The organism is Streptomyces spiralis (assembly GCF_014654675.1).
Taxonomy (GTDB): Bacteria; Actinomycetota; Actinomycetes; order Streptomycetales; family Streptomycetaceae; genus Streptomyces; species Streptomyces spiralis.
This window is the reverse complement of sequence record NZ_BNBC01000035.1, coordinates 1-57,671: the sequence shown is the minus strand read 5'-3', so window position 1 is coordinate 57,671 and position 57,671 is coordinate 1. Positions and strand designations below refer to the sequence as shown.

Annotated in this window: 48 protein-coding genes and 1 tRNA gene (1 of these 49 running past the window's edge); 27 read left to right on the top strand and 22 right to left on the bottom strand. The window is 71.7% G+C overall.

The window, feature by feature from the left end; translation table 11 throughout:
- Positions 1-526: the 5' portion of a GNAT family N-acetyltransferase gene (locus tag IE318_RS30110; RefSeq protein ID WP_189905406.1), read on the bottom strand. Its footprint begins 131 nt before the window's first position; only the first 526 of its 657 coding nucleotides appear in the window; it begins with the start codon at positions 524-526; its stop codon lies beyond the left edge, outside the window.
- Between the two features lie 244 nt (positions 527-770).
- Between IE318_RS30110 and IE318_RS45325 the strand changes: the two genes are divergently transcribed.
- From IE318_RS45325 to IE318_RS30085, 5 genes are read left to right on the top strand one after another with little or no spacing between them, the layout of a single operon-like run.
- Positions 771-1,280: an SAV_915 family protein gene (locus IE318_RS45325; protein WP_229903831.1), complete on the top strand. Its 510-nt coding sequence runs from the start codon at positions 771-773 to the stop codon at positions 1,278-1,280.
- A complete protein-coding gene (locus IE318_RS30100) occupies positions 1,280-1,582 on the top strand; it encodes a DUF6317 family protein (RefSeq protein WP_189905405.1) in 303 nt (100 codons plus the stop codon). Before IE318_RS45325 ends, IE318_RS30100 begins: the two co-directional genes overlap by 1 nt.
- Positions 1,582-2,871, top strand: coding sequence for a WXG100 family type VII secretion target (locus IE318_RS30095; RefSeq protein WP_189905404.1), 1,290 nt, complete (start codon positions 1,582-1,584; stop codon positions 2,869-2,871). Before IE318_RS30100 ends, IE318_RS30095 begins: the two co-directional genes overlap by 1 nt.
- The gene (locus IE318_RS30090; protein ID WP_229903830.1) at positions 2,852-3,373 is read left to right on the top strand and encodes a hypothetical protein; all 522 of its coding nucleotides are present in this window, start codon (positions 2,852-2,854) and stop codon (positions 3,371-3,373) included. The genes IE318_RS30095 and IE318_RS30090 overlap by 20 nt, the downstream gene beginning before the upstream one ends.
- 50 nt (positions 3,374-3,423) lie before the next feature.
- A complete protein-coding gene (locus IE318_RS30085) occupies positions 3,424-3,969 on the top strand; it encodes a hypothetical protein (RefSeq protein ID WP_189905403.1) in 546 nt (181 codons plus the stop codon).
- Between the two features lie 59 nt (positions 3,970-4,028).
- Here the strand turns inward: IE318_RS30085 and lpdA are convergent, their stop codons facing one another.
- Positions 4,029-5,429, bottom strand: a complete 1,401-nt coding sequence (gene lpdA / locus IE318_RS30080; RefSeq protein ID WP_189905402.1) for a dihydrolipoyl dehydrogenase — start codon at positions 5,427-5,429, stop codon at positions 4,029-4,031.
- 29 nt (positions 5,430-5,458) lie between these two features.
- A complete protein-coding gene (locus tag IE318_RS30075) occupies positions 5,459-6,397 on the bottom strand; it encodes an EamA family transporter (RefSeq protein ID WP_229903829.1) in 939 nt (312 codons plus the stop codon).
- Between the two features lie 129 nt (positions 6,398-6,526).
- Here IE318_RS30075 and IE318_RS30070 point away from each other — a divergent pair, with 129 nt between their 5' ends.
- The 3 genes from IE318_RS30070 (at position 6,527) to IE318_RS30060 (ending at position 10,365) form a co-directional block, all read left to right on the top strand.
- Entirely contained in the window at positions 6,527-7,438 is a 912-nt protein-coding gene (locus tag IE318_RS30070; RefSeq protein WP_189905400.1) for a LysR family transcriptional regulator, read from the top strand.
- Between the two features lie 312 nt (positions 7,439-7,750).
- Positions 7,751-9,598 (top strand): glycoside hydrolase family 3 protein, encoded by a 1,848-nt coding sequence (locus IE318_RS30065; RefSeq protein WP_373311315.1) that lies wholly within the window; start codon positions 7,751-7,753, stop codon positions 9,596-9,598.
- A gap of 164 nt (positions 9,599-9,762) precedes the next feature.
- The gene (locus tag IE318_RS30060) at positions 9,763-10,365 is read left to right on the top strand and encodes a hypothetical protein (RefSeq protein WP_229903834.1); all 603 of its coding nucleotides are present in this window, start codon (positions 9,763-9,765) and stop codon (positions 10,363-10,365) included.
- A 104-nt stretch (positions 10,366-10,469) separates the two neighbouring features.
- On the opposite strand, the gene IE318_RS30055 is transcribed toward IE318_RS30060, so the two are convergent.
- The 8 genes from IE318_RS30055 to IE318_RS30020 all read right to left on the bottom strand — a co-directional run bounded on the left by IE318_RS30055 (position 10,470) and on the right by IE318_RS30020 (position 22,690).
- Positions 10,470-11,921, bottom strand: coding sequence for a S28 family serine protease (locus tag IE318_RS30055; protein ID WP_189905395.1), 1,452 nt, complete (start codon positions 11,919-11,921; stop codon positions 10,470-10,472).
- A 98-nt stretch (positions 11,922-12,019) separates the two neighbouring features.
- Positions 12,020-12,409, bottom strand: coding sequence for a hypothetical protein (locus IE318_RS30050; protein WP_189905393.1), 390 nt, complete (start codon positions 12,407-12,409; stop codon positions 12,020-12,022).
- A 112-nt stretch (positions 12,410-12,521) separates the two neighbouring features.
- Complete coding sequence (locus tag IE318_RS30045) at positions 12,522-16,262, bottom strand: ABC transporter ATP-binding protein (RefSeq protein ID WP_189905391.1); 3,741 nt, start codon at positions 16,260-16,262, stop codon at positions 12,522-12,524.
- A 110-nt stretch (positions 16,263-16,372) separates the two neighbouring features.
- Entirely contained in the window at positions 16,373-17,407 is a 1,035-nt protein-coding gene (locus IE318_RS30040) for an esterase-like activity of phytase family protein (RefSeq protein ID WP_189905389.1), read from the bottom strand.
- A 53-nt stretch (positions 17,408-17,460) separates the two neighbouring features.
- Complete coding sequence (locus IE318_RS30035; protein ID WP_229903828.1) at positions 17,461-18,387, bottom strand: serine hydrolase; 927 nt, start codon at positions 18,385-18,387, stop codon at positions 17,461-17,463.
- Between the two features lie 108 nt (positions 18,388-18,495).
- Complete coding sequence (locus IE318_RS30030) at positions 18,496-20,181, bottom strand: thiamine pyrophosphate-binding protein (RefSeq protein WP_189905387.1); 1,686 nt, start codon at positions 20,179-20,181, stop codon at positions 18,496-18,498.
- A gap of 23 nt (positions 20,182-20,204) precedes the next feature.
- Entirely contained in the window at positions 20,205-21,173 is a 969-nt protein-coding gene (speB, locus tag IE318_RS30025) for an agmatinase (RefSeq protein WP_030170876.1), read from the bottom strand.
- Between the two features lie 56 nt (positions 21,174-21,229).
- Positions 21,230-22,690 (bottom strand): sodium:solute symporter family protein, encoded by a 1,461-nt coding sequence (locus IE318_RS30020; RefSeq protein WP_189905385.1) that lies wholly within the window; start codon positions 22,688-22,690, stop codon positions 21,230-21,232.
- Between the two features lie 174 nt (positions 22,691-22,864).
- Here IE318_RS30020 and IE318_RS30015 point away from each other — a divergent pair, with 174 nt between their 5' ends.
- Complete coding sequence (locus IE318_RS30015) at positions 22,865-24,370, top strand: PucR family transcriptional regulator (protein ID WP_189905383.1); 1,506 nt, start codon at positions 22,865-22,867, stop codon at positions 24,368-24,370.
- A 139-nt stretch (positions 24,371-24,509) separates the two neighbouring features.
- A complete protein-coding gene (locus IE318_RS30010; RefSeq protein WP_189905382.1) occupies positions 24,510-25,301 on the top strand; it encodes a phosphatase in 792 nt (263 codons plus the stop codon).
- 16 nt (positions 25,302-25,317) lie between these two features.
- On the opposite strand, the gene IE318_RS30005 is transcribed toward IE318_RS30010, so the two are convergent.
- From IE318_RS30005 to IE318_RS29995, 3 genes are all read right to left on the bottom strand, one after another.
- Positions 25,318-26,199, bottom strand: a complete 882-nt coding sequence (locus IE318_RS30005; protein ID WP_189905380.1) for an acyl-CoA thioesterase — start codon at positions 26,197-26,199, stop codon at positions 25,318-25,320.
- 45 nt (positions 26,200-26,244) lie between these two features.
- On the bottom strand, positions 26,245-27,402 hold the full coding sequence (locus tag IE318_RS30000; protein ID WP_030170858.1) for an acyl-CoA dehydrogenase family protein: 1,158 nt from the start codon (positions 27,400-27,402) through the stop codon (positions 26,245-26,247).
- A gap of 124 nt (positions 27,403-27,526) precedes the next feature.
- Complete coding sequence (locus tag IE318_RS29995; RefSeq protein ID WP_189905378.1) at positions 27,527-28,135, bottom strand: SACE_7040 family transcriptional regulator; 609 nt, start codon at positions 28,133-28,135, stop codon at positions 27,527-27,529.
- A gap of 107 nt (positions 28,136-28,242) precedes the next feature.
- Here IE318_RS29995 and IE318_RS29990 point away from each other — a divergent pair, with 107 nt between their 5' ends.
- The 10 genes from IE318_RS29990 (at position 28,243) to IE318_RS29945 (ending at position 41,133) form a co-directional block, all read left to right on the top strand.
- A complete protein-coding gene (locus IE318_RS29990; protein WP_189905376.1) occupies positions 28,243-29,859 on the top strand; it encodes a carboxyl transferase domain-containing protein in 1,617 nt (538 codons plus the stop codon).
- A gap of 16 nt (positions 29,860-29,875) precedes the next feature.
- Positions 29,876-31,807, top strand: coding sequence for an acetyl-CoA carboxylase biotin carboxylase subunit (locus IE318_RS29985; RefSeq protein WP_189905374.1), 1,932 nt, complete (start codon positions 29,876-29,878; stop codon positions 31,805-31,807).
- Positions 31,804-32,751 (top strand): hydroxymethylglutaryl-CoA lyase, encoded by a 948-nt coding sequence (locus IE318_RS29980; protein ID WP_189905372.1) that lies wholly within the window; start codon positions 31,804-31,806, stop codon positions 32,749-32,751. The genes IE318_RS29985 and IE318_RS29980 overlap by 4 nt, the downstream gene beginning before the upstream one ends.
- A gap of 6 nt (positions 32,752-32,757) precedes the next feature.
- Positions 32,758-33,918, top strand: coding sequence for an acyl-CoA dehydrogenase family protein (locus IE318_RS29975; protein ID WP_189905370.1), 1,161 nt, complete (start codon positions 32,758-32,760; stop codon positions 33,916-33,918).
- A gap of 144 nt (positions 33,919-34,062) precedes the next feature.
- Positions 34,063-35,112 carry an ABC transporter substrate-binding protein gene (locus IE318_RS29970; protein WP_189905368.1) on the top strand — a complete coding sequence of 350 codons (1,050 nt, stop codon included), beginning with the start codon at positions 34,063-34,065 and terminating at the stop codon, positions 35,110-35,112.
- A gap of 73 nt (positions 35,113-35,185) precedes the next feature.
- Complete coding sequence (locus tag IE318_RS29965; RefSeq protein WP_189905366.1) at positions 35,186-36,028, top strand: siderophore-interacting protein; 843 nt, start codon at positions 35,186-35,188, stop codon at positions 36,026-36,028.
- Positions 36,029-36,127: 99 nt separating this feature from the next.
- Complete coding sequence (gene desA, locus IE318_RS29960; protein ID WP_189905364.1) at positions 36,128-37,570, top strand: lysine decarboxylase DesA; 1,443 nt, start codon at positions 36,128-36,130, stop codon at positions 37,568-37,570.
- A complete protein-coding gene (locus IE318_RS29955; protein ID WP_189905362.1) occupies positions 37,554-38,840 on the top strand; it encodes a lysine N(6)-hydroxylase/L-ornithine N(5)-oxygenase family protein in 1,287 nt (428 codons plus the stop codon). Before desA ends, IE318_RS29955 begins: the two co-directional genes overlap by 17 nt.
- On the top strand, positions 38,837-39,367 hold the full coding sequence (locus tag IE318_RS29950; RefSeq protein ID WP_189905360.1) for a GNAT family N-acetyltransferase: 531 nt from the start codon (positions 38,837-38,839) through the stop codon (positions 39,365-39,367). The genes IE318_RS29955 and IE318_RS29950 overlap by 4 nt, the downstream gene beginning before the upstream one ends.
- Positions 39,364-41,133, top strand: coding sequence for an IucA/IucC family protein (locus tag IE318_RS29945; protein WP_189905358.1), 1,770 nt, complete (start codon positions 39,364-39,366; stop codon positions 41,131-41,133). Before IE318_RS29950 ends, IE318_RS29945 begins: the two co-directional genes overlap by 4 nt.
- Positions 41,134-41,393: 260 nt before the next feature.
- Here the strand turns inward: IE318_RS29945 and IE318_RS29940 are convergent, their stop codons facing one another.
- Positions 41,394-43,019, bottom strand: coding sequence for a beta-N-acetylhexosaminidase (locus IE318_RS29940; RefSeq protein ID WP_030170827.1), 1,626 nt, complete (start codon positions 43,017-43,019; stop codon positions 41,394-41,396).
- Positions 43,020-43,108: 89 nt separating this feature from the next.
- On the opposite strand from IE318_RS29940, the gene IE318_RS29935 reads away from it, so the two are divergent.
- Positions 43,109-44,038, top strand: coding sequence for a DUF4429 domain-containing protein (locus tag IE318_RS29935; protein WP_189905356.1), 930 nt, complete (start codon positions 43,109-43,111; stop codon positions 44,036-44,038).
- Between the two features lie 36 nt (positions 44,039-44,074).
- Here the strand turns inward: IE318_RS29935 and IE318_RS29930 are convergent, their stop codons facing one another.
- Positions 44,075-45,640, bottom strand: coding sequence for a purple acid phosphatase family protein (locus IE318_RS29930; protein ID WP_189905354.1), 1,566 nt, complete (start codon positions 45,638-45,640; stop codon positions 44,075-44,077).
- Between the two features lie 165 nt (positions 45,641-45,805).
- Between IE318_RS29930 and IE318_RS29925 the strand changes: the two genes are divergently transcribed.
- Positions 45,806-46,063, top strand: a complete 258-nt coding sequence (locus IE318_RS29925; RefSeq protein ID WP_030170818.1) for a hypothetical protein — start codon at positions 45,806-45,808, stop codon at positions 46,061-46,063.
- Between the two features lie 53 nt (positions 46,064-46,116).
- Entirely contained in the window at positions 46,117-47,934 is a 1,818-nt protein-coding gene (glmS, locus tag IE318_RS29920; RefSeq protein ID WP_030170816.1) for a glutamine--fructose-6-phosphate transaminase (isomerizing), read from the top strand.
- 117 nt (positions 47,935-48,051) lie between these two features.
- On the opposite strand, the gene IE318_RS29915 is transcribed toward glmS, so the two are convergent.
- Together IE318_RS29915 and IE318_RS29910 are read right to left on the bottom strand one after the other, a co-directional pair.
- Positions 48,052-48,618 (bottom strand): GPR1/FUN34/YaaH family transporter, encoded by a 567-nt coding sequence (locus tag IE318_RS29915; RefSeq protein WP_189905352.1) that lies wholly within the window; start codon positions 48,616-48,618, stop codon positions 48,052-48,054.
- Positions 48,619-48,758: 140 nt separating this feature from the next.
- Entirely contained in the window at positions 48,759-49,286 is a 528-nt protein-coding gene (locus IE318_RS29910; RefSeq protein ID WP_030170811.1) for a universal stress protein, read from the bottom strand.
- A gap of 355 nt (positions 49,287-49,641) precedes the next feature.
- Here IE318_RS29910 and IE318_RS45320 point away from each other — a divergent pair, with 355 nt between their 5' ends.
- From IE318_RS45320 to IE318_RS29890, 4 genes are all read left to right on the top strand, one after another.
- Positions 49,642-50,118, top strand: a complete 477-nt coding sequence (locus IE318_RS45320; RefSeq protein ID WP_229903827.1) for a hypothetical protein — start codon at positions 49,642-49,644, stop codon at positions 50,116-50,118.
- A gap of 379 nt (positions 50,119-50,497) precedes the next feature.
- Positions 50,498-51,769 (top strand): helix-turn-helix domain-containing protein, encoded by a 1,272-nt coding sequence (locus IE318_RS29900; protein ID WP_030170805.1) that lies wholly within the window; start codon positions 50,498-50,500, stop codon positions 51,767-51,769.
- Positions 51,770-51,889: 120 nt separating this feature from the next.
- Positions 51,890-52,498, top strand: a complete 609-nt coding sequence (gene orn, locus IE318_RS29895; protein WP_030170802.1) for an oligoribonuclease — start codon at positions 51,890-51,892, stop codon at positions 52,496-52,498.
- Between the two features lie 123 nt (positions 52,499-52,621).
- A tRNA-His gene (locus IE318_RS29890) sits at positions 52,622-52,694 on the top strand.
- Between the two features lie 111 nt (positions 52,695-52,805).
- Here IE318_RS29890 and IE318_RS29885 read toward each other — a convergent pair.
- From IE318_RS29885 to IE318_RS29870, 4 genes are all read right to left on the bottom strand, one after another.
- Entirely contained in the window at positions 52,806-53,861 is a 1,056-nt protein-coding gene (locus IE318_RS29885) for a LacI family DNA-binding transcriptional regulator (RefSeq protein WP_189905350.1), read from the bottom strand.
- 218 nt (positions 53,862-54,079) lie between these two features.
- Entirely contained in the window at positions 54,080-55,528 is a 1,449-nt protein-coding gene (locus IE318_RS29880) for a GH1 family beta-glucosidase (protein ID WP_189905348.1), read from the bottom strand.
- Between the two features lie 361 nt (positions 55,529-55,889).
- Positions 55,890-56,813 carry a carbohydrate ABC transporter permease gene (locus IE318_RS29875; RefSeq protein WP_189905346.1) on the bottom strand — a complete coding sequence of 308 codons (924 nt, stop codon included), beginning with the start codon at positions 56,811-56,813 and terminating at the stop codon, positions 55,890-55,892.
- 14 nt (positions 56,814-56,827) lie between these two features.
- On the bottom strand, positions 56,828-57,671 hold an 844-nt coding region (locus tag IE318_RS29870), incomplete at its 5' end, for a carbohydrate ABC transporter permease (protein WP_189905343.1).

Below are 57,671 nucleotides of genomic sequence, written 5' to 3'. Positions count from 1 at the left end.
CGTCCTCCCCCGGCGCCCAGGAGCGGGACCAGTTGCGCAGCACGCCCTCGAAGCGGGCGCCGACGCTCTCGATCGCGGCCCGGGAACGGCTGTTGCGGGCGTCCGTCTTGAGGTCGACGCGGGAGACCCGCCACTCCTCGAAGGCGTGCCGGAACAGCAGGTACTTCGCCTCGGCGTTCACACCCGTGCCCTGGGCCGAGCGGGCCAGCCAGGTGAAGCCCACCTCCACGGCGTCCAGCCGGTCCTCCGTCCGCCAGCAGCGCGGCTCCCAGTACGCCGTGGCGCCGACCGCCCGTCCCGTGGCGAGGGAGATCTGCGCGTAGGGCGCGAGCCGGCCGGTGGCCGCGCGGGCGAGCTGGGCGTCGATGTAGTCCGCGACCTCGTGGGTCCGGGGCACCCACGTGTACGCGTACGTGTCCCGGTCCTCCTCCGCCGCCTCCGCCAGATCGGCCGCGTGCCGGTGCTCCAGCGGCTCCAGCCGCACGAGCCCGCCCTGGAGAACCGGTCCCTTCAAGGTGTACGTCACGGCGGGAGTCTGGCGCACCGTTCCGGCGGCGTCGAACGGATTTCCCTCCGCCTGCGGTCATCGCACGGTCAAGGGATGGCCAGTCGGCGGCCAAATGGCCGTACGGGTTGCGCATGCGACCGATTCCCCGTTCCGACATAGCCGGATTTGCTCCTTCGCACGCTCGTTACTGTGACGGCGCCCGGACGACCGGCCGCGCCGGGCGGCGAACCGCGAGCGGCGCACGGCGAGGAGGAGAGCAGCGGTGGAGGTGCCCATACGGTCGCGGCTCTACGACTACGTCGAACACGTCGGGCCGCGGTCGTCGTCCGCAGTGCCGCCGCAGGCCGGAAAGCCCCGTCGTTCGCGGCTTCTGGACTACGCCGAGGCTCAGCCGCCCGCCCCACGGGCCACCGCCGGGCCCCCTGCTCCCCGGCCCGGCGTTCCGCCGTACCACACGCCCGTGTTCGTGCCGGCCCATCCCCGGTACGTCGAGGCGGAGGACGGCGGTGGCCGCCGCGTCCGCGTGCCGTTCGTCGCCTGCGAACTCTTCGCGGACGCGACGAACGGCACGGTGGCCTTCGCCTTCACCACGCTGGACAGGCTGGTGGCCGCGCTCGGCGAGGCCCAGCCGTGGGTCGCCACCTCGATCGGGCCGCTGGCCGAGGGGGTGCGCGAGCACGGCGCGACCGTGCTCCTCGATCCCCGGATCGCCCCGGGTCACCCCAACTGGCGGCCGGAGGACCTGGCCGCCTACGCGCGAAAGGTGCGCTGATGCCGGCGGACTTCAAGGCGGTCATGAGTGACCTCACCTCGATGGCCGAGACCTTCCACGACCAGGCCCGCGCCTACCGGGAGTTGCGCCCGAGCGTCACCCCGCCCGTCGCCGACGGCGGCGACGGCGGGCTGGACTCGGCCGTCAAGGAGGTCGCCCACCTCATCTCCGCGCTGCACCTCGGCTTCGCCGACCGGCTGGACGACCACGGCGACCTGGTCGCGAAGTCCCGCGACTCCTTCCGGCGGCACGACATCGATGTGCACGGTCTCTTCGAGGATCTGATGGTGGGTGACGGCTGATGGGTGACAGCTGGGTCGGCGGCGACATCGGCGGGCTGCGCACGATGGCCGACACGTACAAGAACGCCAGGAAGCACCTGGAGGAGGTCGTTCATCCGGTCAGCCGCGCCGTCGAGCGGCTGGTGGACGACGCCCGGTGGAAGGGCGACGCGGCCGAGACCTTCCGTGGCCGCTGGAGCGAGGACGCGCTGACGGCCGGCGCGTTCGCCCGGCTCGTCCATGACGCGGGCGACATCCTCGGCACGCTCGCCGACGCGCTCTCCGGCTGTGAGCGGGTCCTGCAGAACGCCGAGCACACCGCCGTGCGCAAGGGTGTGCCGATGGGCGACAAGGGCGTGCCGCGGCAGTTGGTGACGGCCGATCCGCCCAGTGCCGAGGACCACAAGGCGATCTCCGCGATGACCGAGTACGCCCAGGTCCGCGGCGAGATCCTGCACACCGCGCAGCACGCGCGGCTGGTGGCGGCGGACAAGCTGCGGGCGTTGTACGCGCAGGTCACCGCTCCCGTCTCGCCCGGCGACAAGATCACCCTGGCCGACATGCTGCGCGGGCTGTACGCCGCCGAGGCCGAGGACACCCGGGCCAGGGGCAAGGCGGCCCGGAAGCTGATCGACGAGGCCAGGGCCGAGGAACAGGCCGCGAAGAAGGAACTCCGCGCGGAACGCAAGGCGTACCAGAAGGCGGGCAAGGCCCTTCCCAAGGACCTCCCGGCCAAGGGCGCGTACCGCGACGCGATCGCCCGGGTCGAGGGGCTCGAGGAGGACATCGCCGGCGCCGAACGCGGCAGCGGCGCCCTGCCCTACGACCGCCAGCTCAACGTGAAACTGGCCGATGCCGCGGACGCGCTGCGCCTGGGCAGGAGCCTGGAGGACCTGCCGGACTTCCTCAAGGAGGTCCCGGTCCTGGACGTGGCCGCCGCCGGGGCCTGCGGGGTGCTGGAGGCGTCCGACGACCACGACAAGGGCTGGTCCTGGCAGCACTCCCTGGTCGTCGACGGCGGGGCGAACCTGGGCGGGCTGGCCGCCGGTGCGGCGGTCACCGCGGGCGTGGTGGCCACGGCCCCCTTCGAGCTGAGCGCGGGTGTGGTGGCCGGCGTCGGCGTCGTGGCGGCGGTCGGTGCGACCAGCATCCTCGACCACTCCTTCCACGAGCACTGGAGCGAGGACATCCACGAGCACGGTGTGGTCGGCGGTGTGCTCCACGGCTCCGGACACGTCCTGTCGGAGACCGGGGACGACTTCAAGCGATACGGGAAGGACATCTGGCACGGTGTCACGAGCATCTTCTGAGACCGCCGGCTCGGCGGCGCCCGCCCGGATCCCGTCCCTGCCGGGGCTGGGCACCAGTTGGTACGAGCGCGGGGCCGGCTACTGGCTCCGCCGCGTCCGTACGGCGCTCCTTCTGCTCGCCGTGATGGCCCTGCTCTGCTTCGCGTCGATCTCCCTGTACCAGGGGTTCCGCACCGTGCTGCCCGCGGGCGGACGTCCGGTGGCGGACTGGGTGCAGGTGGCCGCCTCCTGTGTGGCACTGGTCTGGGGGTGGGTGGTGCAGCGCCGGGACCACGGGCGCAAGCTCCAGGACCCGCCCACTCCCGAGGAGTTCCGGGCCCGCAAGCGCGCGGAGGTCCGCGGTTCGGTGAAGTGGGGTGTCGCCGGCCGGGGTCTGCTGGCGCTGGCGGCACCCGTCATGCCGGCGTTCGCCGCCTGGTGCGTCGGCTGGTCACTGGCGACGCTCACCGTCCGCGAGTACCCGAGCGAGGTGGGCGCCCGGCGGGCGCTGGCGCGACAGTGAGATCCAGTGGGGCGCCGAGTACGCCCGCCGCGGTTCCAGCAGGCCCGTCGGTGCCCGCATCCGGCTCCCGCTCCCGGCTCGGGGCCCGTGCCGTGGGCGTGTTGCTGCTGGTCACCGGCCTGGCTCTGCTCGGCGTCGGGGCTCGCGACGCCGCCTACGCCACGCGCCTCGCCGGGACTCCGGGGACCTTCCGGGTGCTCTACGCCGACCGCGCCTACGGCGACGGACGGAGCAGCGGCGGCTTCCGCACGGTCTGGCACGGCACCTTCACCTCGGCCGACGGCAGGGTGACGGACGACGACGCCGTACTGCGGGACGAGTCCGACGGCCACCGGCCGGCCGCGCGGATACCCGTCACCCGGGCCGGCGCGGGCGTGTACTACACCGGCCGGCCGAACTACGCCCTCGGCTGGCTGACCCTGGGTCTGGCGGGAGGAAGTCTCGCGGCCACGGCTTTCCCCCTCGTCCGCTTGGGCGGGGCGTCCCGGCGCCCGGGCCGTCCCGGACCACGCTGGTTCGGAACGGGGCTGCGGGTGGCCTGGGGGTGCGTCGCCGTGTGCGCGGCGGCGGCGCTTCTCGCGGCGGTGGCGGTCTGACCCGCGGCCGGGGCGGGCGGCTGGACATGCCGCCCGCCCCGGCCCGAGGAGCCCGGTCCTCACATGTTGATCATGTGGCCCGCCAGGCCGTGGATCGCCTCCTTGACCGCCTCGCCGAGTGTCGGGTGGGCGTGGACGTTGCGGGCGACCTCGTGGACGGTCAGGTCCCACTGCTGGGCCAGGGTGAGTTCCGGCAGCAGTTCGGTGACCTCGGGGCCGATGAGGTGGGCACCGAGGAGTTCGCCGTGCTTTCCGTCGCTGATGACCTTCACGAAGCCGACGGCGTGGCCCAGTCCGTGGGCCTTGCCGTTGGCGCTGAAGGGGAACTTGACGACCTTGACGTCGAAGCCGCGCTCGCGCGCCTGGGCCTCGGTCCAGCCGAAGCTGGCGACCTGCGGCTGGCAGTAGGTGGCCCGCGGGATCATGACGTAGTCCAGCTCCATGGTCTCCGCGTCCGCGATGGTCTCGGCGGCCACGATGCCCATGGCCTCGGCGGCGTGGGCCAGCATCAGCTTGGCGGTGACGTCACCGATCGCGAAGATGTGCGGCACGCTGGTGCGGCAGCGGCCGTCGACGTCGACGGCGCCGCGCTCGGTGAGACGGACACCGGTGTTCTCCAGGCCGTATCCCTGGACGTTCGGCGCGAAGCCGATGGCCTGGAGGACCTTGTCCGTCTCCAGGACCCGGCGGTCACCGCCCTTGTTGACCGTGACCCGGACCCGCTCGCCGGAGTCGTCGATGGCCTCCACGGCGGTGCCGGTGAGGACCTCGATGCCGAGCTTGCGGTAGTGCCGGGCGAGTTCCTTGGAGACCTCCTCGTCCTCCAGCGGGACCATGCGGTCGAGGAACTCCACGATGGTCACGTCCACGCCGTAGCTGCGCAGCACGTACGCGAACTCGACGCCGATCGCGCCGGCACCGGCGATGACGATGCTGCCGGGCAGCGTCTCGCTGAGGATCTGGCTCTCGAAGGTGACCACCCGGTCCGACAGCGAGGTGCCGGGCAGCAGGCGCGGGCTGGCGCCGGCCGCGATGATGCAGTGGTCGAAGGTCACGGTCTCGGTGCCGCCGTCGGAGCGGGCCACGACCAGGGTGTGGTCGTCGGTGAAGGTGCCGCGGCCGTCGAACTGGGTGATGGCGTTCTTCTTCATCAGGTAGTGAACGCCCTTCACCCTGCCGTCCGCGACCTTGCGGCTGCGCTGGTAGGCGGGCCCGTAGTCGGCCGAGACGTCGTCGCCCACGGCGATGCCGTAGGACTTGGCCTCGTTCTGGACGAACTGGACCATCTCGGCGTTGCGCAGCAGGGCCTTGGAGGGGATGCAGCCGACGTTGAGGCACACCCCTCCCCAGTAACGCTCCTCCACGATCGCGGTGGTGAGGCCGAGCTGAGCGCTGCGTACGGCGGCGGTGTATCCGCCCGGACCTGCTCCCAGGACAAGAACGTCGAAGTGTTGGCTCACAAGGCCACCTTCGTCCGAACCGGACGGACCTACAACCGGGATGCCTCGCCACCCACTGTGACCTTGCCCTCACCGATCACCGCGGGTGCCGTCGCGGCGGCCCCGGGCCGGCGGCGGCCAGGCCCTAGCGAGGTCAGCGCCACCCCACCGACCAGCAGTGCCGCCGCGCACCAGCGCAGGCCGGTCACCGGCTCGCCCAGGAACAGGCCCGCGGAGGACATGCCGAACACCGGGACGAGGAGGGAGAAGGGGGCGACCGTGGAGGCGGGGTGGCGGCGCAGCAGCCAGCCCCACGCGCCGAAGCCGAACACCGTGGTGACCCAGGCGACGTAGAGGACGGTGGCCGCGCCCTGCCAGTCCAGGGCGCGCAGCGCGGCCAGGTCGCGTGCGGGGCCCTCGGTGAGCAGGGAGAGGCCGAGCAGCGGCAGGACCGGGACGGTGCTCACCCAGACCATGAAGTTCAGGGCGTCCGGCGGCGCCGCCTTGCGGGTGAGCACGTTCGAGGCGCCCCAGCAGGCCGCCGCGGCGATCACCAGGGCGAAGGCGCCGAGGGGGCCCGAGGTGCCCTCGTCCACGGCGGCCACGGCGATCCCGGCGAGGGCCACGCCCATGCCCACCAGCCGCAGCCGGGTGGGCCGTTCGCCCAGCGCCGCGAACGCGAACAGGGCGGTGAAGACCGCCTGGATCTGGAGGACCAGGGAGGACAGACCGGCGGGCATGCCGGCGTCCATCCCCACGAACAGCAGTCCGAACTTGGCGACCCCGAGGACGAGTCCCACCGCCACGATCCACTTCCAGGCCACCTTCGGCCGGCCCACGAAGAGGACGGCGGGCAGCGCGGCGGCCAGGAAGCGCAGCGCGGAGAACAGCAGCGGGGGGAAGTGGCCGAGGCCGACCTCGATGACGGTGAAGTTCACGCCCCAGACGGCGGTGACGAGGACGGCGAGAAGCACATGAGGTGGTCGCATGCGTCGAGGATCACTCGCGCGAACCGTGAAGCACCAGCGATGATTGCTGCACTGTTGAATGAAGGATCGCTAATCGTTTTTGGGCGCTCGCCGTCTCACTCACCGATTCGTCCGGCCCCGGGAGGAACCGTGCTCGATCTCCAGCGTCTGCGCGCCCTGCACGCCGTGTCCGTGCACGGGACCGTCGGCGCGGCCGCCACCGCGCTCGGCTACACCTCCTCCGCCGTGTCGCAGCAGATCGCCAAGCTGGAGCGGGAGACCAGGACGGTGCTGCTGGAGCGCGAGGGGCGCGGGGTGCGGCTCACCGACGAGGCGTACCAGCTGGTCGCGGCGGCACGGGAGTTGCTGGCGATCGTGGAGCGGGCGGAGACCGAGCTGGAGGAGCGGCGCGGGGTGCCGGCCGGCCGGCTGACGATCGCGGCGTTCGCCTCGGCGGCGCGCGGGCTGCTGCCGTCCGTGCTGGCGGACCTCGCCCTGCGCCATCCCGCGCTGGACGCCCGGCTCAGCGAGGTCGACCCGCATCTGTCGGTGGACCTGGTCGCCAAGGGCGCCGTCGACCTCGCCGTCGCCCACGACTGGGACATCGCGCCGCTGCCCGCGCCGGCCGGGGTGGAGCAGGCGGTCATCGGCGACGACCTGTGCGACCTGCTGGTGCCCGCCGGGCATCCGTTCGCGGGCCGGCCGGCGGTACGGCGCTCCGAGCTGGGCGGCGAGCGGTGGATCTGCCAGCCGCCGGGCCGGGTCTGCCACGACTGGCTGCTGCGCACCCTGCGCGCGGCCGGTCACGAGCCGGACGTCGTCCACCAGGCCGAGGAGAACCCGACCCTCGTCGCCCTGGTCGCCGCCGGGCTCGGTGTCGCGCTCATCCCGCGGCTGGGCCGCGGTCCGCTGCCCGAGGGCGTCGTCGAGGTCCCCCTGGACCCCATGCCGGTGCGCCGCCTGTACGCCCTGTGGCGCACCGGCGCCGCCCGCCGCCCGGCCATCGCGGAAACGGTCCGCACCCTGCGCCACCACTGGCCGGCGGTCGCGTCCCACGGCTGAAGGACCGGGGCGGGAACCCCCGTGGGCTCGGGTACGTCTCACCGGCACGCCGCCGGACGAGTCTGCGCGGTGCGGTGTCGGCTCACGCCGCCGGGCGATCGCCGACCACCCTCTCCTCCGCACCGCGCCCGGCAGCCCGCCGTCATCGGCGCGCCCCCCTCCCACAGCGCCGATGACGGCCCCTCACCTCGCATGCCGGTGCTGCGCGTTCCCTTGACTGGCAGAAACTTTCCGGATATTGGTGACTCCTCGGAAGTTTCCTTCAAGCGACTCAGCCGACTCTCCAGCGGAACTCCTCCGGAAGGAGCGCACGTGCACGACGCCAGCACGGACGACCCGGGAAGACCGGGACACCCCGCACGCCCCTCCCGACGTACCGTCCTCGCCGCCACCGCCGGTCTCACCGCGGCCATCGCGGTCCAGGGCACCGGCACCGCCCACGCCGCATCCCACGACGACAGCAAGCTGCGCGCCCTCATCTCCCGGATGACGCTGGAGGAGAAGGTCGGCCAGCTCTTCGTGATGCGGGTCTACGGGGCCTCGGCCACCGCCCCCGACCAGGCCGACATCGACGCCAACCTCAAGGAGATCGGCGTCCGCACCGCGGCCGAGCTGATCGCCAAGTACCGCGTCGGCGGCATCATCTACTTCGCCTGGGCGCACAACACCCACGACCCCCAGCAGATCGCCGATCTGTCCAACGGGATCCAGCGGGCCTCCCTCGAGCAGCCCCGCGGCCTGCCCCTGCTCGTCGCCACCGACCAGGAGCACGGCATCGTCTGCCGCGTCGGCAAGCCCGCCACGCTCTTCCCGGGCGCCATGGCGATCGGTGCCGGCGGCTCCACCGCCGACGCCCTTACGCTCGGCCGGATCTCCGGCGCCGAGCTGCGCGCCATGGGCATCAACCAGGACTACTCCCCCGACTCCGACGTCAACGTCAACCCGGCCAACCCGGTCATCGGCGTACGGTCCTTCGGGGCCGATCCGGACGCCGTGGGCCGGCTGGTGGCGGCGGAGGTGAGGGGCTATCAGGGCTCCCGGGTCGCGGCGACCGCCAAGCACTTCCCCGGGCACGGCGACACCGCCACCGACAGCCACTACGGCTTCCCGGTCATCACCCACAGCCGCGAGGTGTGGGAGCAGCTGGACGCCGTGCCGTTCCGGGCCGGGATCCGGGCCGGCATCGACTCGATCATGACGGCGCACATCCAGTTCCCCGCGCTCGACGACTCCGGCGACCCGGCCACCCTCTCCCACCCGATCCTCACCGGCATCCTGCGCGGCGAGCTGGGCTACGACGGCGTCGTGATCACCGACTCCCTCGGCATGGAGGGCGTCCGCACCAAGTACGGCGACGACCGGGTGCCGGTGCTGGCGCTGAAGGCGGGCGTGGACCAGCTGCTCAACCCGCCCTCCCTGGACGTCGCCTGGAACGCGGTCCTGGCGGCCGTACACAGCGGGGAGCTGACCGAGGCCCGGCTCGACGAATCGATCCTGCGCATCCTGCGGCTGAAGGCGAAGCTGGGCCTGTTCGACGAGGCCTGCACCACCCAGGCCCGCGTCAGCCGCACCGTCGGCACCCCGGAGCACCTGGCCGCGGCCGACCGCATCGCCGAGCGGACGACCACGCTGCTGGTCAACGAGGGCGGTCTGCTGCCGCTGTCGCGCCGCAGCCACAACAAGGTCCTCGTCGTCGGCGCCGATCCGGCCTCCCCGTCGGGCACCACGGGCCCGCCCACCGGCGTGCTCGCGGCCGCGCTGACCGAGCTGGGCTTCACGGCCACCGCGCTGTCCACCGGCACCTCCCCGTCCGCGGCGACCATCGACAAGGCGGTGGCGGCAGCGGCGGACGCGGACGCCGTGGTGGTCGGGACGTACAACGTCACGGCGAGCAGCACGCAGAAGACGCTGGTGGAACGGCTGGTGGCGACGGGCAGGCCGGTGATCGCGGTCGCCGTCCGCAACCCGTACGACGTCGCCCAGCTACCCTCCGTGCCCGCCTGCCTCGCGGCCTACTCCTGGACCGACGTGGAACTGCGTGCCGCCGCCCGCGTGATCGCCGGCCGGGTCGACCCGCGCGGCAAGCTGCCGGTGCCCGTGCAGCGAGCGGACGATCCGACGCAGGTCCTGTACCCCATCGGATACGGCCTGTCCTACTAGCCGGGCTCGCGCAGCGGGCGTACGGGACGTACGCAGCGCACCCGGCGCACCACCCCCGAACGGCCCGAACCGCCCGACATGTCTGGCGTGGTCCCGCTGCGGCGGGCCACGCTGGACGGGGCGGACCCGGGGGGATGAGGATGCGCAGGAGTGGGGCCGTGGGGATGGCGTGCGCACTGCCGGTGCTGCTCGCCGCACTGTTGACGGGGTGTCAGCAGGCGACCTCCGGCTCGGCCGGTCAGGACCGCCGGCCCACGCCGACCGCGCCGCAGCCCGTCGGCTACGGCGCGGTGTTCCTCGGGACCGGCGAGTGCAGCTCCTTCGGCACCACGAGCTTCACCGAAGTGCCCTGCTCGAGCGAACGCGCGGCGGCACGGGTGATCGCCCGCCACGACGGCAGCCCCGACGGCGGCCCGCCGTGCCCGGCGAACACCGACTTCGTGCTGCACATCAGCGCCCAGCGGCCCGCCTCCGGCGAGGACGGCGACGCTGTGATCCCGCAGGGCTACGCCTGCATGCGCAATCTCGAGCCCCCGCACCCGGGCGACCCGGGCGGCGGGGGCGGCCCGCGCACCGTCGTCGGCGACTGCGTCTACGGCGCGGGCCACGGCCAGGTGCGGGAGACCGCGTGCGACGGCACGGGCCGCAGGAAACCCGAGTACAAGGTGGTCCGCGCGGTACGCACCCGGGACCGGTGCCCGCCCACGACCGCCCTGTACGTCGAGCTCGGCGGGACGGACCCGGTCGGCTGCGCCCGGAGGATGTGAACCCGGGCGCGGCCCTGGCCGCTCACGGCCGTCATGAGTGCTGGGTACTGTCGTCGAATTCCCGTCGTCCGCCCGCGGGGCAGGCGGGAATTCGACGACAGGGCCTACGGCCTGAGCGCCTGCTCACGCTCCACGTCCCGCGCGTCCAGCTTCGCGTCGTGGCGGGCCAGCGGCCTGGCCGCCGCCGGGTCGGCCTGGACCGCCGGGGAGGCGACCCCCGCCCACTGCAGGATCCTGGCCGTGGCGAGCGCCTTCTGCTCCGGCACCAGACCCGCGACGTTCGCGCCGTGGTTCATGCCCGGCGCCGTGAAGACGTACGCGTCCCGTGCGCCGTGCCCGAGGCGGAACCGCTCCGCGCCCCACGGGTCGTTCTGCCCGTAGACGTAGAGCATGTGGTGCGCGTGGTGGCGCACCCACGTGTCCACGTCCCGCATCGCCCACGGCTCGAACCGCATCGGGATGGAGCGCGGCACGAAGTTGCGCGGCGGCTGGTAGCCGTAGCGGATCAGCTTCTTCTCGATGTAAGGGAAGTGGATGGTGGGCGCGCCCAGCTGCGTGCCCGCCTGGTAGTAGTACGGCGTGTAGGTCTCCAGGCCCTGGTCGGTGTAGGCGGAGAAGCCGGAGATGGTGTCCACGGAGTCCCAGATCGCCTGGTCGGTGGCGTTCTTCGCGTCGGCGGGGATCGTGTCGCAGTCCTTCAGCAGGCTGTACTGCCAGAAGCCCCACACGTAGTCGAGGACGACCGCCTCGTAGGCGCGGTCCAGGCTGCCGATGGTGGTGAAGGTGTAGCCGTTGTCGGCGGCGTACTGCGCGTACTTCTTCTCCAGCGGCTCGCGGCGCACCAGCGCCTCGCGCTGCACGGCGTTCAGCTTGTCGCGGCACTCCTTGGTGCCGACGGAGGCGAAGAAGCGGTCGTAGGCGGAGTCCTCGTCGTTCACGACGTCGTTGGGGGCCACGTAGGCGACCACGCCGTCCATGTCGCCCGGGTAGAAGCGCTCGTAGTACGTCGCCGTCATGCCGCCCTTGGAGCCGCCGGTGGCGATCCAGTTGTGGGTGTAGACCTGCTTCAGCGCCTGGAAGAGGCGGTGCTGGTCACTGGCGGCCTGCCAGATGTCCAGCGTGGACCAGTCGGCCGGGCTCGGCCGGGACGGGGTGAAGAACCGGTACTCCAGGGAGACCTGGTTGCCGTCCACGATCTGCGTCGGCTCGCGGCGGCTCGGGGTGGTGGAGACGTTGTAGCCGCCGGTGTAGAAGACCGTCGGGCGGTCGACTCCCTTGTGCAGCACGGTGATCCGCTGCTGGAAGGTGCCCTTGGCCGGGTCGTGGTGGTCGACCGGCTGGGTGTAGTTCAGGACGAAGAAGCGGTATCCCGGGTAGGGCTTCTCCTCTATGAGGCTCATGCCCGGGATGGCCAGGAGCCGGTCCTTGATGTCGGTGTCGGTGCTGCTCGTGGTGGTGTTCGTGGCCTCCGGCTGGGCCGCGGTGGCCGCCTCCGCCGTACTCAACGTGCCGATGAACACCGTGAGCGCGAGCAGCCATCTGAGCGCCTTGCGCATGCACACTCCCCTGTGAGACAGATGTGCGCCGGAAGCTATCGGAGCAACTCGGGTGCACACCAGGGGAGTCGGGGAAATCCTGGTGCCGTGTCAGTGTCTCAGCACAGGATCCAGCCGCTCGTGTACGACCCGCCCCCCACCGATCCGGACACCCGTACGCAGCGGTGGCCGGCGTGCACGGTGACCGGGCCGGCGTGGTACGCGTAGCGGCCTCTGTCGGTGACCGGCCGGTTGCCGCGGGCCTGCACGGTGACGGACATCGACTGCTTGCGGCCGGGCCGGTCGGGGGTGGTGACGGCGCAGACGTAGCCGCCCTGCCGGTAGAGGTGCAGGGAGCCGGTGGAGAACGGCAGCGTCCTGACCTCCCGGCCGGAGCAGGTGGAGGCCGCCGCCTGCGCGGCGCCGGGCAGGGCGAGCGCCAGCGTCACCGACCCGGTCAGGACGGCCAGGCCGAGCGCCAGCCGCCGGCGCACTCCTCCACTGTTCACGGTCGTCCCTCCCCGAACATCACTCACATACACGTACAGGTGTACGGACGCACGATACGCATCGAAAGGTTGCGTGGTGCGCCGACCCGGGTGCGGCGTGCGCCGGCCCGGCTCAGCGGGAGGCGCTGACCGGCTCCTCCGGCTCGGGCGCGCCGGCGAACGTCCGCCACAGCTCGGCGTACCGTCCGCCGAGGGCCAGCAGTTCGTCGTGCGTGCCGTCCTCGGCGACCCGGCCGTGGTCCATCACCACCACCCGGTCCGCGCGGGCGGCGGTGGTCAGCCGGTGGGCGACCACCAGCGTGGTGCGGCGGCCCGCGAGGCGGTCGGTGGCCTGGTTGACCTGGGCCTCGGTGGCCAGGTCCAGGGCGGCGGTCGCCTCGTCGAGCAGGAGGACGTCGGGGTCGACGAGTTCGGCCCGGGCGAGTGCGATGAGCTGGCGCTGCCCGGCGGACAGGTTGCGGCCGCGCTCGGCGACCTCGTGCAGATAGCCGCCCTCGAGCGTGGCGATCATCTCGTGCGCGCCGACCACCCGTGCCGCGGCCTCCACCTCGGCGTCGGTGGCGTCCGGGCGGCCGTAGGCGATGGCGTCGCGGACCGTGCCGGGGAAGAGGTACGCCTCCTGCGGCACGACCCCGAGCCGGTGCCGGTACGCCGTGAGGTCCAGCGCGCGCAGGTCCGTGCCGTCCACCGTGACCCGGCCTCCGGTCGGGTCGTAGAACCGGGCCACCAGCTTGACCAGCGTGGACTTGCCGGCGCCGGTCTCGCCGACGAAGGCGACGGTCTGCCCGGCGGGGATGCGCAGGTCGATCCCGCTCAGCGCCTCCTCGGCGGCGTCGCCGGCGCCGTAGGCGAAGTGCACGTTCTCGAAGGCGATCTCGCCGCGCAGCCCGGGGACGTCGCGGGGCTCGGCGGCGGCCGTGGTGGACGCCGGCTCCTGGAGCAGCTCCTGGATGCGGCCGAGGGAGACGGTGGCCTGCTGGTAGCCGTCGAAGACCTGCGAGAGCTGCTGGACGGGCGCGAAGAACAGGTCGATGTACAGCAGGTACGCCACCAGGGCGCCCGTGGTCAGCGTGGCCGCCTCCACCCGGCCCGCGCCCGCGATCAGCACGGAGGCCGCCGCGACCGAGGACAGCAACTGCACGAAGGGGAAGTACACGGAGATCAGCCACTGGCCCCGGATACGGGCCCGGCGGTAGCTGTCGCTGCGCTCGGCGAACCGCCGCCCGCCGTCCCGCTCACGCCGGAAGGCCTGCACGATCCGCAGCCCGGCCACCGACTCCTGGAGGTCGGCGTTGACCACGGACACGCGCTCGCGGGCCAGCTGGTACGCCTTCACGCTCGCGCGGCGGAAGAAGAAGGTGGCGACGATCAGCGGCGGCAGCGTCGCGAAGACGACCAGGGCCAGCTGCACGTCGATCACGAGCAGGGCGACCATGATGCCGAAGAAGGTGACGACCGAGACGAACGCCGTGACCAGGCCGGTCTGCAGGAAGGTGGACAGGGCGTCCACGTCCGTCGTCATGCGGGTCATGATCCGGCCGGTCAGCTCGCGCTCGTAGTAGTCCAGGCCGAGCCGCTGGAGCTGGGCGAAGATCTTCAGCCGCAGTGTGTACAGGACCCGTTCGCCGGTGCGGCCGGTCATCCGGGTCTCGCCGGTCTGCGCCGCCCACTGCACCAGCACGGCCAGCAGGCCGAGCAGGGAGGCCGTCCAGACGGCGCCGAGGGCCATCCTGCTCACGCCCTGGTCGATGCCGTGCCGGATCAGCACGGGCAGCAACAGGCCCATTCCGGCGTCCACGGCGACCAGGAGCAGGCTGGCGAGGAGCGGCAGCCCGAAGCCGTGCAGGAGGCGGCGCAGGCCGTAGGACTCCTCGGGGCTGACCGCCCGGTGCTCGTCGACGTCCGGGGTGTCGGTGGCGGGCGGCAGTGCCTCCACCTGGGCGAGGAGTTCCGGGGTGGCGGGGGTGCCCGCCAGGGCGGTGTCCTTCGGCTCGCGGTCGCCGGTCCACAGCCGCGGGGTCACCCCGCGCTCGGCGTCGAACTCGGCGTCCAGCTCGTCCCGTACGGAGGTGTCCTCCGCCGGGGCGGCGGGCTGGGCGTGGCCGGGCGAGACGCCGCCCAGCTCGTCGGGGTCGGTGAGCAGCCGGCGGTAGAGGGCGCAGCGCTCCTGGAGTTCGTCGTGGGTGCCGATGTCGGCGAGGCGGCCGTGGTCGAGGACGGCGATGCGGTCGGCGAGATTGAGGGTGGAGCGCCGGTGCGCGATGAGCAGGGTGGTCCGGCCCTCCATGACCTGCCCCAGCGCCTCGTGGATCTCGTGCTCGACGCGGGCGTCCACCGCGGAGGTGGCGTCGTCCAGGACGAGCAGGCGGGGGTCGGTGAGGATGGCGCGGGCGAGCGCGATGCGCTGGCGCTGGCCGCCGGAGAGGGTCAGGCCCTGCTCGCCGACCTTGGTGTCGTACCCGGCGGGCAGCTCGGCGATGAAACGGTCCGCCTGGGCGGTGCGGGCGGCGGCCTCGATCTGCTCCTGGTCGGCGTCGGGGCGGCCGTAGGCGATGTTGGCGCGGACGGTGTCGGAGAAGAGGAAGGAGTCCTCCGGAACCAGGCCGATCGCGGCCCGCAGCGAGTCCAGGGTCAGCTCGCGCACGTCGTGCCCGCCGACGAGGACGGCGCCGTGGGTGACGTCGTAGAAGCGCGGCAGCAGCAGCGAGACCGTGGACTTGCCGGAGCCGGAGGAGCCGACCACGGCGAGGGTCTCGCCGGGGCGGATCTCGAAGGACAGGCCGGTCAGGACCGGGCGGCCGTCGGTGTAGCCGAAGGACACGTCGTCGAACTCGACGGTCGCGGGCGCGTCGGCGGGCAGTTCCTTGGTGCCGCCGGTCAGCGTCGGCTCGGTGTCGATCAGCTCCAGCACCCGCTCGGTGCCGGCGCGTGCCTGCTGCCCGACGGTGAGGACCATGGCCAGCATCCGGACCGGGCCGACCAGCTGGGCGAGGTAGGTGGAGAACGCCACGAAGGTGCCGAGCGTGATGTGGCCGCGCACGGCGAGCCAGCCGCCGAGCGCCAGCATGGCGACCTGGCCGAGGGCGGGCACGGCCTGGAGGGCGGGGGTGAACTTCGCGTTCAGCCGGATGGTCCGCAGCCGCCCGGCGAACAGCCGCCGCCCGACCGCCCTCAGCTTGGCGGTCTCCTGCTCCTCCTGCCCGAACCCCTTCACCACGCGGACCCCGCTGACCGCGCCGTCCACCACCCCGGCGACGGCGGCGGCCTGCGCCTGCGCGTACCAGGTGGCGGGGTGCAGTCTCGTACGGCTGCGGCGGGCGATCCAGCCGAGCGCGGGCGCCACCGCGAGGGCGACCAGGGTCAGCGGCAGCGACAGCCAGGCCATGATCACCAGGGAGATCAGGAACAGCAGCACGTTGCCGATGGTCATCGGCAGCATGAAGAGCAGGCCCTGGATCAGCTGGAGGTCGCTGGTGGCGCGGCCGACCACCTGCCCCGTGGACAGCTCGTCCTGGCGGCGGCCGTCGAACCGGGTGATCGTCCCGTACATCTCCGTCCGCAGGTCGTGCTGGACGTCGAGGGCGAGCCGGCCGCCGTAGTAGCGGCGGACGAAGGTCAGGGCGTAGACGAGGATCGCGGCACCCACCAGGCCGCCCGCCCAGGGGGCCATGGCGCGGCTGTGGTCGCCGATCACGTCGTCGATGATCACCTTGGTGATCAGCGGGACGACGGCCATGACGGCCATGCCCCCGAGGGAGGCGCCGAGGGCGAGGACCACGTCCTTGGGGCGGCGCCACGCGTACGCGGCGAGTCTGCGCGCCCAGCCTCGTGTTTCCCCCGGTTGCGCTGCCACGTCGGTGCCTCCCTGACGACCTGATCTACCGGAAGGCACCAACACGGACGGGAGCGGATTTCATCCCTCCGCAATATTCGGAAGGACGGCGCGGGGGCCGGGCACGGCGCTCAGGTGCGTACCCGGAGGTAATAGAACCGGGTCGTCTGCACCGCGTTCTGGTTGTCGTCGCTGACCAGGAGGACCCTGAGGCGGCCCCGGGCGTCGCGGCCGGTGATCGTCATGCCTTCGATGTTGTCGAGGAGGGGGTTGGGCTGGGGCTGCTTCGCGGTGGCACCGAGGGAGGGGCAGGCGGCCAGGTCGGTGAGGAGGGTCTTGTGGATCGGGCGGACGCCGGGCTGCCCGGTCAGGTTCCGGATCCCGCCGGTGTCCGTCGCGTGCCGCGGGTCGGCGAGGTAGAGGCGGACGGTGTTGCCGACGCCTGCGGTGAAGCCGCGTTCCAGGACCAGCAGCCGGCCGTCGGGCGTTGCCTGGACCTCGGGGACGCCGAGGCCGTCGTCGGTGCGGTAGGCGTACTGGGCGGCGGGCCGGAAGTGGCCGCCCGGGGTCCGCTGCCAGGTCTGGAAGCGGACGATGCCGGGGGTGTCACCGGAGAGCGCGTACTCCATGGACGCCAGCAGCGTGCGTCCGCCGGGCAGCAGGGTCAGGCCCTCGAAGGTCTGGTTGGCGGTGGCGCGGCCGGCCGGGGCGACCATCAGGGAGTCCGGCACGGGCAGGCGGTCGAGGATGCGGCCGTCGCGGGAGTAGCGGCGTACGGACGGCTCGGTCTCGGAGGTGACCAGGCGGGTGCCGTCCCGGTCGACGACGAGTCCCTCGGAGTCGAGCGCGGCCCCGTTCTCGTCGGCGAGCTGGACCACGCTCGTGGGCCTGAGGGTGCGGCGGTTCAGGGTGAACAGCGACGAGCGGTCGGAGAGCGCGGCGAGTTCGCCGTGCCGGTCCACCGCCAGCGCGGAGAGGTTGCCGACGAAGGTGCCCTCGTACGTCGTCTTGTCGAGGCCGTCGGTGAAGCGGTCGAGGGAGACGGACGGCGAGCAGGCGTGGTCGGTCGGGGTGTCGGCGGCGGCCGGCCCGGCGGTGAGACCGGTGAGACAGGTGGCCGCCGCCAGGCCGGCGGTGAGGGTCGCGAGTACGGTTCTCAGACGCATGACCGTCACCGTAGGGTGCCCGGATGACCGAGGGGAGACCTCCTCGTGAAGCGTCAGCCGGTCGGCGGCACCGGCACGAACGCCTCCTTGGGCGCGGGCGTCGGGATGTAGCGCGCCGTCCTCAGCGTGGTGGACACGATGTCCTTGTGGATGACCCTCGCGATGTTCTGAATGGTCGTCACGCCGTAGTCCATGGTGCTGTTGTCCTGGGTGAGCACCGTGATCGTGTAGTCGTGCCCGGCGCCGTTGAAGGTGCCGACGCTGTGCACCCGCCAGCCGTGGGTGGCGCGCTGCAGCCAGCCGTTCTTGACGTGCACGGCGACGGAGGACGGCGCCCCGGCGGGCGTGCCCCAGCGCTGGGAGGAGACGACCTGGCCCATCAGCTTGAGGATGTAGGCGCGGGAGTTGTCGCTGAGCACCGAGTTCTTGGCGGTGATCAGACCGAGCAGCTTCTGCTCGTCGCGCACGGTGATCTGGGTCAGGCCCCAGTAGCCGTCCGCGCCCGGCTTGGTCTGGGTCATGCCGGCGGCGGCCAGGAAGCCCTTGACCTTCGTCAGGCCCAGCTGCTTCCACAGGCTGCTGGTCGCGTCGTTGTCCGACTTTGTGATCATCGCCTTGGCCAGCGTGGTCTCGCGGTCGGTGAGGTAGCGGTTGTGTTTCTTCGCGTCCCAGAGCAGCGTGGCGAGCACGGTCACCTTGACCACACTGGCGGAGTCGTAGGCGCTGGACTCCCGCAGCGTGCAGGTCGTGTTGGTGCTGCGGTCGCGCAGCCCGACGGCGATGGTGCCCTTGCGGCCCGCCAGCGCCGCGGTGATGTCCTTCTGCAGCTTGGCGGCCAGCCCGGCCTTGCCGGACGTGCAGCTGACGGTGGCCGACGCGGCCGAGGCGGGGGCCGCGGCCGCCACGCAGGGAACGAGCATCCCGGCGCCGACCCCGATCGCCGCGAGCGCTCTGACGCGCCCGGTTATCCAGTGAGTCATACCCATTTGACGCACAGGATCGGGCGAATGGTTGTGCGGACGGGAAGGGTTTGACGAGTCGTTACCGGCGAGGGCGCGGCGTCGGGCCCTCGCCGGTGGGCGCAGGCCTCAGTCCAGGTGCGTCGGCGCGAACATCCGCAGCAGGGCCGGGAGTACGAGCACCGACGGGCCGGGGGCGGCCAGGGCCTTCGCCAGGTCGGTCTCCAGGGTCTCGGGGGACGTACGGACGCCCGGGACGCCGAAGGACTCGGCCAGGGCCACGTAGTCGGGGCGGGTCAGTTCCGTCGCCGTGGGCTCGCCGAAGGCGTCGGTCATGTACTCGCGCAGGATGCCGTAACCGCCGTCGTCGACGATCAGCCAGGTGACGTTCAGGTCGTACTGGCGTGCCGTGGCCAGTTCGGCGATGGAGTACAGGGCGCCGCCGTCGCCCGAGACGGCGAGGACCGGGCGGGTCGGGTCGGCCGCCGCCGCGCCGAGCGCCGCCGGGAAGCCGTAGCCGAGGCCGCCGGCGCCCTGGGCCGAGTGCATGGTGTTGGGCGACTCGGCGTCGAAGGCGGACCAGGCCCAGTAGGCCAGGATCGTCATGTCCCAGAAGGACGGGGAGTGGGCGGGCAGTGCGCGGCGCACGGAGGCCAGCACCTGCTGCTCCAGGGTGAGTTCCTGGGCGGCGATCCGGTCGGCGACCTTCGCGAGCACCTCCCGCACCCGGTCCGGCGCCGTGGCGTCCGCGCGCTCCTCCACCGTGTCCAGCAGCGCCTGGAGGGCCAGGCGGGCGTCCGCGTGGATGCCGAGGGCCGGGTGGTTGGACTCCAGCTTGCCGAGGTCGGCCTCGATCTGGATCACTCGGCCGCGGGGCTTGAACGTGTGGTAGTTCGAGGACAGTTCGCCCAGGCCCGAGCCGACCACGAGCAGGACGTCCGCGTCCTCGAGGAAGTCGGTGGTGTGGCGGTCCTCCAGCCAGGACTGCAACGAGAGCGGGTGCGTCCACGGGAACCCCCCCTTGCCGCCGAAGGTGGTGACGACGGGTGCGTTCAGCTTCTCCGCCAGCGTCCGCAGCTTCCCGGCGGCGTCCGCGCGGACCACTCCCCCGCCCGCGATGATCGCCGGGCGGGCCGCCTTCGACAGCAGGTCGGCCGCCACCGCGGTCAGTTCCGGGCGCGGCGGCAGGTCGTCCGGGGTGGCGTCCATCGCCGTCACCACCGGCAGACGCGTCTCGGCCAGCAGCACGTCCTGCGGGATCTCCACCCACACCGGCCCGTGCGGGGCGGTCAGCGCCGACTTCCAGGCCTCGGCGATCGCGGACGGGATCTGGGACTGGGTGCGGACGGTGTGGACCGACTTCACCACGCCCCGGAACGAGGCCGCCTGGTCGGGGAGTTCGTGCAGATAGCCGTGGCGGCCGCCGCCGAGCCCGGCCGTGGGGATCTGGCTGCCGATCGCCAGGACCGGCGCCGAGGCCGCCGCCGCTTCCTGGAGCGCGGCCAGGGAGGTGAGGGCTCCCGGGCCCGTCGACAGCAGCAGCGGCGCCGCCTCGCCCGTGATCCTGCCGTACGCGTCCGCCGCGAAGCCCGCGTTGTTCTCCACCCGCAGGCCCACATAGCGGAGCGAGGACCTGCGCAGGGCGTCGAACATGCCCAGCGCGTGCTGGCCGGGCAGGCCGAAGACGGTCGTCGCACCGAGCCCGGCCAGTGTTTCCACGACCAGGTCTCCGCCGTTCCGGCCGTCAGGGGGATTCAGCGCGGCCGCCGTCTGCTGATCGGTCGGGCGGAGTACCAGGTCGTGGTCGTGAGTCACAGCTCTCGGTCCTCTGAGGAAAGTCAGGCGTTGCGGGCCGCCGCGATCTGGCGGCTCATGATGGTGGTCAGTTCGTAGGCCGTGTGGGAGGCCGCGACCGACGTGATCTCCGCGTGGTCGTACGCGGGCGCCACCTCGACCACGTCCGCCGAGACCAGGTTGCAGGACGCCAGGCCGCGCAGGATCTCCAGCAGCTCCCGCGACGTCATGCCGCCGGCCTCCGGCGTGCCGGTGCCGGGCGCGTGCGCCGGGTCCAGGCAGTCGATGTCGATGGAGATGTACAGCGGGCGGTCGCCGATGCGCTGGCGAAGCTGGTCGGCGACCTCGTCGGCGCCGCGCCGGTAGACGTCGGCGGAGGTGACGATGCCGAAGCCCATCTTCTCGTCGTCCGTGAGGTCCTGCTTGCCGTACAGCGGGCCGCGGGTGCCGACGTGGGAGAGCGCGGAGGTGTCGAGGATGCCCTCCTCCACCGCGCGCCGGAACGGGGTGCCGTGGGTGTACTCGGCACCGAAGTAGGTGTCCCAGGTGTCGAGGTGGGCGTCGAAGTGGAGCAGGGCCACCGGGCCGTGCTTCTTGGCGACGGACCTGAGGAGCGGCAGCGCGATGGTGTGGTCGCCGCCGAGGGTCATCAGGCGGGCGCCGGTGCCGAGGAGGTCGTCGGCCGCCGCCTCGATGGTGTCCACGGCCTCGTTGATGTTGAACGGGTTCACGGCGATGTCGCCGCCGTCCGCGACCTGGGCGAGGGCGAACGGGGAGGCGTCCTGCGCCGGGTTGTAGGGGCGCAGCAGCCGGGACGCCTCGCGGATGGCGTTGCCGCCGAAGCGGGCGCCCGGCCGGTACGAGACGCCGGAGTCGAACGGCACGCCCACCACGGCGACGTCGGCGGTGCCGACCTCGTCCAGGCGGGGCAGCCGGGCGAAGGTCGCGGGGCCGGCGTACCGCGGAACGCGGGAGGAGTCGACGGGGCCGCGGGGCGTCTCGTTGCTGCTCATGGTGAAATGCCTTCTTTCCTGCGCTTCGTCGCGCATGTACTGCTTTCCGGACGACTCTACTGGTGAGCCGGGACGGGTTCGGACGCGAGTTCGGGGCTCCGTCCGGCGAGCCGCTCCCGCCAGACGGTGAGGACGGCCTCGTCGGTGGGCCGGGTCGCCAGGGACACGGCGACGTAGGCGACGAGGGAGGACAGCAGGCCGTAGTAGACCGGCTCGTTGGCGAGGATGCCGTAGCCCGCCATGAGGCCGATGACCGCGAGGCCGCCGACGATCACGGAGGCGAGGGCGCCCGGCGCGGTGCCGCGCTTCCACAGCAGCCCGCCGAGGATCGGCACCAGCAGCCCGCCGACGAGCAGGTTGTACGCCACGGTCAGCGCCTCGACGACGTCGTTGAGCGCGATGGCGGTGGCGATCACCGCGACACCCATGACCAGGATGAAGGCGCGGTTGCCCTTGACCTCGTCGTGCTCCTCGTCCGCGCGGCGGACGGCACCCCGCAGCCGGGACCAGATGTCGTTGTTGGCGACGGTGGCGCAGGCGATCAGCGCGCCGGAGGAGGTCGACATCACGGCGGCCAGGGCGGCGGCCAGCACCAGCCCGCGCACACCGACGGGCAGTTCGTCCTTGACGATGGTGGCGAAGGCGTCGTCGGCGCTGCCCAGGTTCGGGTAGAGCACCTTGGCGGCGGTGCCGATGACGGCGCCGGCGAGCGCGTAGACCAGGCAGTAGGTGCCGGCGACGGTGCCGCCGTGGCGGGCGACCCTGTCGCTGCGGGCGGTGAACACGCGCTGCCAGATGTCCTGCCCGATGAGCATGCCGAAGGTGTAGATCAGCACGTAGGTGAAGATGGTCTCGCCGCCGATGCCCAGCGGGTCGAAGTACGAGGTCGGCAGCTTGGCCTTCATCTCGGAGAAGCCGCCCGCCTTGACGACGGCGATGGGCAGCAGCAGGAGCAGCACGCCGATCGTCTTCACCACGAACTGCACCATGTCGGTCAGCGTGATGGACCACATGCCGCCGAGGGTCGAGTACGCGACGACGATCGAGCCGCCGAGGATGATCGCGACCGTGCGGTTCAGGTCGAACAGGACGTCGAAGATCGTGGCGTAGGCGATGGTCGAGGTGACCGCGAGCATCAGGGTGTACGCCCACATGACCACGCCGGAGATCACGCCCGCCCGGCCGCCGTAGCGCAGGTCGAGCATCTCGGAGACGGTGTAGACCTTCAGCCGGGCGATGCGGGCGGAGAAGAAGACGGACAGGGCCAGCAGGCCGAGGCCGATGGTGAACACCATCCATGCGCCCGAGAGCCCGTACTTGTAGCCGAGGCCCACGCCGCCGATGGTGGACGCGCCGCCGAGGACGATCGCCGCCATGGTGCCGGAGTACATCGCGGGCCCGAGGCGGCGGCCCGCCACCAGGAACTCGCTCTTGGACTTGGCGCGGCGCATGCCCCACCAGCCCATGGCCAGCATGCCGGCCAGATAGACGACGATCACTGTGTAGTCGACGGCCATGTTGGGGCCCTCCTTCGCGCACATCCCGGTGGCGTGTCGTTTGCATCTGGACGGGGACGTCGGCAGCGGCTCGCGGGGACATCCGCCCGTACCCGCGGCTGCCGGTCTGGGTCGACACTAGGTGGCCGAAAAGCGACTGCGAAGTGTACTTTTCATCCATTCACACGGTCCAGGATGGAGGGAACGCACACCGTGCAGGACACACCGTCGTCGTCCGCCCCAGCGGTCCCACCGACCCCACCGATCCCGCTCTCGGCGCTGCTCGCCCGCGAGGACCTGGCGCTGCGGCAGATCGCCGGGCCGTCGGGTACCGGCACCGTGATCCACTGGGCGCACACCTCGGAGATGGCCGACCCGTACCCGTATCTGCTCGGCGGCGAGCTGCTGCTGACGGCGGGCGTCCAGGTCCCGCGGGCGGCGACCGCGGAGGCCGGGAGCAGGTACTTCGACGACTACGTCGCGCGGATCGTCGCCGCGGGCGGCGCGGCCCTCGGCTTCGGTGTGGCGCCGGTGCACGACACGGTGCCGGCCGCCCTGGTGGCGGCCTGCGACGCCCGCGGCCTGCCGCTGCTCGAAGTGCCGCCGCAGACCACCTTCTCCGGCGTCGCCCGCGCGGTCTGGCAGCTGATGGCCCAGGCGCGCCTGGCCGAACTCCGCCGGGTCACCGAGGCCCAGCAGAGCCTGGCCGCCGCCGCGTCCCGCCCGGACCCGGTGCCGTCGGTGCTGCGCCAGCTGGCCCAGCGGGTGGGCGGCCGTGCGGTGCTGTACGGGCCCGAGGGCACCCCCGTCGCCGAGGCCGGGCGGGAGGAACACCCGCCCGAGGTGCGGGACGCGCTGGACGCGCTGGCCCGGCTCGTCACCAGCCGCGCCCGCTCCTCCGCCACCGACACCGTCGCGGGCCGCCACCTCGCCGCCTACGCCCTGGGGACCGGGCAGGGCTTCGTGCTCGCCGTCGCCTCCCCGCACCGCGAACCGGGCGACCACACCATCGCCTCCGTGGCCGCCGTCCTGCTGACCCTGCTCACCGGCGAGCACCAGAGCGGTGCGGGCGCGGCCCGCTCCTCGGCGCTGGTACGGCTGCTGCTGGGCGCCCCGCCCGAGAAGGTCGCGCCACTGCTCGGGTGCGGGCGGTGGGTCGTCGTGCACGCGCGGCCCGGCGCGCAGGCCGCCGACGCGGTGGCGGCCTCCGCGCTCGGCGCCGCCCTCGGGTCGGCGCTGGTCGACCTCGCGGACGGCGTCGTGCGGGTCCTCGTCCCCGCCGACCGCGAACCGGGCCCGCAGCCCGGCTGGACGCTCGGCGTCAGCGCGGCCGTCGCCCCGGCCGACTGGCCGGCCGCCGACACCCAGGCGGCCCGCGCCCTGGCCCGCGCCCACGCCACCCGTGCCGAGCTGGTCCGGCACGGCGCCCCCGGCAGCGGTCCCGGCCTCGCCGACCTGCTCCCGCCCGCCGAGGCCGACGCCCACGCCCGCGCCCTGCTGGCCCCCCTCACCCCGGCCCTCACCGAGACGCTGCGCACCTGGCTCTCCCTGCACGGCAGCTGGGACCGCACCGCGGTCGCCCTGTCCGTCCACCGCAACACCGTCCGCCAGCGCATCACCCGCTGCGCCACCCTCCTGGGCACCGACCTGGACGACCCGGACGCACGCATGGAACTGTGGTTCGCCCTGCGGAGGTTGTGAGGGGCGCCACGGCCGGACGGCGGGGTCGCACGGCCGCCGTCGCCGCCGGACAGGCGCGGCCCACATGATCGGCGTGAGCCCCGTCCCAGCGGCCGGAACACCGGCGACGCGGACGGATCACTGCATCACAATGGGTGGCATGCCGATAACCGGGACGCCCAGCCGCGCCGAACTCCTCGACCATCTCGTGAAGACCCGCATCGCCGGGAACGTCGCCACCCCCCGCGAGAACAACCTCTCCCACTACCGCAAGCTGTCGAACGGCGACCGCAACTTCTGGCTCGGCCTGGAACTCGGCGACCGCTGGAGCGACGAGCAGGACGTCCTCGCGGTGATGGCGGAACGGGTCGGCGTCAGCGACGACCCGGAGCACCGGTACGGCCAGGACACCATCGACCCCGAGCTGACCGTGGCCGGGCTGGAGCGGATGGCCGGCAGGCTGCGCAAGGCGGCCGACGGCCGTCAGCGGGTGCTGTTCGCCACCGGCCACCCCGGCGGTCTGCTCGACGTGCACCGCGCCACCGCCGCCGCGCTGCGCGCCGCCGGGTGCGAGATCACCGTCATCCCGGACGGGCTGCAGACCGACGAGGGCTACGTCATGCAGTTCGCGGACGTGGCGGTGCTGGAGCACGGCGCGACGCTGTGGCACACCCACTCGGGCGAGCCGATGCGCGCGATCCTCACCGGCCTGGAGCGCGAGGGCCGCCCGCTGCCGGACCTGGTCGTCGCCGACCACGGCTGGGCGGGCGGTGCCGGACAGCACGGCGTGGACTCCGTCGGCTACGCCGACTCCAACGACCCGGCGCTCTTCCTCGCCGAGGCCGAGGGGACCGTCCAGGTGACGGTCCCCCTCGACGACCACGTGGTCAGCCCCCGGTACTACGACCCGATGACGGCGTATCTGCTGGACCAGGCGGGCCTGGCCGGCTGACGGCCCCGACGGGCTCTCACCGTTCCCGGGGTACGCGGACCACGCCCTCCTGGATGACCGAGATGGCCAGGCGCCCGTCCTGCGTGTAGATGCGGGCCTGGCCGAGGCCCCGTCCGCCGTGGGCGGAGGGGGACTCCTGGTCGTACAGCAGCCACTCGTCGGCCCGGAAGGGACGGTGGAACCACATGGCGTGGTCCAGCGAGGCCCCGACGACGTCGCCGACCGCCCAGCCGCCCCGGCCGTGCGCGAGCAGGACCGAGTCCAGCAGCGTCATGTCGGAGACGTACGTGGCGAGCACGACGTGCAGCAGCGGCTGGTCAATGGGGCCCTCGAGCTTGCCGTTGGTGCGGAACCACACCTGCGAGTGCGGCTCGCGCGGCTCGCCGAACCTGCCGTACGGCGGCTCGTCGACGTAGCGCAGGTCGACCGCCTCGCGGGCCTCCAGGAAGCGCTCGACGACCTCGGGGGCGAGGTGGTCGTAGCCCCGCATGCGTTCCTGCGAGGTGAGCAGGGTGGCCGGGTCCGGGGCGGGCGGCATCGGGGCCTGGTGGTCCAGGCCCTCCTCGTACGTCTGGAAGGACGCCGAGAGATGGAAGATCGGCTGCCCGTGCTGGACGGCGACCACCCGGCGGGTGGTGAAGGAGCGGCCGTCGCGGATGCGGTCGACGGTGTAGACGATGGGCGCGCCGGGGTCACCGGGGCGCAGGAAGTAGGCGTGCAGCGAGTGCGCGTGCCGGTCCTCGGGGACCGTGCGCCCGGCGGCGACCAGCGCCTGCGCCGCCACCTGCCCGCCGAAGACGCGCGGGACCACGGCGGAGCGCGACTTCCCGCGGAAGATGTCCTGCTCGATCCGCTCGAGGTCGAGCAGATCGAGCAGCGACTGAAGTGCCTGACTCATACGTCAGTTGTATCCTGCACTGATTTCGCGGATCCGTCGGGGCCCTTACAGGCCCATGTCCTTGGCGATGATCGTCTTCATGATCTCGCTGGTGCCGCCGTAGATGCGGTTGACGCGGTTGTCCGCGTACAGGCGGGCGATCGGGTACTCGTTCATGAAGCCGTAGCCGCCGTGCAGCTGGAGGCAGCGGTCGATGACGCGGTGGGCGACCTCGGTGCAGAAGAGCTTCGCGGAGGCGGCCTCGGCGGGGGTCAGCTCGCCTGCGTCCAGGGCCTCCGTCGCGCGGTCGGCGACGGCCTCGGCGGCGTCCACCTCGGCCTGGCAGGCGGCCAGCTCGAACTTGGTGTTCTGGAAGGCGGCGACGGGCTTGCCGAAGACGGTGCGCTGCTGGACGTACTCCTTGGCGAACCGGACGGCGGCCTTGGCCTGCGCATAGGCGCCGAAGGCGATGCCCCAGCGCTCGGAGGCGAGGTTGTGGCCGAGGTAGTAGAAGCCCTTGTTCTCCTCGCCGAGCAGGTCCTCGACCGGGACCTTTACGTCGACGAACGCCAGCTCGGCGGTGTCGGAGGTCCGCAGGCCGAGCTTGTCGAGCTTGCGGCCGACGGAGTAGCCCTCGGCCTTGGTGTCCACGACGAAGAGGGAGATGCCGAAGCGGCGGTCGTCCTCGCGGGGCGCGGAGGTGCGGGCGCAGACGATCATGCGGTCGGCGTGCACGCCGCCGGTGATGAAGGTCTTGGCGCCGTTGAGGACGTAGTGCGTGCCGTCCTCGGAGAGCTTGGCGGTGGTCTTCATGCCCGCGAGGTCGGAGCCGGTGCCCGGCTCCGTCATCGCGATGGCCCACATCTCCTCGCCGGTGACGAACTTCGGCAGGTAGCGCTTCTTCTGCTCGTCGGTGGCGAGCAGCTTGATGTACGGCAGGCCCAGCAGCACGTGCACACCGGAGCCGCCGAAGGAGACGCCGGCACGGGCGGTCTCCTCGTACAGGACGGCCTCGAACTTGTGCGTGTCCAGGCCGGCGCCACCGAACTCCTCCGGCACGTTGATACCGAAGACGCCCAGCTCGCCCAGCTTGTAGTAGAACTCGCGCGGGGCCTGTCCGGCGGCGAACCACTCGTCGTAGACGGGCACGACCTCGGCCTCGATGAAGGCGCGGAGGGTCTCCCGGAACGCCTCGTGATCCTCGTTGAACACCGTACGGCGCACGCCGCCACCTCCACGTACATCGCCACTGTCTAAGCGCTTGCTCACACAAACGTACCGGCGAGTACGGCCAGGCGTAAAGAAGGAGGACTGGTAACGCTCGTCACGTGAAGCAGCCCGCCCCCGCTCAGCCCGCCACAGGCGAACTCGCCGAGGCGAACGCCCCCCGGGCCATCCGGTGCAGCAGCTCCGCCGTCGCCCCCCGCCCCGGCAGGAACCCCCGGCGCCCCAGGTGAGGCGTGGAGTTCAGCAGGCCGAAGACGGAGTGGACGGCCGACCGCGCGGCCGGCTCGGCGAGGTCGGGGTGGACCTGGCGGACCACCTCCACCCACAGTTCGACGTACTGCCGCTGGAGCTGGCGCACGAGCTTGCGGTCGCTGTCCCGGAGGCGGTCCAGCTCGCGGTCGTGCAAGGTGATGAGGGGACGGTCGTCGAGCGCGAAGTCGATGTGCCCCTCGATGAGCGAGTCGAGGACCGCCTCCGGACCCGCCACCCCGCCGGCCTCCGCCAGGCGCCGCTTCGCACCCGTCAGCAGCCGGCCGCTGATGCCGACCAGCAGCTCCGCGAGCATCGCGTCCTTGCCCGCGAAGTGCCGGTACAGGCCCGGCCCGCTGATGCCGACCGCGGCGCCTATCTCGTCGACCCCGACGCCGTGGAAGCCGCGTTCGGCGAAGAGCCGCGCGGCTTCCTTGAGGATCTGCTCGCGGCGGGTGGGGGCGTCGGTTCGCGTGGTCATGAAAACAATTCTAGACAGGATGGTTAGCGCTCGTTAACCTGGAGGAAATGGGTTAACGCTCATTAACAGTGGACCACGTCGAACCACAGGGTGAGGGGACCACAGGGATGCACGAGGCACCGGAGCTGACGAGCGCGGCCGATCCCGCGTCGGAGGCCTGGCGGGCCAACGATCAGGCACATCGCGCGCTCGTCGAGGAGCTGCGCGGCAAGCTCGCCGCCGCGCGGCTCGGCGGCGGCGAGAGGGCGCGGACCCGCCACACCGCGCGCGGGAAGCTGCTGCCGCGCGACCGCGTGGACACCCTGCTCGATCCGGGCTCGCCCTTCCTGGAGCTGGCCCCGCTGGCCGCCGACGGGATGTACGACGGACAGGCCCCGGCGGCCGGGGTGATCGCCGGGATCGGCCGGGTCAGCGGGCGCGAGTGCGTGATCGTCGCCAACGACGCCACCGTCAAGGGCGGCACGTACTACCCGATGACGGTGAAGAAGCACCTGCGCGCCCAGGAGGTGGCCCTGGAGAACCGCCTGCCGTGCCTGTACCTCGTCGACTCCGGCGGCGCCTTCCTGCCGATGCAGGACGAGGTCTTCCCCGACCGTGAGCACTTCGGGCGGATCTTCTACAACCAGGCGCGGATGTCCGGCGCCGGGATCCCGCAGATCGCCGCCGTCCTCGGGTCGTGCACCGCCGGTGGCGCCTACGTCCCGGCGATGAGCGACGAGGCCGTGATCGTCCGCAACCAGGGCACGATCTTCCTGGGCGGGCCGCCGCTGGTGAAGGCCGCCACCGGTGAGGTGGTGACCGCCGAGGAGCTGGGCGGCGGCGAGGTGCACTCCCGCGTCTCCGGCGTCACCGACCACCTCGCCGAGGACGACGCCCACGCCCTGCGGATCGTGCGGAACATCGTCGCCACCCTCCCCGCGCGCGGGTCGCTGCCCTGGGAGGTCACCGAGCCGGTGGAGCCCAAGGTCGACCCCTACGGGCTCTACGGCGCCGTGCCGGTCGACTCCCGCACCCCCTACGACGTGCGCGAGATCATCGCACGTCTGGTCGACGGCTCGCGGTTCGCCGAGTTCAAGTCCGATTTCGGCCAGACCCTGGTCACCGGGTTCGCCCGGATCCACGGCCACCCGGTGGGGATCATCGGCAACAACGGCATCCTGTTCTCCGAGTCCGCCCAGAAGGGCGCCCACTTCATCGAGCTGTGCGACCAGCGCGGCATCCCGCTGCTGTTCCTCCAGAACATCTCCGGCTTCATGGTGGGCCGCGACTACGAGGCCGGCGGCATCGCCAAGCACGGCGCCAAGATGGTCACGGCCGTGGCCTGCACGCGCGTGCCCAAGCTGACCGTCGTCGTCGGCGGGTCCTACGGCGCGGGCAACTACTCCATGTGCGGCCGGGCCTACTCCCCCCGCTTCCTGTGGATGTGGCCCAACGCCAAGATCTCGGTGATGGGCGGCGAGCAGGCCGCCTCCGTGCTCGCCACCGTCAAGCGGGACCAGTTCGAAGCACGTGGCGAGGAGTGGCCCGTGGAGGACGAGGAGTCCTTCAAGGCACCTGTCCGCGCCCAGTACGAGCGCCAGGGCAACGCCTACTACGCCACCGCCCGGCTCTGGGACGACGGCGTGATCGACCCGCTGGACACCCGCCAGGTTCTGGGCCTCGCCCTGACCGCGTGCGCCAACGCCCCGCTGGGCGACCCCCAGTTCGGCGTCTTCCGGATGTGAGGGGGACCTCGTAGACATGTTCGAAACAGTTCTGGTGGCCAACCGCGGCGAGATCGCCGTCCGCGTCATCCGCACCCTGCGCGCGCTCGGGGTGCGCTCGGTGGCGGTCTTCTCCGACGCGGACGCGGACGCCCGGCACGTCCGGGAGGCCGACACGGCCGTACGGATCGGCCCGGCGCCCGCGGCCGAGAGCTACCTGTCCGCCGAACGGCTGCTTCAGGCCGCCGCCCGCACCGGCGCCCAGGCCGTCCACCCCGGGTACGGCTTCCTCGCGGAGAACGCCGGCTTCGCGCGCGCCTGCGAGGAGGCGGGACTGGTCTTCATCGGCCCCCCGGCGGACGCGATCTCCCTCATGGGCGACAAGATCCGCGCCAAGGAGACGGTCGAGGCGGCCGGGGTGCCGGTCGTGCCCGGCTCCAGCGGTTCCGGACTCACCGACGCGCAACTGGCCGAGGCCGCCCGCGGGATCGGCATGCCGGTGCTGCTGAAGCCGTCCGCCGGAGGCGGCGGCAAGGGCATGCGCCTGGTGCGGGACGCCGATCGGCTCACCGAGGAGATCGCCGCCGCCCGCCGTGAGGCCCGTGCCTCCTTCGGCGACGACACCCTGCTCGTGGAGCGCTGGATCGACCGGCCCCGGCACATCGAGATCCAGGTCCTCGCCGACGGCCACGGCAACGTGATCCACCTCGGCGAGCGCGAGTGCTCCCTCCAGCGCCGCCACCAGAAGATCATCGAGGAGGCGCCCAGCGTGCTCCTCGACGAGGAGACCCGCGCGGCGATGGGCGAGGCGGCGGTCCAGGCGGCCCGCTCCTGCGGCTACCGGGGCGCGGGCACGGTGGAGTTCATCGTCCCCGGCGGCGACCCGTCCTCGTACTACTTCATGGAGATGAACACCCGTCTCCAGGTGGAGCACCCGGTCACCGAGCTCGTCACCGGCCTGGACCTGGTGGAGTGGCAGCTGCGGGTGGCGGCCGGCGAGCGCCTGCCGTACGCGCAGGAGGACATCACCCTCACCGGTCACGCGATCGAGGCCCGGCTGTGCGCGGAGGACCCCTCGCGCGGCTTCCTGCCCTCCGGCGGCACGGTGCTGCGGCTGCGCGAGCCGCAGGGCGACGGGGTGCGCACCGACTCCGGGCTCAGCGAGGGCACCGAGGTCGGCAGCCTGTACGACCCGATGCTGTCCAAGGTGATCGCCCACGGCCCGGACCGCGCGACCGCGCTGAGGAAGCTCCGCGCGGCGCTCGCGGAGACGGTCACGCTGGGCGTGCAGACCAACGCCGGGTTCCTGCGCCGGCTGCTGGCCCACCCCGCGGTCGCGGCGGGCGAGCTGGACACGGGGCTGGTCGAGCGGGTGGTCGACGAACTGGTCCCCACGGACGTGCCGGAGGAGGTCTTCGAGGCCGCCGCGGCCGTACGGCTGGACGCGCTGCGGCCGAAGGGCGCGGGCTGGACGGACCCGTTCTCCGTGCCGTCCGGCTGGCGGCTGGGCGGCGAGCCCAAGCCGGTGGCCTTCCACCTGCGGGTCACCGACCCGGTGGCGTACGCCCCGCGCGGCACCCACACGGTCGCCGAGGACACGGTCGCCGTGACGCTCGACGGGGTCCGCCACACCTTCCACCGCGCCGCGGACTGGCTCGGCCGCGACGGCGACGCCTGGCACGTGCGCGACCACGACCCGGTGGCCGCCTCCCTCATCCGCGCGGCCCACTCCGGCGCCGACTCGCTGACCGCACCCATGCCGGGCACGGTCACGGTGGTGAAGGTCGCCGTCGGCGACGAGGTGGCCGCGGGCCAGAGCCTGCTGGTGGTCGAGGCGATGAAGATGGAGCACGTCATCTCCGCCCCGCACGCCGGCACGGTCACCGAACTGGACGTCACACCGGGCACCACGGTCGCCATGGACCAGGTGCTGGCGGTCATCGCGCCGGCGGAGGAGGAAACGGTATGAGCACCCCGGAACTCGGTCTCCCCATGGCCGTCCCGGCCCCCGGCCTCCCCGCCCGGGTCAGGATCCACGAGGTCGGCCCGCGCGACGGCCTGCAGAACGAGAAGGCGACCGTGCCGACGGAGGTCAAGGCGGAGTTCATCCGCCGCCTCGCCGACGCGGGCCTGACCACGATCGAGGCCACCAGCTTCGTCCACCCCAAGTGGGTGCCCCAACTGGCCGATGCGGAAGAGCTGTTCCCGATGGTGAGCGGCCTGCCGGTGGACCTGCCCGTCCTCGTACCGAACGAGCGCGGCCTGGAGCGGGCCCTGTCGCTGAGCGCGACCCGGGTCGCCGTCTTCGCCAGCGCCACCGAGTCCTTCGCCAAGGCCAACCTCAACCGGACGGTGGACGAGGCGCTGGCCATGTTCGAGCCGGTGGTGCGGCGGGCGAAGGACGGGGGCGCGCATGTGCGCGGCTATCTGTCGATGTGCTTCGGCGACCCGTGGGAGGGTCCGGTGCCCGTCGACCAGGTGGTCCGGGTCTGCCGGGCGCTGCGGGACATGGGCTGCGACGAGCTGAGCCTCGGCGACACCATCGGCGTCGCCACGCCCGGCCATGTGCTCCGGCTGCTGGCCGCGCTGAACGAGGGCGGTGTGCCCACCGGCGTCATCGGCGTCCACTTCCACGACACCTACGGCCAGGCCCTCGCCAACACCCTGGCCGCACTCCAGCACGGCGTCACCACCGTGGACGCCTCCGCGGGCGGCCTCGGCGGCTGCCCGTACGCCAAGTCCGCCACCGGCAACCTCGCCACCGAAGACCTCGTGTGGATGCTGCGGGGCCTCGGCATCGACACCGGAGTCGACCTCGGCCGTCTCGTCGCCACGAGCGAGTGGATGGCCGGTCGGCTGGGCCGGCCCAGTCCCTCCCGCACCCTGCGTGCCCTCTCCCACAAGGAGCAGTGACCGACGATGAACCACCGCCTGACCCCCGAGCTGGAGGAACTCCGCCGTACGGTGGAGGAGTTCGCGCACGACGTGGTGGCGCCGAAGATCGGCGACTTCTACGAGCGGCACGAGTTCCCGTACGAGATCGTCCGCGAGATGGGCCGCATGGGTCTGTTCGGCCTGCCGTTCCCGGAGGAGTACGGCGGCATGGGCGGCGACTACCTCGCCCTGGGCATCGCCCTGGAGGAACTGGCCCGGGTGGACTCGTCCGTGGCCATCACCCTCGAGGCGGGTGTCTCCCTGGGCGCCATGCCGATCCATCTGTTCGGCACCGAGGAGCAGAAGCGCACCTGGCTGCCCAAGCTGTGCACGGGCGAGATCCTGGGCGCCTTCGGCCTCACCGAGCCCGACGGCGGCTCGGACGCGGGCGCCACCCGGACCACGGCCCGGCTGGACCCGGACACCGACGAGTGGGTGATCAACGGCACCAAGTGCTTCATCACCAACTCGGGCACCGACATCACCGGTCTGGTCACGGTGACGGCGGTGACGGGCCGCAAGCCCGACGGGAAGCCGCTCATCTCCTCGATCATCGTCCCCTCCGGGACGCCCGGCTTCACGGTCGCGCCCGCCTACTCGAAGGTCGGCTGGAACGCCTCGGACACCCGTGAGCTGTCCTTCCAGGACGTCCGGGTGCCGGCCGCCAACCTGCTGGGCGAACAGGGCCGCGGCTACGCGCAGTTCCTGCGCATCCTCGACGAGGGCCGGATCGCGATCGCGGCGCTGGCGACGGGCCTGGCCCAGGGCTGTGTGGACGAGTCGGTGAAGTACGCCAAGGAGCGCCAGGCCTTCGGCAGGCCGATCGGCGCCAACCAGGCGATCCAGTTCAAGATCGCCGACATGGAGATGAAGGCCCACACCTCCCGGCTGGCCTGGCGGGACGCGGCCTACCGTCTGGTGGCCGGCGAGCCGTTCAAGAAGGAGGCGGCCCTGGCGAAGCTGTACTCGTCGACGATCGCGGTCGACAACGCCCGTGACGCCACCCAGATCCACGGCGGCTACGGCTTCATGAACGAGTACCCGGTCGCCCGCATGTGGCGCGACTCCAAGATCCTGGAGATCGGCGAGGGCACGAGCGAGGTGCAGCGGATGCTGATCGCCCGGGAGCTGGGGCTCACCGGCTGACACTCCGGCAGCAGGCCCCGGCCGGCGAACCGCCGGGGCGGACGGGCGCGGCGCCCCACTCCCTGGACAGGAACTGAGGTTAGGCTAACCTACCTTCGAACCTGTCCGGCGGGCGCTCCGCCCCGTTCGAAAGCAGTCACACCCATGCCCATTGCCCGTGCCACCCACCTCTCCCGCCGCGGCGTCCTCGCCGCGGGCGGCGCCCTCGGCCTCGGGGCCGCGCTCGCGGCCTGCGGAACCGACGACGGGAAAAGCGGCGGCTCGGACAGCGGGACGGCGGCCGCCAAGTCCGGCCCGTGGACCTTCAAGGACGACCGCGGGCAGACCGCGAAGGCCGACAGGGTTCCGTCGAACATCGTGGCGTTCGTCGGGGTCGCCGCCGCCCTGTACGACTACGGCGTCCAGGCCAAGGGCGTCTTCGGCCCCACGACGACCAAGGACGGCAAGGCCGATGTGCAGGCCGGCGACATGGACGTCAGCAAGGTGACGGTCCTCGGCAACGAGTGGGGCCAGTTCAACATCGAGAAGTACGCGGCTCTCGCGCCCGACGTCCTCATCTCCACGATGTTCGACAACGCCGGCACCCTCTGGTACGTCCCGGAGGAGTCCAAGAAGAAGATCCTGGCCGTCGGGGCCCCGACTGTCGGCATCTCCGTCTACGACCGCCAGATGACCGAGCCGCTGGAGCGCATGCTGGCGCTCGCCAAGTCGCTCGGCGGGGACGTCACCGGCGACAAGGTCCAGCAGGCCAAGAAGCGCTTCGAGGAGGCGGCCGCCCGGCTGCGCGCCGCCGCCAAGGCCAAGCCGGACATCAAGGTGATGGCCGGCTCGGCCAGCCAGGACCTGTTCTACGTCTCGGGCACCAACCTCTCCATCGACCTGGAGTACTTCAAGGCCCTCGGCGTGAACTTCGTCGAGCCGCCCGAGCAGGCCAAGGCCAAGGGCGGCGGCTGGTACGAGTCGCTGAGCTGGGAGAACGTCGACAAGTACCCTGCCGACATCATCATGATGGACAACCGCACCTCGGCCATCCAGCCCGCCGGCATCACCCAGGGCACCTGGAAGAAGCTCGCCGCCGTCAAGGCCGGCCAGGTCATCGCCCGCAACCCCGAGCCGATCCTGTCCTACGACAAGTGCGCCCCGCTCCTCGAGGACCTCGCGAAGGCCATCGAGAACGCGAAGAAGGTCTCCTGACCCCCGCGCGACCGGCGCCGCCTTTCCGCAGGACGCCCCGACAACGCACCCTGACGACGACTCAGGAGCACATATGACCACGGCCGTGGCCGCCCCGTTCCGTTTCTTCTCCCTGCAGGTCGTAAGGGCGAGGCGGCTCGGTCCGTCTCTGCTCCGGGTCACCTTCGCCGGACCCGACCTCAGGGCCTTCCACTCCCACGGCAGGGACCAGTCCCTGTCGCTGTTCCTGCCCCACCCGGGCCGGCCCGAGCCCGTCGTACCGGTCGAACTCGGCGAAGGCTGGTGGCAGGCCTGGCGCGAACTGCCGGACGACGTGCGGGCGGTCATGCGGTCCTACACGCTGCGCGCGCTGCGCCGCGACCCCGACGAGATCGACATCGACTTCGCCCTGCACGGCGTCGAGCCCGGGGCCGGCTCCCCCGCCGGACCCGCCTCCCGATGGGCGGCGCACGCCGTGCCCGGCGACCGGGTGCTGCTGCTCGGCCCGGCCGTCGCCGACAACCGCGCCATCCGCTTCCGCCCGCCCGAGGACACCGACCTGGTGCTCCTGTGGGGCGACGAGACCGCCGTACCGGCCGCCACCGCGATCCTCGAATCCCTCCCGGCCGGCACCCGGGTGCGCGCCTGGCTGGAGGTGCCGCACGCCGGTGACATCCAGGACGTGTCGACGCCCGCGGACGCGGACATCACCTGGCTCGTACGGCACGACGGGTCCCCCATGACCGTCGACGCCCTGCGGGCCGCTCGACTGCCCGCCGCCGAGCGGCCGTACGTGTGGCTCGCGGGTGAGTCCGGGCGGGTGAAGGCGGCGCGCCGGCACTTCGTCGGTGAGCGGGGGATCGACCGGCGGCGTATCGCCTTCGTCGGGTACTGGCGGCAGGGAATGACGGAGGAACAGTTGCGGGCCGCCGAGTAACTGCCCCTGGAGTGGCTCCGGTCACGGAAGAGGCATGTCTCGATTCCGAAAAGTTAGGTTAGGCTAACCTAAGATGCATCCACTGCGGAGGACCTCCACATGCGCTCACACCTGCTCAATGACCTCACCGCGGAGCACTATCGCCGCTCCGTGACCGAAGGAGTCGAGCGGGTGGCCGCCAAACTCGCCGCCACCGAACGTCCGTTCACCGGCGTCACCGTCGACGCCCTCGCTCCCCGCATCGAGCAGATCGACCTGGACCGGCCGCTGCACGACACCACGGCGGTCCTCGACGAACTGGAGGAGGTCTATCTGCGCGACGCGGTCTACTTCCACCACCCCCGCTACGTCGCCCACCTCAACTGCCCGGTGGTGATCCCGGCGGTTCTGGGCGAGGCCATCCTGTCCGCCGTCAACTCCTCCCTGGACACCTGGGACCAGTCGGCCGGCGGCACCCTGATCGAGCGCAAGCTCATCGACTGGACGGCCGCCCGCATCGGGCTCGGGCCCGCCGCCGACGGCGTCTTCACCTCCGGCGGCACCCAGTCCAACCTCCAGGCACTGCTGCTGGCCCGCGAGGAGACCAAGACCCACGACCTGGCCGAACTGCGGATCTTCGCCTCCGAGGTCAGCCACTTCAGCGTCAGGAAGTCCGCGAAACTCCTCGGCCTGAGCCAGGAAGCCGTGGTCGCGATCCCCGTCGACCACGACAAGCGCATGCGGACCGTCGCCCTCGCCCACGAGCTGGAGCGCTGCCGCCAGGACGGCCTGGTCCCGATGGCCGTCGTCGCCACCGCAGGCACCACCGACTTCGGCTCCATCGACCCGCTGCCCGAGATCGCCGAGCTGTGCGCGCAGTACGCCACCTGGCTGCACGTCGACGCCGCCTACGGCTGCGGGCTGCTCGCCTCGCGGCAGCACCGGGGCCGCCTCGACGGCATCGAGCGCGCCGACTCGGTCACCGTCGACTACCACAAGTCCTTCTTCCAGCCCGTCAGTTCCTCCGCCGTGCTGGTCCGGGACGCGGCCACCCTGCGGCACGCCACCTACCACGCCGAGTACCTCAACCCCCGCCGCATGGTGCAGGAACGCATCCCCAACCAGGTCGACAAGTCCCTCCAGACGACCCGCCGCTTCGACGCCCTGAAACTGTGGATGACGCTGCGGGTGATGGGCGCCGACGGCATCGGCGAACTCTTCGACCAGGTCTGCGACCTTGCGCGGGAGGGCTGGCGGCTGCTGGCCGCCGACCCCCGCTTCGACGTCGTCGTGGAGCCCGCCCTGTCCACCCTCGTCTTCCGCTACATCCCGGCGGCCGTCACCGACCCGGCCGAGATCGACCGCGCCAACCTCTACGCCCGCAAGGCCCTGTTCGCCTCCGGCGACGCCGTGGTGGCGGGCACCAAGGTCGGCGGCCGCCACTACCTGAAGTTCACCCTGCTCAACCCCGAGACCCGGCCGGCCGATCTCGCCGCCGTGCTCGACCTGATCGCCGGCCACGCCGAGCAGTACCTGGGAGAGTCCCTTGACCGCGCGTCCTGAAGCCCCGAACGGCACCTACGACCTCGTGGGGATCGGACTCGGCCCCTTCAACCTGGGCCTCGCCTGCCTCACCGAGCCGATCGCCGACCTCAGCGGGGTCTTCCTGGAGTCCAAGCCCGACTTCGAGTGGCACGCGGGAATGTTCCTCGACGGCGCCCACCTCCAGACCCCGTTCATGTCGGACCTGGTCACCCTGGCCGACCCGACCTCGCCGTACTCCTTCCTCAACTACCTCAAGGAGAAGGGCCGGCTGTACTCGTTCTACATCCGCGAGAACTTCTACCCGCTGCGGATCGAGTACGACGACTACTGCCGCTGGGCGGCGGGCAAGCTGAGCAGCGTCCGCTTCGGCACCACGGTCACCGAGGTGACGTACGAGGACGAGCTGTACGTGGTGCGCACCCGGCGCGGCGAGACGTACCGCGCCCGGCACCTGGTCCTCGGCACCGGCACCGTCCCCTTCGTCCCGCCCGCCTGCCGGGACCTGGGCGGCGACCTCCTGCACACCTCCCAGTACATGCACCGCAGGGCGGAGCTGAAGCGGAAGAAGTCCATCACGATCGTCGGCAGCGGACAGAGCGCCGCGGAGATCTACCACGAACTGCTCTCCGAGATCGACGTGCACGGCTACCGGCTGGACTGGGTCACCCGCTCCCCGCGGTTCTTCCCGCTGGAGTACACCAAGCTGACCCTGGAGATGACCTCCCCGGACTACATCGACTACTTCCACGCGCTGCCCGAGGAGACCCGCCACCGGCTGGAGAAGCAGCAGAAGGGCCTGTTCAAGGGCATCAACTCGGATCTGATCGACTCCATCTTCGATCTGCTCTACCAGAAGAACGTCGAGAGCGGCGACCGCCCGGTCCCCACCCGATTGCTCACCAACTCCTCCCTGACGACGGCCGCGTACGCGGACGGTGTGTACACCCTCGGCTTCCACCAGGACGAGCAGCACAAGGACTTCGAGATCCGCACCGAGGGCCTGGTGCTGGCCACCGGCTACCACTACGAGCCCCCGGCGTTCCTCGCCCCGGTCCTGGACCGCCTCCGCTTCGACGGCCACGGCCGCTTCGACATCGCCCGCAACTACTCCATCGACGTGACGGGCCGGGGCGTCTTCCTCCAGAACGCCGGCGTCCACGCCCACAGCATCACCAGCCCCGACCTGGGCATGGGCGCCTACCGCAACTCGTACATCATCCGTGAGCTGCTCGGCACCGAGTACTACCCGGTCGAGAAGACCATCGCCTTCCAGGAGTTCGCCGCATGACCTTCACGATCCGCCCGCTGGACCCCCTGACGGACGCCCGGCTGCTGCACGGCTGGGTCACGCACCCCAAGGCGACGTTCTGGATGATGCAGGACGCCGGGCCGGCGGACGTCGAGCGCGCGTACCTGGACATCGCGGCGGACGAGCACCACCACGCCTTCCTCGGCCTGCACGAGGGCGAGCCCGCCTTCCTGATGGAGCGCTACGACCCGGCCCACCGGGAACTGGTCGGCCTGTACGAGCCGGAGCCGGGCGACGTCGGCATGCACTTCCTGGTCGCGCCCACCGACACGCCCGTGCACGGATTCACGCGAGCAGTGATCACCGCGGTGATGCGGCACCTGTTCGAGGACCCGGCGGTGCGCAGGGTCGTGGTCGAGCCGGACGTACGCAACACGGCCGTGCACGCCCTGAACGAGGCCGTCGGATTCGTACCCGAGCGGGAGATACAGAAGCCGGAGAAGAAGGCGCTGCTGAGCTTCTGCACGCGCGAGCGGTTCACCGCGGCGACGGGGGTGGCCGTATGAGCCTCGCCGACGCCGTCGCCCACCTCTCGCCCGAGCGCTGGGCGGCCGCCGAACGCCTGCTTATACGCAAGGCGCTCGCCGAGTTCGCGCACGAGCGGCTGATCACGCCCGAGCAGGAGGGTGAGCGGTACGTCGTCCGCGGCGACGACGGACTCACCGCCTACCGGTTCTCCGCCGTCCGGCGCGCCCTGGACCACTGGCAGGTCGACGCCGACTCCATCACCCGGCATTGCGAGGGCGTCGAACTCCCCCTTTCGACGCTGGACTTCCTCGTCGAATTCAAGGAGTCCCTGGGCCTGAGCGACGAGATCCTGCCGGTCTATCTGGAGGAGATCTCCTCCACCCTCGCCGGCACCTGCTACAAGCTCGCCAAGCCGCGGATCTCCTCGGCCGAGCTGGCGCGGGGCTCCTTCCAGGACATCGAGACCGGCATGACCGAGGGCCACCCGTGCTTCGTGGCCAACAACGGCCGGCTGGGCTTCGGGGTCCACGAGTACCTGTCGTACGCCCCCGAGACCGCGAGTCCCGTCCGGCTGGTGTGGCTGGCCGCGCACCGCTCTCGGGCGGCGTTCACGTCGGGTGCCGGAATCGAGTACGAGTCCTTCCTGCGGGCGGAGCTGGGCGAGGAGACCATCCGCCGGTTCCACGGCGTGCTCACCGGTCAGGGCCTGGACCCCGCCGACTATCTGCTCATCCCCGTCCACCCCTGGCAGTGGTGGAACAAGCTCTCCGTCACCTTCGCCGCCGAGGTGGCCCGCCGCCGTCTGGTCTGCCTGGGCGAGGGCGACGACGAGTACCTGGCCCAGCAGTCCGTGCGGACGTTCTTCAACGCCTCCCGCCCGGAGAAGCACTACGTGAAGACGGCCCTGTCCGTGCTCAACATGGGTTTCATGCGTGGGCTGTCGGCCGCCTACATGGAGGCCACCCCGGCGATCAACGACTGGCTGGCCGGGCTGATCGAGAACGACCCGGTGCTGAAGGCGACCGGTCTGTCGGTCATCCGTGAGCGGGCGGCCGTCGGCTACCGGCACCGGGAGTACGAGCAGGCCACCGACCGCTCCTCGCCGTACCGCAAGATGCTGGCCGCCCTGTGGCGGGAGAGCCCCGTGCCCACCCTCCATGACGGCGAGACCCTGGCGACCATGGCCTCGCTCCTCCACGTGGACCACGAGGGCGCCTCCTTCGCCGGCGCGCTGATCGAACGCTCCGCCCTGCCGCCCACGCAGTGGCTGCGCCACTACCTGCGCGCCTACCTCACCCCCATCCTGCACAGCTTCTACGCCCACGACCTGGTCTTCATGCCGCACGGCGAGAACGTCGTCCTGGTCCTGCGGGACGGGGTGGTGCGGCGGGCGGTCTTCAAGGACATCGCCGAGGAGATCGCGGTGATGGACCCGGACGCGGTGCTGCCGCCGGAGGTGAGCCGGATCCGGGTGCGGGTCCCGGAGGACCACAAGCTCCTGTCCGTCTTCACGGACGTCTTCGACTGCTTCTTCCGCTTCCTCGCCGCGCACCTCGCCGCCGAAGGGATCCTGGAGGAGGACGCCTTCTGGCGGACGGTCGCCGAGGTCGTGCGCGAGTACCAGGAGTCGGTGCCCGAACTCGCCGGCAGATTCCGCCGGTACGACCTGTTCGCCCCCGAGTTCGCGCTGTCCTGCCTCAACCGGCTCCAGCTGCGCGACAACCGGCAGATGGTGGACCTGGCCGATCCATCGGGCGCGCTCCAGCTGGTGGGCACCCTGCGCAACCCGCTGGCAGGCCGGTAGGGGGTGTCTCGTCGATCAGGCCGGATCAGGGAGCGGTGGCTGGTGGTGGGGGCACCTCCCACGCCGTTCAGGCAGTGGGGGAACATCGCAAGGCGGAGGAGGGAGCCGATGCGGAGCATCGGCGACCGCCGACAACGCCGCGAGGTGCGGTGCCAGGCGCCGCGAGCCCGGCATGATCGGCGAGACACCCCCCAGGGCCGGAGGACGGGCGGGCGCCCCGGAGTACGGTCCTCCGGGGCGCCCGTCGGTGTGCGTCCGGCCTACTCGGCGGGCCAGGGCACCTGGGGCGAGCGGTAGTAGCCGATGCCCAGGGCGTCCCAGCGCGGGGCCTGCGCGGCGAGCCGCACCTTGTAGGTGTCCCAGTCGTGGGTGGCCGCCGGGGACCAGCCCAGCTCGGCGGCGCCGGGCAGCCGGGGGAAGGCCATGTACTCGATCTGGGGGGAGGTGGACAGGGTCTCCGACCACAGCGGGGCCTCGACGCCCTTGACCGCGGAGGCGGGCGCGCCCGGCAGATAGCTGCCCGGGTCCCAGTCGTAGGACCGCTGGACCTCGACGTAGCCGGCCCAGGCCAGCCCCAGCGGGGTGTCCTTGGTGTACTTCATGTCGAGGTAGACCCGGTCGGCCGGGGACAGGATCAGTCCGGTGCCGTTCTGCGCGGCCTGGGCGACCTGTGCCTTCTCGGCGGCGCTGGTGGAGTCCAGGCCCCAGTACTGGGCGAGGGCGCCCTTGGCCGGGGTGGCGCCGGTCAGCTGGTGCCAGCCGACGACCGTCTTGCCGTACTTGGCGACGATGGGCTGCACCCGGTCCATGAACTTCACGTAGTCCTCGTGGCTGGTGGAGTGCGCCTCGTCGCCGCCGATGTGCAGGTAGCGGCCCGGGGTGATGGCGGCCAGCTCACGGATCACGTCGTCCACGAAGTCGTAGGTGGCCTCCTTGGGCACGCACAGCGAGCTGAAGCCGACCTTGGTACCGGTGTAGAGCGGGGGCGCCACGCCGTCGCAGTTCAGGTCGGCGTAGGAGGCGAGGGCGGCGTTGGTGTGGCCGGGCATGTCGATCTCGGGCACGACCTCCAGGTAGCGGGAGGCGGCGTAGCGGACGATCTCCTTGTAGTCGGCCTTGGTGTAGTAGCCGCCCTGGCCGCCGCCGACCTGGGTGGAGCCGCCGTAGGTCGCCAGGCGCGGCCAGGAGTCTATGGCGATGCGCCAGCCCTGGTCGTCGCTGAGGTGCAGATGCAGCTTGTTGATCTTGTAGAGGGCGAGCTCGTCGATGTACCGCTTCACCTGGTCGACGGTGAAGAAGTGGCGGGAGACGTCGAGCATGGCGCCGCGGTAGGCGTAGCGGGGGCTGTCCTGGACTGTGCCGCCCGCGACCAGCCAGGGGCCGGGCTGCGCGGACTTCTTCTCGACGGCGGCGGGCAGCAGCTGGCGCAGGGTCTGCACGCCGTGGAAGAGACCGGCCGGTTCACGGGCGGTGATGGTCACGCCTTTGGGCCCGCTGTCGAGGCGGTAGCCCTCGGCGCCGAACGCGCCCCCCGCCAGGCGCAGCCGGATACCAGCCGGGCCGTGCGTGGTCAGCGGCAGCCGGTAGCCGGTCGAGGGCCGCAGGACGTCCGCGAGGTACGTGCCGACCCGGCGGGCCTCGGCGCCGCCGTCGACGCGGATACGGGTCGCGGACGTGATGCGGTACGCGGCTCCGCCCGCGTGGACGGAGGCGGGCGCGGGGATCACCTGGCTGAGCGGGGTCGCGGCCGGCGGCCCGCCCTTGGCGGGCGTGGCGGCGACCGTGAAGGCCCCGGCCGCCGCCACGAGCAGCAGCGAACCGAGGACGCGGGTCACCCGGGTGGTCGTACGTGGCTTGCGGGGAGTCGTGCTGTGGTGCCGTCTCACATGCGCTCCCTTCACACGGGTTCGAGGGCTCGGCGAGCACCCGATGGGTGTAGACCACTCTCTCGCATCAGCGGTGAAACAATCCCCCCATGGCGGAAATCATCCAGAAGGACGGCACCTGGACGTTCGACGGCGAAGCCCTCCGGCTGACTCCCGGACGGGACCGGAACGTCGGTCTGCTCCGCCGTACGCTGGGGGAACTCACCGTCCCGCTGGAAGCCTTGGCGGGCGTCTCCTTCGAGCAGGGGAAGAAGACGGGACGGCTCAGGCTGCGGCTGCGGGACGGGGCCGACCCGCTGCTGCTCGCCACCGGCGGCCGGCTGACCGAGCCCCACGACCCCTACCAACTGCTGGTGGAGTCCGACCGGTACGGCGTCGCCGAGTACTTCGTGGACGAGGTGCGCAGCGCCCTGCTGCTGGAGCGGGTTTCACCCGATCCGGTGACGCGGTATCTGCTGTCCGGCCCATCGCTGCCGGTGTCGGTGGCCGCCGGGGACGGCACGGCGAGCTTCGACGGCGAGCAGGTGCGGCTGGAGTGGAACTGGAAGACGGAGGACGCCAAGGCCGCCGGGGGCGCCCGCTCCCTCGCACTGGCGGACATCACGGCTGTGGAGTGGGTGCCCGCGGCCGGGCTGGAGAACGGCTGGCTGCGCTTCACGGTGCGCGGCGCGCCGACCGGGACCCCGCCGAAGTACGACCCGCACGCGGTGGAGCTGTGGGGCTTCAAGAAGGACCCACTGATGGCGCTGGTCGCGGCGGCGGTGCAGGTGCGGCTGCCGCATCCCGCCTCGTCCGGCGGAAAGCCCGGGGAGATACGGGCGGCGGGCCCCGGGGCCGTACCGGACACGGCGGTGGTACGGGCCCCGGAGGCCGGGGTCCCGCAGCAGCGCGCGGCGGCCGAGGACGACCACGACGCGCTGCTGCGGCGGCTGCGCGAGCTCGGTGAGCTGCACCGCACGGGGGTGCTCACCGACGAGGAGTTCACCCTGGCCAAGCAGGCGGTCCTCAAGCGCATGTGAGGCCGCGCGTGAGGACCGCCCCAGGCAGCGGTTGCGTCACTTCGCGCGGCGGGCCACCGTGAAGTGGTCGATCCTGTCACCGGTCTCGGCGATGCCCTGGACCTTCAGGGTGGCGTAACGGCCCTTCGGTGCGGGCGTGACGTCCACGCGCAGGAAGGAGTAGTTGAGGTAGCGCACCCGGGACCAGGCGACCGTCTCGTTCTGCTTGCCGTCCTTGAGGTTGACGAAGGAGGCGACGGAGTCGACCTCGTGCTCGTGTCCCTCGTAGGAGTCGGGCGCGCTGAACGCGTACAGGCTGCGGCCCGCGGCGCCCGCCGTGACGTACACCACACCCTCGGTCTCGGGGTATGCCGTGCCGCCGATCGGGAGCTTCTTGGTGACGGCGTTGCCCTTGATGACGTCGGTGCGCTCGTACTGGTGGTTGTGGCCGTTGATGACGAGGTCGACGTCGTACTTCTCGAACAGCGGCACCCACTCCTGCCGCACACCCCCCTCCGAGGCGTGCGCCGTGGACGTGCAGTACGCGCAGTGGTGGAAGAACACGATGACGAAGTCGATGTCCCGCGCGGCCCGGAACTTCTTCAGCTGGGCCTCGAACCACTTGGTCTGGGTGCCGCCGGAGATGCCGAGGTTGGCCGGGATCTCGAAGGAGATGTCGTTGGGGTCGAGCGAGATGATCGCCGTGTTGCCGTAGACGAAGGAGTAGACGCCGGGCAGGTTCTTCTTGTCCGGCCCGTTGTCGGGGAGCGTGAAGCGGGCCTCCTCGCCGCCGTAGCCGTTGGGCGAGTACCAGGCCTCCATGTCGTGGTTGCCGTAGCTGACCATCCACGGGACGGACTTGGCGACCGACTCGGTCTGGGCGAGGAACTGGTCCCAGGTGCGCGAGTCGAAGACGGTGTCGGAGGTCTTGCCCTGGCCGGCCGGGTCGCCGTAGGCGATGTCGCCGGCGTGCAGGTGGAAGGCCGGGTTCTGGCCGAGGATCAGGCTGTCGTTGGCCAGGGCGTGGTAGCTCACGCCCTGGTCGCCGAAGGCCGTGAAGGTGAACGGCTGCTTGTGGTCGGGGGCGGTGGTGAAGGTGCCCAGGGTGCCCAGCAGGTGCGGCTCGGCCGGGTCGAAGCCCTGGTGGCCGACGCCGTAGTAGTACGTCCTGCCGGGGCGCAGGTGGGTGAGCTTGGCGTGCAGGTAGTACTGCGTGTGGTCGCCGCTCGCGCCGACACCGGCGGGGGTGTAGAGGGTGCGGACCTCCGCCTCGATCTTGCGGGAGAGGTCCCAGGGGTGGGCGCCGACGCGGATGAACGGCTTCTTCACGGCGACCGGGACCTGCCAGGAGATCGTCATCTCCGTGCGCGGGTCGTTGCCGTAGGCGAGGTGGCGGCCGAAGGGGGCGACGAGGGAGCCGTCGACGGTCTCGGTGGCCGGGGCGGTGGCCGGCGTCGGGGTGGCGGCCTGGGCGGTGGCGCCCGGTACGAACGCGCCACCGGCGACGGCGCCGAGGGTGACCGCACCGCCCCTGATCATCGTGCGCCGCGAGAATCTGGAGCGCAGGTACTCGTGCTGTTCGGCCATGCTCATGCGCTCGGCCAGCTTCTCGGGTACGCCCATGCGTGGAATGTCCATGGCGTCTGAAAATGCTTCACCAGCGCGACAGGACGCGGGCCGCCGGATGGACAGGGCGCGAACAGCGCTTCACCAGCACCTGAACAGGCGCCTGCCCGAAATCGGGCAAGATTCTTGCGAAAGTATCTCCCGTACTCCAGGATCTACCGGGTGCACGACGAACTCGTTGATCATCTGACGCGGTCCACGCCCCTGAACCGGGGCGAGGCGCTGCGGGTGGTCCAGGACGTGCTCGCCTACTTCGACGAGACGACCGAGGAGTTCGTCCGTCGCCGCCACCGCGAGATGCAGGCCCAGGGCCTGGTGAACGCGGAGATCTTCGAACGGATCGGGGCGGAACTGAAGTACCGCGCGGTGGCACCGCCGGAGCTCTCGCTGCGGCAGTTGCGGCGGATCGTCTACGGCTGACCACCGCCGCCGGAGACGACAGCGACATCAACTCGGGGACAAAAGGGACTTATATGTGCGGAATCGTCGGATACATCGGCAAGCGTGACGTCGCCCCGCTGCTCCTGGAGGGCCTGCAGCGCCTGGAGTACCGCGGCTACGACTCGGCGGGCATCGTCGTCACCTCGCCGAAGGCGGCCGGCCTGAAGATGGTCAAGGCCAAGGGCCGGGTACGCGACCTGGAGGCCAAGGTCCCGGCGCGCTTCAAGGGCACCACCGGCATCGCCCACACCCGCTGGGCCACCCACGGCGCCCCGTCCGACGTGAACGCCCACCCGCACATGTCGGGCGACGACAAGGTCGCCGTCGTGCACAACGGCATCATCGACAACGCCGCCGACCTGCGCCGCAAGCTGGAGGCGGACGGCGTGGAGTTCCTCTCCGAGACCGACACCGAGGTCCTCGTCCACCTCATCGCCCGCTCCGAGGCCGAGACGCTGGAGGAGAAGGTCCGCGCCGCCCTCCGCCTGGTCGAGGGCACGTACGGCATCGCGGTCATGCACGCCGACTTCTCCGACCGCATCGTGGTGGCCCGCAACGGCTCCCCGGTCGTGCTCGGCATCGGCGAGAAGGAGATGTTCGTCGCCTCCGACATCGCCGCGCTGGTCACCCACACCCGGCAGATAGTCACCCTCGACGACGGCGAGATGGCCACCCTCAAGGCCGACGACTTCCGCACGTACACCACCGAGGGCACCCGGACCACCGCCGAGCCGACCACCGTGGAGTGGGAGGCGGCCTCCTACGACATGGGCGGCCACGACACCTACATGCACAAGGAGATCCACGAGCAGGCCGAGGCCGTGGACCGGGTGCTGCGCGGCCGGATCGACGACCGGTTCGCCACCGTGCACCTGGGCGGCATCAACCTCGACGCCCGTGAGGCGCGCGCGGTGCGCCGGGTGAAGATCCTCGGCTGCGGCACCTCCTACCACGCCGGCATGATCGGCGCCCAGATGATCGAGGAGCTGGCCCGGATCCCCGCCGACGCCGAGCCGGCCTCCGAGTTCCGGTACCGCAACGCGGTCGTGGACCCCGACACGCTGTACATCGCGGTCTCCCAGTCCGGTGAGACCTACGACGTGCTGGCGGCCGTTCAGGAGCTCAAGCGCAAGGGCGCGCGGGTCCTCGGCGTCGTCAACGTGGTGGGTTCGGCGATCGCCCGCGAGGCGGACGGCGGCATCTACGTGCACGCCGGTCCCGAGGTGTGCGTGGTCTCCACCAAGTGCTTCACCAACACGACCGTGGCCTTCGCGCTCCTCGCACTGCACCTCGGCCGGATCCGCGACCTGTCGGTGCGCGACGGCAAGCGCATCATCGAGGGGCTGCGCAAGCTGCCCGCGCAGATCTCCGAGATCATGAAGCAGGAGGAGGAGATCGAGCAGCTGGCGAAGAGCTACGCCGACGCCCGCTCGATGCTCTTCATCGGCCGCGTCCGGGGCTACCCGGTGGCCCGCGAGGCCTCCCTGAAGCTCAAGGAGGTCTCCTACATCCACGCCGAGGCCTACCCGGCCTCCGAGCTCAAGCACGGCCCGCTGGCGCTGATCGAGCCCGCGCTGCCGACGGTGGCGATCGTGCCGGACGACGACCTGCTGGAGAAGAACCGCGCGGCCATGGAGGAGATCAAGGCCCGCAGCGGCAAGATCCTCGCCGTCGCCCACCAGGAGCAGGAGAAGGCCGACCAGACGATCGTCGTGCCCAAGAACGAGGACGAGCTGGACCCGATCCTCATGGGCATCCCGCTGCAACTCCTCGCCTACCACACGGCGTTGGCGCTGGGCCGGGACATCGACAAGCCGCGGAACCTGGCGAAGTCGGTGACGGTGGAGTAGACACCGCCCTCGCGGCTGTCCCCGGCCGGACGTGAACGACCCCCTGTGTGCCACCTGCACAGGGGGTCGTTCTCTTCAGGGGCCGGGGCCCGCCCAGAACCCCGGCCCGACGGCTGCTCAGCCGGTGGCCGTCACACCTCGGCCGGCAGCGCGTCGCGAAAGGGCCGTCGGCCAGTGCGCGAGGGCCGCGGTCGCCGCGTACCAGGCGACCGCCCCGGCCGCCACGGCGAACCAGCCGCCCGCCTTCGCCAGGCTGGAGTTGTCGGCGAAGCGCGCCACGGCGAGCAGGAGCAGGGAGACGAAGAACAGCCCGTAGGTGGCCTGGGTGAGCTGGTCGCCGCCCGCGAGGGTGAGCGAGAGGACCACGGCGGCGAACAGGGCCAGGAACAGGCCCGAGCCGTTGGCCGAGATCTGGTTGCCGGAGGACAGTGCCCAGGTGAACCACAGGGCTCCGACGGCGGTGTAGGCCGTGCCGGAGGCACTGTCGTGGTCGCGGAAGGCCAGCAGCCCGACGAGGAACAGGGCTACGCCGCCGACATAGTGAGCGATGGTCACGGCGTCGTCCGCCGTCACGGAGTGGATGACCCTCGTGTACCCGAGGCCGAAGGCCAACAGGGTGACGAACAGCGCGAGTCGGCCGGCGATCGTGGTGGTGGTGCTTCCCGCAGAGACGTCGTTGGCCACGGCGGGCTCCCTTCATTCCTGTGTGCAGTTGTGCGGTGACCGATATATGCCCTTCACAAGGGCACAAACACCTTCTACGCGCGAGTAGCTTGGGCGGTCGTCACACTGATGTGCCAGGTCACGAAAGGGATTTGGGACCGTTACGGGATGACAACGACGGGCCGCTGGGCCCGCTTGGCGAGCCGGCCGGCGACCGAGCCGAAGAGGCGTCCCACGATGCCGTGCGAGGAGCCGACGACGATCGCGTCCGCCTCGTACTCCTTGCCGACCTCCTCGAGTTCGTGGCAGATGTCGCCGCCGCGCTCGACCAGGATCCAGGGCACCTCGGCGAGGTACTCCGCGCACGCGAGCTCGAGACCGAGGACCTCGGTGCGGTGGTCGGGGACGTCCACGAAGACCGGGGGCTCGCAGCCCGCCCACACCGTGGTGGGCAGCCGGTTGGCCACATGCACGATGATCAGCCCGGACCGGGTGCGATGGGCCATCCCGATCGCGTAGGCGAGGGCGCGTTCACTGGAGTTCGATCCGTCGAAACCGACGACGACGCCGTGCTTGAACGCCGGATCGCAGGGATGGCGTGACTCCTGCTCCGCCAGGGGATCGACCGACGCGGGGTCGGCGACCGGCCGCTTGCGGTCCGCGGGTTCGAAGAATTCGTGACCGGCCATGGCTGTCTCGGCGATGTGATCCTTTGTCGGGGACGACAGTCTGCGGCGAATGCTGTGTCCGGGAATCGTCTTCCCGTCCCCATACCCCCAAGGGTACGGCGGCACTCCTCCTTAGCCCAGATCCCGCGCACTCTCCGTGGCGGTTCCCCGGAGCATGCACGACAGGCGCCCGTAACGCAATGGTTGCTGCCCCGTACAGGCGGTTTGCCCGCGATTCACTCCCCGCGACCGCCCGGTCACCCCCCACTCCGGAGGCCCGCCGGGGCACCGGACGGTGCCGCACAGTGACCGACCCGTCGAACACGCGTTGAACCCGATGATCCACCGCCGCAGGGAGCACCGCAGGGAGCCCACCGTGTCCGCACCTCACCCCGCCCCCGGCCGACCCCGGTCGCCACGCCCCGCGCCGGTCGCGGCCGAGGGCGCCCGCGGGGCGGGTCACGGCGGCCTCGGGGAGGCCGCGGCCGGCCGCGCCGCGGGGACCGCAGGAGGCCGCGCCGGAGGCGCCCAGGGAGGCGGCCGTGCCCGCGACATCTCCTGCGGGCGGGTGGGGGACAGCGTGGGTGATGTGGTTCGGTGGGGCGTCTTCAGTTGCGTCCTCGTGCCGGTGGTGTTGGTCTGGTACGGCACCTCGCCGGCCGGGGCCACCGGGACCGCGCTGGGGCTGGCGGCCGTGACCGGGGTCTGTCGCGTGCTGTTGAGACAGTCGGAGCGCGGGGCGGCCCGGCTGCGCGCGGAGGAGCGCGTCCCGCACCGCGGACGGCACCAGCGGACGGGCACGGGGGCGCACCGGGGCGGCCGTCACCCCGGGGGAACGACTCCGGTCGCCTGACCGGTTTCCGCGCACGCGCCCGTATCTTTTCAGCCAACTTCTCGGACTCGTGCATCACCCGCCCGAGGTACCCCCCAACCCCCGTTCGACCTGCACCGAAAGGGTCTCGGCGACCCTGCGCACCCTACGGGGATTGGCCACTGCGACGAGGCGCACTTCCCTGCACGCCCCACGAGTGCAACGCTTCGTGATCGAATGCTTCACGCCAAGTTGCCATGTCGACAATGTGCCGGGTGCTGAACTGGCCACCGTGGCACGGCGGGACACAGTAGATTCGATCTTGACGGTACTTACGGCGGGGGACTCGTGCAGGACCGAGGGGAAACGTGCAGGAGCGACACAACCGAGGAGCCGCGACCACCGAGGGGGGCTTAGCAGTATGAGCCACGACTCCACTGCCGCGCCGGAAACCGCGGCCCGGAAGCTTTCCGGGCGACGCCGCAAGGAGATCGTCGCGGTGCTGCTGTTCAGCGGCGGCCCCATCTTCGAGAGTTCCATACCGCTTTCGGTGTTCGGGATCGACCGCCAGGACGCCGGAGTGCCGCGCTACCGCCTGCTGGTGGCGGCCGGCGAGGACGGCCCGCTGCGGACCACAGGGGGCCTGGAACTCACCGCGCCGCATGGCCTGGAGGCGATCTCGCGGGCGGGCACGGTCGTCGTGCCGGCCTGGCGGTCGATCACCTCTCCGCCACCGGAGGAGGCGCTCGACGCGCTGCGCCGGGCGCACGAGGAGGGCGCCCGCATCGTGGGCCTGTGCACCGGGGCGTTCGTCCTGGCGGCGGCAGGCCTGCTGGACGGCCGCCCGGCGACGACCCACTGGATGTACGCGCCGACGCTGGCCAAGCGCTATCCGTCGGTGCACGTCGATCCAAGAGAGCTGTTCGTCGACGACGGCGACGTGCTGACGTCGGCGGGCACAGCGGCCGGGATCGATCTGTGCCTGCACATCGTGCGCACGGACCACGGCAACGAGGCGGCCGGCGCGCTGGCCCGCCGCCTGGTGGTCCCGCCGCGCCGCAGCGGCGGTCAGGAGCGCTACCTGGACAGGTCTTTACCGGAGGAGATCGGCGCCGACCCGCTCGCCGAGGTCGTCGCCTGGGCGCTGGAGCACCTCCACGAGCAGTTCGACGTGGAGACGCTGGCGGCGCGGGCGTACATGAGCCGTCGTACGTTCGACCGCCGCTTCCGCTCGCTCACCGGAAGCGCGCCGCTGCAGTGGCTGATCACGCAGCGGGTGCTCCAGGCGCAGCGCCTGCTGGAGACGTCGGACTACTCGGTGGACGAGGTGGCGGGCCGCTGCGGCTTCCGCTCCCCCGTCGCGCTGCGCGGACACTTCCGCCGGCAGCTCGGGTCGTCCCCGGCCGCGTACCGGGCGGCGTACCGGGCGCGCAGACCGCAGGGCGAGCGGCCCGGGGACGGCGAGACGGGTCCGGCGGGACAGGTGCCAGGGCAGGGAACGGGACCGGCGAACGTGACCGGCCCCACGGGCGTGGGCGCCGCGGCGGCCGCGGCCGGCCCGGTCGGCGTCCCGCAGCCCTCGGGCCCCGCGCCGTCGTCCCTGCACACCGAGGGTTCGCTGCCGCACCAGGCCGCCCGCCGTGCTCCGGCGGCGCTGTCGGCGAGCCTGCCGGGACAGCGCGGCGGCGCCTGAGCGACGCCTGACGGCCGGCCGGGGAGAACGGGGTGGACAGGCGCCGGCGCGCCTGCCCGCCCCGTCTCCGTCCCCGCACGGTCGGCTCGGCCCGCGGCGGAGCGCCGTAAGGTGAGACACATGAACGATCGCATGGTGTGGATCGACTGCGAGATGACCGGCCTCTCGCTGTCCGACGACGCGCTCATCGAGGTGGCCGCCCTCGTCACCGACTCCGAGCTGAACGTGCTCGGCGAGGGAATCGACATCGTCATCCGCCCGCCGGACGCGGCGCTGGAGACGATGCCGGACGTGGTGCGTCAGATGCACACCGCGTCCGGGCTGCTGGCCGAGCTGGCCGGGGGCACGACGCTCAAGGACGCCGAGGAGCAGGTCCTGGCCTACGTCCGCGAGTACGTGAAGGAGCCCGGCAAGGCGCCGCTGTGCGGGAACTCCGTGGGCACCGACCGCGGCTTCCTGCTGCGCGACATGCCGACGCTGGAGGGCTATCTGCACTACCGGATCGTCGACGTCTCCTCGATCAAGGAGCTGGCCCGCCGCTGGTACCCGAAGGCCTACTTCAACAGCCCGGAGAAGAACGGCAACCACCGCGCCCTCGCCGACATCCGCGAGTCCATCGCGGAGTTGCGCTACTACCGCGAGGCCGTCTTCGTGCCGCAGCCCGGCCCCGACTCCGAAACCGCCAAGACGATCGCCGCGAAGTACGTCATGCCTGCTCAGCACGGATGACACAGGGCTGACCGGGTGCAGCGAAGGGGCGCCGCGAAACCCGTGCGCGAGCACCCCTTCGGACCCTGTACACTTTTTCTCGGCCGGTCGGGGAACGACGAAAGTCAACCGCTACCGGTCATGGTGGGTGTAGCTCAGCTGGTAGAGCACCTGGTTGTGGTCCAGGATGTCGCGGGTTCGAGTCCCGTCACTCACCCTGAGCAGTCAGCCGGTGACCTTCCGACATACGTCGAGGTCACCGGCTGATTGGTTTTCCGGGGAGCCCCGGCCCGGACGGTGGGCGGAGCCCCGGCCGTCCGCCGGGGCCTCACGACGAAGTGCGGATCACCAGTTCCGTGGGGAGCACCGCGTGGCGGCGTTCCGGGCCACCGGGGGCCGGGGGGCGGCGGTCGGCGATCTCCGTCAGGAGCAGGTCGATCATCGCCCGGCCCATCTCCTCGATGGGCTGGCGGACGCTGGTCAGCGGCGGGTCCATGTGGCGCGCGATGGCCGAGTCGTCGTAGCCGACCAGGGCCACGTCGTCAGGTATGCGGCGGCCCTGCTCGCGCAGCACCTGGCGGGCGCCGGCCGCCGTCACGTCCGAGGCGGCGAAGACCGCGTCCACGTCCGGGGCGCGCTCCAGCAGGCGGGTCATCGCGCGACGGCCGCCCTCCTCGGTGAAGTCGCCCGGCTCGATGAGGAGTTCGTCCACCGTGACGCCCGCCTCCCGCAGGGCGTCGCGGTAGCCGTCGACGCGCCGCTGGGCGCCGTAGACGTCCATGCGGCCGGTGATGTGGGCGATCCGGCGCCGGCCTCGCTCCAGCAGGTGCTCCACGGCCGAGCGCGCGCCGCCGTAGTTGTCGGAGTCCACCGAGGTCAGCGTCTCCGCCGCCGAGCGCGGGCCGCTGATCACCGCCGGGATCTCCAACTGGGACACCAGGTCGGGCAGCGGGTCGTCCGCGTGCACCGACACCAGCAGCACCCCGTCCACGCGGTGCGCGGCCAGGTACTGGGCCAGCCGGCGCCGCTCGCGGTCACCGCCCGCGAAGATCAGCACCAGCTGCATGTCGGTGTCGGTCAGTTCGGCGCCGACGCCGCGCAGCATGTCGGAGAAGTACGGCTCCGCGAAGAACCGGGTCTCCGGCTCCGGCACGACCAGCGCGATCGCGTCCGTGCGGTTGGCCGCCAGGGCCCGCGCGGCGGTGTTGGGGACGTAACCGAGCTCCGCGACCGCGGCCTCCACCGCGGCCCGGGTCGCGTCGCTGACCCGGGGCGAGCCGTTGATCACCCGGGACACGGTGCCGCGGCCCACGCCGGCCCGGGCAGCGACCTCCTCCAGGGTCGGCCGCCGGACGCCCCGGCCCCGCCCACCGTTGACCGCCATAGTCGCCGCCTTCCGTTCGCAGCCGTCAGGCCAGGAATGTAACAGCAGGGGCCTGTTCCGCTCCCGCCCCCATCGTCCCTCCCCCTCGCCACCGCGGCCCCCACCCCCCTCGGGCCGCGCGGGACCACGACCGGGCCGCGCGGGATCGCGACGGGGCGCGGCCCCGGATGGCTGCCGCGCCCCGCGAACCCGACGGCCGGGTCAGCCCTGAGCTCCGCTCACCCCGCGGCCGGCAGGGCGTTGTTGCGGATCACCCCGGCGTACCAGTGGGCGCTCGCCTTGGGGATACGGCGCTGGGTGGCGTAGTCGACGTAGACGGCGCCGAAGCGCTTCGAGTAGCCGTAGGACCACTCGAAGTTGTCCAGCAGGGACCACAGGAAGTACCCGCGCACGTCCGCCCCGTCGGCGACGGCGCGGCGCACGGCCTCGAGGTGGGCGTGCAGATAGGCGATCCGCTGCGGGTCGTTGACCCGGCCCTCGGGGGAGACGTAGTCGTCGAAGGCGGCGCCGTTCTCGGTGACCATCAGCGCCAGCTGCGGGTGCGAGGCCGCGAGGCCGGTCAGCAGGGTGTGCAGCCCGTCGGCGTCGATGGCCCAGTTCATCGCGGTCACGTCGTCGTTGGCGAGGTGGAAGGCGATGTCGTCGCAGCCGGTCCACGGAGAGTGGTCGCTCGCGCCGTGGCCGTCGTTCTTGGTGGTGCCGGTTCCCTCGGTGGCGAGGGAGACCACGGTCGGCGAGTAGTAGTTGACGCCGAGCACGTCGATGGGCCGGGAGATCTCCGCCAGGTCGCCGTCGTACACCAGCTGGTCCCAGTCGACGAGGTGCGCGGTGTCGGCGAGCAGGTCCTCGGGGTAGGCGCCGTCCAGGACGGGGCCGGTGAAGATCCGGTTGCCGACCGCGTCGATGCGGCGCGCGGCCTCGGCGTCCGCCGCGCTGTCGGTCAGCGGACGCACCTGGTGCAGGTTGAGGGTGAGGGAGGTCTGCGCGGTGGACGGCAGGACGGAGCGCAGCGCGCCGACCGCCTGGCCGTGGGCGAGGTTGAGGTGGTGCGCGGCGCGCAGGGTGGCGGCCGGGTCGGTGCGGCCGGGCGCGTGCACACCGGAGCCGTAGCCGAGGAAGGCGCTGCACCACGGTTCGTTCAGGGTGGTCCACACCCCGACCCGGTCACCGAGGGCGCGGGCCATGATGTCGGCGTACTCGGCGAAGCGGTGCGCGGTGTCGCGGTGCGGCCAGCCGCCGGCGTCCTCCAGCTCCTGGGGCAGGTCCCAGTGGTACAGGGTGGCGACCGGCGTGATGCCCGCCTCGAGCAGCTCGTCGGTGAGCCTGCGGTAGAAGTCCAGGCCGCGCTCGACGGCGGGCCCGCGGCCGGTGGGCTGGACCCGGGACCAGGAGATGGAGAAGCGGTACGCCTTGAGGCCGAGGTCCTTCATCAGCGCGACGTCGTCGCGGTAGCGGTGATAGTGGTCGGCGGCGATGTCACCGGTGTCACCGTTGCGGACCTTGCCCGGAGTGTGGCTGAAGGTGTCCCAGATGGAGGGGGTGCGGCCGTCCTCGGCGGCGGCACCCTCCACCTGGTAGGCGGCGGTGGCGGCACCCCAGACGAAGCCCGGCGGGAAGGAGGTGTCCGATGCCCGCTGGGCACTGGTCTCGGGTCGTACGGCGGTCATGGTGAGAACGCTCCCAAAATGGCGTGAGAAGGGGACGGACGGTGGTCCGGCGGTGCGGGACGGCCGGTCGGCGCGTGCGGGTGGGTGCCGGGGGTGGGCGAGTGCGGTGGGACGAGTGGGGGGGCGGTGGAGTGGGTGCACGACGGCAGGTGGGGGGCAGGGTGGCGATCACGGGTCGAGGGGGCGAGTGGGGCAGGGGCGTGTGGACGCCCGGTCCGGTACGGCCCGCGTGCGGGGCGGGCCGGAGATGCGGGTCGTACCGGACGGGCCGTACGGGGGGCGTACGCGCGGCAGGCCGTACGCGGCGGACGGCACACGACAGGCCGTACACGCGTCCGGCCTCGGCCGGCCCCGGGCGGCATCAGCCCTTGACGGCGCCCGCCATGATCCCTCCGACGATCTGCTTGCCGAAGACGATGAAGACCACCAGCAGCGGCAGCGTGCTGATCAGCGCACCGGCCATGACGATGCTCTGGTCGGGGGTGTAGGAGGCGCTGAGCTGGCCGAGCGCGACCTGGAGGGTGGGATTCTCCTGGTTCAGCGCGAGGAAGGGCCAGAAGAAGTCGTTCCAGGCCTGCACGAAGGTGAGCATGCCGAGCACCATCATCGCGGGCCGGGCCGCGGGCAGCACCACGTTCCAGACGATGCGGATGTTGCTCGCCCCGTCCACCTTGGCCGCCTCGACCAACTCGTAGGGCAGGGCCTCCAGCAGGTACTGGCGCATGAAGAAGACACCGAAGGCACCGACCAGGGTCGGGAAGATCACCGACTCCAGGTGTCCGCCCCACCCGATGTCCGACATCAGCATGAACAGCGGGACCACGCTGAGCTGCGGCGGAATGGTCAGGGTGGCGATGACCGCGGTCATCAGCACGCCACGGCCGCGGAAGCGCATCTTGGCGAAGGCGTAGCCGGCCAGGGTGCAGAAGAACAGAGTGGCGGCGGTGATGCAGCCGGCCACGATGACGCTGTTGACGATGGCCTTGCCCAGGTGGGCCTGGTCCCAGGCCGACTGGAGGTTGCTGAACAGCTTGCCGCCCGGAATCAGTGGCGGCGGGCTGTCCAGGACCCGCTGCTGGTCGTGGGATGCGGCCACCAGCGTCCAGTACAGCGGGAATATCGAGCCCAGGCCGACGACGACGAGCGCGATGTAGGTGAACGGGCCGCCCTTGAGCTGCTGCCCGGCGCCGATCTTGAATCGGCCGCGGCCCTTGTCGGACGGGGCGGCGTGCCTGGCCGGAGGGAGGTTCGGCGCGGCGGTCTTGGTGGGACTGGTCGTGGTCATGGATATCGCTCCCGTCAGGCCGCGCTCTTGCGCACGAACCGGCCGACGATCCAGTTGATCAGGGCGATCAGCAGCAGCAGGACGAGCATCGCCCAGGCCACGGCCGCGGCCGGGCCCAGATGCCCGAGCTTCCAGCCGTAGTTGTAGAGGTAGATGCTGAGCGTCTCGTACTGGTGGTCGCTGCCGCCGACGGAGCCGAGGGTGCCGCCCTGGAGCAGCAGCGGCTCACCGAACAGCTGCATGGAGCCGATCGTCGAGATGACGATGGTGAACAGGATCGTCGGACGCAGCGAGGGAATGGTCACCTTGCGGAACTGCTGCCAGCGCGTGGCGCCGTCGATCGAGGCCGCCTCGTACAGGTCGCTGGGCACCGCCTGCATGGCCGCGAGATAGATCAGGGCGTTGTAGCCGGTCCACCGCCAGATCACGATGACCGAGATGGCGATCTTCGACGTCCAGTCCCCGTTGCCCCAGTCGGTGTCGCTGGGGGCGCCGAAGAAGTGCAGCACCCAGTTGAGGATGCCGCCGTCGGCCCGGAAGACCAGGGCGAAGACCAGGGCCGCGGTGGCCACCGAGGTGGCGTACGGGGTGAGGATGACCGTCCGCCAGAACGTGCTGGCGCGCAGCTTGTAGTTGAGCAGGTGGGCCAGGCCGAGCGCCACGAGCAGCTGCGGAACGGTGGAGATGACGCCGATGACGAAGGTGTTGGCGACGGCCGTCCAGAACTCGGAGTCCTGAAGGATCTTGGTGAAGTTGTCGAAGCCGACCCATTCGGACTGGCTCAGGCTGGTCATCTCCACCCGGTGCAGGGCGATCCAGCCGGTGTAGAGGAGGGGGTAGAGCCCGAAGGCGCCGAAG

Bases quoted from the DNA above. Each gene is read 5' to 3' on its own strand.
- IE318_RS29910 (WP_030170811.1), bottom strand. From the start codon at position 49,286: ATGGCCGGTCACGAATTCTTCGAACCCGCGGACCGCAAGCGGCCGGTC.
- IE318_RS30055 (WP_189905395.1), bottom strand. From the start codon at position 11,921: ATGCGCAAGGCGCTCAGATGGCTGCTCGCGCTCACGGTGTTCATCGGC.
- speB (WP_030170876.1), bottom strand. From the start codon at position 21,173: ATGAGCAGCAACGAGACGCCCCGCGGCCCCGTCGACTCCTCCCGCGTT.
- IE318_RS29970 (WP_189905368.1), top strand. From the start codon at position 34,063: ATGCCCATTGCCCGTGCCACCCACCTCTCCCGCCGCGGCGTCCTCGCC.
- orn (WP_030170802.1), top strand. From the start codon at position 51,890: ATGAACGATCGCATGGTGTGGATCGACTGCGAGATGACCGGCCTCTCG.
- IE318_RS29995 (WP_189905378.1), bottom strand. From the start codon at position 28,135: ATGACCACGCGAACCGACGCCCCCACCCGCCGCGAGCAGATCCTCAAG.
- IE318_RS29945 (WP_189905358.1), top strand. From the start codon at position 39,364: ATGAGCCTCGCCGACGCCGTCGCCCACCTCTCGCCCGAGCGCTGGGCG.
- IE318_RS30075 (WP_229903829.1), bottom strand. From the start codon at position 6,397: ATGCGACCACCTCATGTGCTTCTCGCCGTCCTCGTCACCGCCGTCTGG.
- IE318_RS29965 (WP_189905366.1), top strand. From the start codon at position 35,186: ATGACCACGGCCGTGGCCGCCCCGTTCCGTTTCTTCTCCCTGCAGGTC.
- IE318_RS30060 (WP_229903834.1), top strand. From the start codon at position 9,763: ATGGCGTGCGCACTGCCGGTGCTGCTCGCCGCACTGTTGACGGGGTGT.
- IE318_RS29980 (WP_189905372.1), top strand. From the start codon at position 31,804: ATGAGCACCCCGGAACTCGGTCTCCCCATGGCCGTCCCGGCCCCCGGC.
- IE318_RS29900 (WP_030170805.1), top strand. From the start codon at position 50,498: ATGAGCCACGACTCCACTGCCGCGCCGGAAACCGCGGCCCGGAAGCTT.
- IE318_RS30015 (WP_189905383.1), top strand. From the start codon at position 22,865: ATGGAGGGAACGCACACCGTGCAGGACACACCGTCGTCGTCCGCCCCA.
- IE318_RS30035 (WP_229903828.1), bottom strand. From the start codon at position 18,387: ATGACTCACTGGATAACCGGGCGCGTCAGAGCGCTCGCGGCGATCGGG.
- IE318_RS30005 (WP_189905380.1), bottom strand. From the start codon at position 26,199: ATGAGTCAGGCACTTCAGTCGCTGCTCGATCTGCTCGACCTCGAGCGG.
- IE318_RS30100 (WP_189905405.1), top strand. From the start codon at position 1,280: ATGCCGGCGGACTTCAAGGCGGTCATGAGTGACCTCACCTCGATGGCC.
- glmS (WP_030170816.1), top strand. From the start codon at position 46,117: ATGTGCGGAATCGTCGGATACATCGGCAAGCGTGACGTCGCCCCGCTG.
- IE318_RS29950 (WP_189905360.1), top strand. From the start codon at position 38,837: ATGACCTTCACGATCCGCCCGCTGGACCCCCTGACGGACGCCCGGCTG.
- IE318_RS30095 (WP_189905404.1), top strand. From the start codon at position 1,582: ATGGGTGACAGCTGGGTCGGCGGCGACATCGGCGGGCTGCGCACGATG.
- IE318_RS29975 (WP_189905370.1), top strand. From the start codon at position 32,758: ATGAACCACCGCCTGACCCCCGAGCTGGAGGAACTCCGCCGTACGGTG.
- IE318_RS29875 (WP_189905346.1), bottom strand. From the start codon at position 56,813: ATGACCACGACCAGTCCCACCAAGACCGCCGCGCCGAACCTCCCTCCG.
- IE318_RS29985 (WP_189905374.1), top strand. From the start codon at position 29,876: ATGTTCGAAACAGTTCTGGTGGCCAACCGCGGCGAGATCGCCGTCCGC.
- IE318_RS29935 (WP_189905356.1), top strand. From the start codon at position 43,109: ATGGCGGAAATCATCCAGAAGGACGGCACCTGGACGTTCGACGGCGAA.
- IE318_RS29880 (WP_189905348.1), bottom strand. From the start codon at position 55,528: ATGACCGCCGTACGACCCGAGACCAGTGCCCAGCGGGCATCGGACACC.
- IE318_RS29990 (WP_189905376.1), top strand. From the start codon at position 28,243: ATGCACGAGGCACCGGAGCTGACGAGCGCGGCCGATCCCGCGTCGGAG.
- IE318_RS30010 (WP_189905382.1), top strand. From the start codon at position 24,510: ATGCCGATAACCGGGACGCCCAGCCGCGCCGAACTCCTCGACCATCTC.
- IE318_RS30020 (WP_189905385.1), bottom strand. From the start codon at position 22,690: ATGGCCGTCGACTACACAGTGATCGTCGTCTATCTGGCCGGCATGCTG.
- IE318_RS30040 (WP_189905389.1), bottom strand. From the start codon at position 17,407: ATGCGTCTGAGAACCGTACTCGCGACCCTCACCGCCGGCCTGGCGGCG.
- IE318_RS29930 (WP_189905354.1), bottom strand. From the start codon at position 45,640: ATGGGCGTACCCGAGAAGCTGGCCGAGCGCATGAGCATGGCCGAACAG.
- IE318_RS29885 (WP_189905350.1), bottom strand. From the start codon at position 53,861: ATGGCGGTCAACGGTGGGCGGGGCCGGGGCGTCCGGCGGCCGACCCTG.
- desA (WP_189905364.1), top strand. From the start codon at position 36,128: ATGCGCTCACACCTGCTCAATGACCTCACCGCGGAGCACTATCGCCGC.